Origin of the sequence: Photorhabdus kleinii (assembly GCF_025384885.1) — a bacterium.
In the GTDB taxonomy this organism is placed as follows: Bacteria; Pseudomonadota; Gammaproteobacteria; order Enterobacterales; family Enterobacteriaceae; genus Photorhabdus; species Photorhabdus kayaii.
Map to the genome: position 1 here is coordinate 1 of NZ_JAJAFY010000006.1, position 55,145 is coordinate 55,145.

Here is a 55,145-nt window from a genome sequence, read left to right on the forward strand (position 1 = left end):
TCTATCACAAAATGCTTTCTTAACATCAGTTTATCCCATAGTGATAAAGCGTTGGCTTTCATATTCTTGCGTACATTCGTCACCAATGTCATTCCTTCCGCTGTCAGCTCTTCACACAGTGCTTGTGAAAGATAATTTTTCTCCATATACATACCCACTCAACCCTTTCACTAACTGTTTGACCGGTTGGCAATTATCTGTATTAACCGGGGTCAACTTGATCGCTAAAAGCTCCCCACAATCATTGATAAGCAGGTGAAGTTTAAAGCCATAAAACCAGCCTGTACTGCTTTTTCCTCGACGTGAGAAATGCACACAGGGGGATGAGTGCTCTTTTTTTCAGTGTGAACATTCGGGTATAACTGACTAATTTGGGGAATTCTTTATAGAAATAAAGTGTCACATACTCAAAATAAAAGGATTTAAAATCACTAATGGCTCATGTGGAATAAAATGAGGATCGTCATCACATCACTGAGAGAAAGGGTAAGCGTCGCGGCGATGTTTGAGCAAGCCATTTTCAATTAACTGTTGATGCCAGAGAGGAATAAATTTTTGGCAAAAATCATCGACGCCGCAGTAAAGTTCTTCTAAATTAGACATGTTTGAGGATCTCCACGATTCTGTTTTATTTGACAAAAACTTTGATCGTGCCTCAGGCACTGAATTCCCTTCTTAAGCAAACCTCAGGTTATAATTATAAGGCAGTAGATAATCCGTTATTCCGACATACTTGCCGCTTCCCGTATCAGATGCCAAATCATTGTGCCTGTCTCCGCACCTCGAACATCAAAAACAATAGCGCCCTAAGCAAAGAAATATTGATTCTTAGGCTGTCTGTCTGTTCGCCAGAATCCACTGACCAAAGCCGGATGGTCTCCCCTCAAGGGGATGATATGCAAAAGATACCTCTTCCAACGCTAATAACTCTTCAATCGTTTGGCGACGACGAATTAATTGGGGGCTACCATTAACAAACAGCACCTCAGAGATCAGCGGACGGCTATTGTAATTAGAGGACATTGATGCCCCATAAGCACCAGTGTCATGAAAAACTAAATAGTCGCCAACTTGAACAGGCGGCAACGCTCTTGGCGCAATCCCCCCACCTTCAACCTGTGTAAAGATATCACCGGATTCACATAACGGCCCCGCAACTAATGTTTCCCGCAATGGCAATTGCTCAATCTTACGTCCATCAGCAGGCAAGACTGAGATATGGTGATAACTGCCATACATTACTGGACGCATTAAGTCATTAAACCCCGCATCCACCAGAACATAATTACGGCCCCCCATCTGCTTAACCGCCCTAACTTCCGTCATCAGAATGCCCGATTCCGCTACCAAAAAACGCCCCGGTTCGATTTCTAGCTCAACTTTATGACCTAAATGCTGTTCAATCCTTTTACGGGCATCATCCCACAACCCAAAATAATGAGCGACATTGATTTGCTCATCTCCCTGCCGATAAGGAGTCGATAAACCACCACCAGCTGAAATTGCCTGAATATCTTCACCGCAGAGAATAACCTGTTCAACCATTGCATCGCACACACTGGCAAGGTGTTGATAATCAACACCAGAGCCAATATGCATATGTAAACCAAGCAATTTCAATCCATAGTGACGTATTTTTTCAATTGCCTGTGGAAGATCCTGATACCAAATACCATGTTTACTGTTTTCCCCTCCCGTGTTCGTCTTCTGGCTATGACCATGACCAAACCCAGGATTAATCCGCAACCATACCGGATGCCCTTGTTTACATTGACCAATCTGTTCCAACATATCGATAGAACCCGCATTAACCGGAATATCCAATTCAGTTACTCTTTTCAACGTCGACACATCGATTAAATCAGCAGTGAAAACGATGTCTGCTATTTCTTGTCCTGGACAAAACCCTGCCCGTAAAGCACGCTCAATTTCTCCTAATGAAACGGCATCAACTTTCACACCATATTCACGCATCAGGCGCAAAATGTGAGTATTAGAACAAGCTTTCTGAGCAAACCTGACTACATCGAACTGACATAACAATTTGATTTTTTGAATAATTGCTTCACTATCGTAAACCCATAGTGGAGTACCATATGCTTCTGGCAGACGGCCCAAACTCTCCGGTATCAGATTAGGACAATTATTGCGGGTAAAAGTGCTCATCAGGGTTTCTCTCACAAAGTCGGCAGATAACCCATTATTGGCAGTAAAAAACAGGAATAAAAATATCCATTTCGTTATAGTCTATTCATCTGTGATATAGAATTATCATTTGAAGGAACAATTTATGTCTTCTTGTTCATGGCGCCATATTGAAATCTTCCATGCGGTAATGACGACAAAAAACCTGACAGAAGCGGCTATTTTATTACAAACATCACAACCAACCGTCAGTCGTGAATTAGCACGATTCGAGCACCTAATAAAATTCAAACTATTTGATCGAGTAAAAGGTCGCCTTCATCCAACAGCACAAGGATTGCGCCTTTTTGAAGAAGTTCAGCGCTCCTATTATGGACTCGAAAGAATAATGAATGCAGCTAACAATATACGTAAATTCCAACATGCTCAGCTTTCCATCGCCTGCCTGCCGGTATTTTCTCAATCACTGTTACCAAAAGTTTGCCACCACTTCACCCGTCAATACCCTGATACTAATTTAACCATCATTCCACAGGAATCACCGCTACTGGAAGAGTGGCTTTCAGCTCAACGCCATGATCTGGGTTTGACAGAACATTTGCAGACACCACCAGGTACACAGAGAGAAACACTGATCACACTGAATGAAATTTGCGTATTGCCCGCCGCTCATCCTCTCAGTCATAAGCCGTTATTAACTCCCGAAGATTTCAGCGAACAAAACTTTATCAGCCTTTCGATAACGGATAGCTACCGGCAGCTCATTGATGGAATATTCGCAGAACACCATATTCGCCGCCGCATGATTATGGAAACTCACAGTGCTGCATCGGTATGTGCAATGGTGCGCGAAGGCATTGGTGTTTCTATTGTCAACCCACTGACTGTACTCGATTATCTGGACAGCCACGGCAAATCTGAAATATGCGCTCGCCCATTCAGTATCAGCATTCCTTTTACTGTCAGCCTGATAAAGCCCATTCACCGCCCTTCTTCTGCCCCAGTCGATACTTTTATCGAACACCTAAAAACACAAATTGCCCTGTTTCCCCAAAAACTAAAATCAGCTTTCCAGCATTAGTGCTTGCCAGTACGGAGAAGAAGCAAACCATTGAACCAGAAAATCCAGTAATGCCCTCAGCGTTGCTGGCATATTTTGACGGCTGGCATAAATACCATAAATTCCCATAGCCTGAGGCCGATATTCTGGCAACAACTGAGTCAATTTTCCTGACGCCAAATGCGAAGCAACAGAATAATAGGGTTGCATGGCGATTCCCGCACCTTGCAATGTTGCTTCCATTAACACCATCGATTCATTAGCACTCAAAGTACCGCTAACAGGAACAGAATATTTTTCTCCTTGACGTTCAAATAACCAAAGACTTTTGCCAAAGAAATTATAAGTCATACAGTTATGCAAGGCTAAATCAGCAGGCTTTTGCGGGAGAATTTTCCCCATCAAATAGGAAGGAGCAGCACAAACCACAGAATGACATGTCGATAACGGTCTGGCGATCAAATTCGGTTCCAGATTATTCGTGATGCGTAACGCTAAATCTATCCGCTCCTCGACCAAATTTATTGCCTTATTGCTCATTTGCATATCAATAGCTATCTGAGGATAAATCCGCATAAACTCAGGAATCGCCACAGACAATGCGCTCACCGCCAGAGATTGAGAACTGCTTATCCGCAAAAGACCACTCAACTCCTGTGCTGCTACTGGGTGATCAACAGGTATCTCTTGCGCCAATTGCAATAATTTACGACTGCGCTGATAAGCGATCTCTCCTGCCGATGTCAGGCTGATCTTTCTCGTTGTACGATGTAACAGACGTACTCCCGCCCATTTTTCCATTTCAGCCAGATATCGGGATACCATTGCTCGCGACATATCTAACCGTTCTGATGCAGCAATCATGCTGCCTTGTTCTACAATTATAGTGAACACTTGCGCAGCAGTAACTCTATCCATCAATTAGCTCGATTTATGCAACAAATAATTGCCAATTATGCGGTTTTTTCATCGAAAAACGCAACTTATTATGAACCTCGTTACACACAACATCAGGAATTCAATTATGACTCGCAAAACAACACTAAATATTGCGCTGGCAGGTATCCTTTCCTTGGGTACCATTTCTCTGGCACAAGCCGTTAACCTAAAACTGGATGTTTTCAATCCAGGTGAAAGAAGCGTATTTCCCGTCTCTTCTGAACTCATCATCGGTGATAGAGAAGTTGTACTGATCGATGCTCAGTTCCAAAAAAATGACGCTGAAGCACTGGCCAGAAGAATTAAGTATACCGGCAAAAAACTGACAACCATCTATATCAGTCAGTCTGATCCTGATTTCTATTTTGGCCTTGATGTACTGACCAAAGCGTTCCCTAACGCAAAAGTCATTGCATCACCAGAAACCATTAAAGAAATCAAAAAGACCAAAGATGGCAAACTGGCCTATTGGGGAGGTGTTCTGAAAGAACAGGCACCCAAAAAAGTCATCGTGCCGCAACCGTTGGAAGGTAACACTTTTACAGTTGACGGTGAGAAGTTAATCGTCGAAGGTCTTGATGGCCCTGCGGCTGACCGTACTTTTGTTTGGATACCAAAGTTAAAAGCGGTAGTAGGCGGTGTCACTGTTTCAAGCAACATCCATGTCTGGATGGCAGATACACAGACTAAAGAGTCTCGTAAAAACTGGATGCAGACATTAGATCGCATAAAAGAGCTAAAACCGACAATTGTGGTTCCGGGACATTTCATTGGCAACACACCAATGACATTGGAATCAGTCAAGTTTACGCAAAGATATCTGACTACTTTTGAAAAAGAGCTAGCAAAAGCGAAAGACTCAAAAGCGCTAATCGCCGCAATGGAAAAGCATTATCCAAAACTTGGAGACAAATCCAGCCTCGAACTAAGCGCCAAGGTGCTGAAAGGCGAAATGAAGTGGCCCCAATAAGTGAATTAACCCTTTTGCAGGAATAAGTAATATGCCCAGAATGACTCTGCACTATATCTATGATCCACTATGTGGCTGGTGTTATGGCGTTTCTTCTCTAATACAAGCAGCAAAAGAGGTCGCAAATGTAAAAATTGAATTGCATGGCGGCGGAATGCTGACAGGAGATAACAGACGCCAAATAGACAGCACATGGCGTGATTATGTCCTTAGTCAGGATAAACGGATCGCAAGCCTTACTGGGCAAACTTTCAGTGAGCAATATGTCGCACTGTTAAACGATAAATCACTGATTATGGATTCATTACCACCAATATCAGCCATCCTTGCAGCAGAAAAGTTGGCTGATAAAGGTATCGAAATGTTACTGGCAGTACAAAAAGCGCATTATGTTCGTGGATTAAAAATCAGCGAAACTGAAACGTTATTGAATTTGGCAAATGAATTGCAACTTGATTCAGAGCTGTTCCAGCAACAGCTGACACTGAATAATGAATCAGAAAGTCTCCAACACATTAGGAAAAGCCGTGAACTATTGGCAATCGTTAGCGGCTCAGGCTTCCCTACGTTTATTTTAGAAAATAACAGAAATGAGCTATCTATTATTTCTCTTGATAAATACTTGGGACAACCTAAACGTTGGCAAGATGCGCTGATTCACCATCAGTTTTAATCCCACAGTTTTAACTACTGGCGCCCATACATTTTCAGCTATCGGGCGCCATTCACGATACCCCATTGATTCCCAATAAGTGCATATAGATCATTATGACCGCAGAAATGGCTATATATGGACCAAAAGCAACAGACTCTGGGTAATTTTCTCGTATTCTCCACATCCAAAAGTACCCAATAAGACCAAACAGTGAGGATAAGAGCATTAATAAAGGAATTGCACCAATCCCCAACCAGGCACTAACCGCTGCCATTAACTTAAAATCACCATATCCTAACCCTTCTTTATGACAAATTACTCTAAATAACCAATAGAGAGACCACAAAATCAAATAACCAGCAATCGCACCTGTTACAGCTTGTTCAATAGGCACAAAAGTTTGATTCAAATTCAATAATAACCCTAACCATAAAAGTGGATAATTTATTACGTCTGGCAATAACTTAATTTTTATATCAATAAAAGACAATATAATTAACACCCAAACAAATATCAAAACAACATACAAATGAAAATTCAATGGAAAATAAATCATAAAAAAAGCTGTTATAAACAGCGTCATTAATTCAACCTGAAAATAACCAAAATCTATTTTTTTACATCCATAAATAATTTTAATAAATACACATATCACTTTACTCAAGGTTATTCCGGACACTATTCCAACAAGAATAGCTAAAACAACAATTTTAATATTAAAATCCACTTAATAAAACACCTCCAACTTAATTATACAATGAATGTTTTCACCAAGCAGTAAAAAATAATCACTATATTTTGGCATAAAAATATAATAATAAACACCACTACTTTAAAACAACAAAATAAATATAAAACAGTCAAATAAGATATAAATATGCGAGCAGACTCGCAACATTTATTCAGAGATAACAATCTGCATCGAGATAGCTTGATAATTGGATTAAGCCTCCCTTATCATACCCTCCATTATTTATTGCTTTATGTATAGCTATACCCCGCAGGAAGGAAAGAAAAACATGCGTATACCCCGCGTATATCACCCGGAATTACTCTCATCGAATACTGAAATTTATCTGAGTGATGAGGCGGCTAACCATGTTGGGCGGGTACTCAGAATGAGTCATGGCCAACAGTTACAACTGTTTGATGGTAGCAATCAGATCTTCAACGCTCAGATTACCGAAGCTAGCAAAAAATCTGTCAAAGTACATATCAGCAATAGCGAACTCGCCGATAATGAATCACCACTTAATCTCCATCTGGGGCAAGTCATATCCCGCGGTGAGAAAATGGAATTCACCATTCAAAAATCTGTAGAATTAGGGGTAAATGTTATTACGCCTTTAATTTCTGAACGCTGTGGTGTAAAGCTGGATGGAGAACGGCTGGCTAAAAAACTTCAGCAGTGGCAGAAAATTGCTATTGCTGCCTGTGAGCAATGCTGTCGTAACCGTGTACCTGAAATTCGCCCAGTGATGCAACTTGAGCACTGGTGTGCAGAAAATGATGGCAGTTTAAAATTAAATCTACATCCACGAGCCAGCCAAAGCATCAATACCCTGCCTTTACCTGTAGAAAAAGTGCGTTTACTGATCGGCCCGGAAGGTGGATTATCGATAGATGAAATTGCTATGACAGCTAATTACCAATTTACTGATATCCTATTAGGACCACGGGTACTGAGAACAGAAACGACAGCGCTCACCGCAATTACTGCATTACAAGTGCGTTTCGGCGATTTGGGTTAAGGAGAAAGAATGATCAAACTCGGCATAGTGATGGACCCCATTTCATCCATCAACATCAAGAAAGACACCAGTTTTGCCATGCTATTAGAAGTACAACGTCGCGGCTGGGAACTCCATTATATGGAGATGAGTGATCTCTATCTGCACCAAGGGGAAGCCCGCGCACGTACCCGCTTATTGCAGGTAGAAAACCATCCACAACAATGGTATCAATTCGATAGAGAACAAGATCTGGCACTGGAAACATTGGATGTCATCCTGATGCGCAAAGATCCACCATTTGATACCGAATACATTTACGCCACTTATATTTTGGAACGCGCGGAAGAGAAAGGCACTCTCATTGTCAATAAACCACAAAGCCTACGCGATTGTAACGAAAAACTCTTCACAGCCTGGTTCCCTGATTTAACACCAGATACATTAGTGACTCGCAATGCCGCTCACTTACGTGAATTCCACCAGAAACATGGTGATGTCATCTTTAAACCACTAGATGGTATGGGCGGTGCATCGATATTCCGCCTGAAAAAAGATGACCCAAACGTTGGTGTTATTATTGAAACCCTAACGGAACATGGCAATCGCTTCTGCATGGCGCAGAATTTCTTACCGGCCATAAAAGAAGGTGATAAACGGGTATTAATTGTCAATGGCGAACCCGTTCCTTATTGCCTGGCTCGTATCCCTGCCCAAGGTGAAACCCGTGGTAATCTTGCTGCGGGTGGCCGTGGTGAAGCTCGCCCGCTTTCAGAAAGTGACTGGGCTATCGCCAGAGCTGTTGCTCCAACTTTGCAAGAAAAAGGGTTAATCTTTGTTGGTTTGGACATCATTGGTGACAAACTGACTGAAATTAATGTCACCAGTCCAACCTGTGCACGCGAGATAGAAGCCGCTTTCCCTGATATTTCAATCATTGGCATGTTAATGAATGCAATTGAAGAACGATTAGAGAAATAAAAAATTCTTTTTACGAATTTGCCTGTCAAGGTTTGTCATTTATACTTTTAGCCCACATACTGTTGGGCTAAATAATCCTTACATAGCCAGGTTAATTACTAGAAAAAAAATGAATCTACAGCACCATTTTCTTATCGCCATGCCTTCATTATCTGATCCCTATTTCAAACGCTCAGTTGTTTACATATGTGAACACAATGAAAATGGGGCAATGGGATTGGTGATAAATAAACCTATTGAGCAAATCTCCGTTCGGAAAGTTTTACAAAAGCTGAAAATATCACCAGAAGATCGGGATGAAAGTATCAATCTAAACAAGCCTGTTATGACTGGTGGCCCACTTGCTGAAGATCATGGTTTTATATTGCACACACCAAAACCAGGTTTCAATTCAAGTATCAAAATTTCCGATGACACAATGATCACCACCTCCAAAGATGTCCTTGAAACCTTGGGTACACCACGCCAACCAAAACAGATATTGGTCACGTTGGGGTATGCCAGTTGGGAAAAGGGTCAACTTGAAAAAGAGATAATGGAGAATAGCTGGTTAACAACAAACGCTGATCCACACATTATTTTCAACTCACCCATTGCGGACCGCTGGCGTGAAGCCGCATCTTTACTCGGAATCAATATCTATAATATTGCCCCACAGGCGGGACATGCATAGATGAATAACCGTACAATAATAGCCTTCGATTTTGGCACCCGCAGCATCGGCGCAGCCATTGGACAAGAAATCACGGGCACCGCCAGAGCATTAACCTCATTTAAAGCCACAGATGGTATCCCCAATTGGGGGCAAATCGAAAAATTACTTAAAGAGTGGCAACCAGATCTGGTTATCGTTGGTCTTCCCCTCAATATGGATGGCACTGAGCAATTAGTTACAATGCAAGCACGTAAATTTGCAAACCGGCTGCATGGCCGGTTTGGTGTACAAGTTCAACTCCAAGATGAACGCCTGACAACGGTTGAAGCCCGTGCTCATCTGTTCGACCAAGGTGGTTATAAAGCCTTAAATAAAAGCAAAGTAGATGCTACTTCCGCTGTTATTATTCTGGAAAGCTGGTTTGAACAGCGCTATTAATAGCAATTAACTAACAGTAACAGCGATCAATTAACAGCAACCGTATAACCGTCATTCGCGGTTAATTGATAGCGTTCTTTTTGATCTTCCTCTCCGTTTGCTCTGCCAGTAATCCCTGTAATTTACGCTGCTGCCAGCCTTGCTCATAGGTTTGCATCCCGCTGGCAGCGCCCGTCTGCATAAGCGTCGTTATTTGATGATTTTTTCCTTCTCGTATCAGATGGCTCACTGCCTGATTAACTGCCAATACTTCATATACAGCAACTCGTCCCCCACCTTGGGCAGAGACTAATTGTTGTGCTATCACAGCTTTCAGGCTGCCTGCTAGCTGGCTACGTACCCACCCTTTTTCTTCAGCGGAGAAAATATCCACCAGCCGGTCAATTGCCTGTACAGCACCTCTGGTATGTAAAGTCGACAATACCAAATGCCCAGTCTCTGCCGCAGTTAACGCCAAGCGTATTGTCTCCTTATCCCGCAACTCACCCAACAGCAATACATCAGGATCTTGCCGGAGAGCCCCTTTTAACGCTTCCTGATAACTGGGCGAATCCAATCCAATTTGCCGCTGTTGTATCAGACAATTGCAGCTATGGTGGATAAATTCCACGGGATCTTCCAATGTAATAATGTGCTGACAACTGTGGCTGTTCAGCATATCCACAATAGCAGTTAACGTTGTCGACTTCCCACTGCCTGTAGCACCGGTTACCAGGATCAATCCACTCTCTTCCCGCAAAACCATTTCACGGATAATTTCAGGCGCTTTTAGCTGTTCTAGAGTTGAACACTGAGAGTGAATTAAACGCAAAACGACTGACAACCCGGAGTGCTGACGAAAGATGTTGCCTCTCAATCGTTGGCCATTTTCTGTTTCCAACGCAAAATCCACATGTCCACCAGTTAATAGCTGTTGTCGCTGATTTTCTGATAAAAACTGCTCACTCCACTCTTCCAGCAATAGATTATTTACAGATGGCAGTTGAGTTTGCGGACAAAGCACTCCATTTATACGTAATACAGGAACTTGCCCAATACAAAGATGCAGATCTGAAGCATTATGCTTTACACTAAGGGCCACTAGCTTATCCATATTCATTTTTTAATCTCCTGAGTCACCATGAACAATATTGAACAAAATTTACAAGATGTCAGGACCCACATAGCCATTGCCGCACAGAAATGCGAACGCGTTCCAGAAGAAATTACCTTGCTTGCAGTCAGTAAAACCAAACCTGTGGAAGATATCGAAAAAGCAATCGCTGCCGGGCAACACCAGTTTGGTGAAAATTATGTGCAGGAAGGTGTAGAAAAAATTGCTTATTTTGCAAATTGTAATGATTTGATATGGCACTTTATCGGTCCGTTACAGGCTAATAAAAGCCGTTTGGTGGCAGAAAATTTTAACTGGTGCCATACCATTGACCGCTTAAAAATAGCACAACGCCTGAACAAACAACGTCCGGAGGGAATGGAACCGCTGAATATTCTTATTCAAATAAATATCAGTGATGAACGGAGCAAATCAGGTATTCAACTTGATGAACTATCAACGCTGGCAGCCGAAGTGAACAAACTGCCGAATGTGAGGCTCCGTGGTTTAATGGCAATCCCGGCACCAGAACCTGACTATGAACGTCAATTGGTGGTTTTCAGGAAAATGGAACAAGCCTTCCTTAACCTGAAAACGAAATATCCTCAAATAGATACTCTCTCAATGGGGATGACTGATGATATGGCTGCTGCCATTAATTGTGGTTCCACATTAGTACGAATTGGAACAGCCATTTTCGGTGCACGTCAATATCACAATTAACCATTTCAACGCTACGAGGTATTTAATGGAAAAACGTAAAATTACCTTTATTGGTGCAGGTAATATGGCTCACGCCATCATAGCCGGATTAGTAAAAGGAGGATATCCTGCTGAGTTGATTAATGTCTGCGCACCAAGTGATACTCACCGTGATGCACTAGCAAAAGAGTATGGTATTAACAGTGATAGTGACAATATTCGCTACACACAAGAAGCCGACGTTGTTGTTTTGGCAGTAAAACCGCAAGTGATGGCAGATGTTTGTCAGCCTCTGAAAGAAAACGTAGATTTCAGTAACAAACTGGTTCTGTCTATCGCCTCAGGTATTTCCGTTGCACGTTTTGGTGCTTTATTACAAGGCAAACTCAATATTGTTCGTATCATGCCAAACACGCCGGCATTAATTGGTCAAGGGGTGAGCGGATTATTCGCATCGGAGCAAGTCAGCCAGTCTGACCGTGATTTCACTCAAGCATTAATGAACAGTGTGGGTAAAACCTACTGGGTAAAAGATGAAAATGGCATCAATGACGTTATCGCCGTAGCAGGCAGTGCGCCCGCTTATTTCTTCCTATTTATGGAATCAATGCAACAGGAAGCAGAACGTTTAGGTTTTGATAGCCAAACAGCCCGTGAAATTGTTTTGCAAACGGCAATAGGTTCTGCGGCACTGGCCGCATCAAATGTAGATCTCCCTTTTGCAACCCTGCGTGAACAGGTAACATCTAAAGGCGGTACTACTGCGGAAGCATTACGTATTTTTTATGAAGGCAAATTGCCGGAAACCGTATCCAACGCTATGCAGGCGGCTATTCGCCGGGCACAGGAAATGGAAAAACAATTTTAATTTTATCAAGGCTGCTAAATGCAATTTTTAACCTTTATTCTGTTCACAGTTCTGGATTTATACATCGCTGTTTTATTACTTCGTGTATGGATGCAATGGGCTCGTTGTGATTTTTATAATCCATTTGCTCAATTTATTGTGAAAATGACCCAACCGATCGTTCGGCCATTACGCCGAGTTATACCGTCTATTGGTTCTCTCGATACTGCCTCCATTGTTGTCGCTTACGTTCTGGTATTGTTTAAATTGATCATGCAACTTTGGTTCAGTACCGGTGCGGTTGCTTTCCTCACACTTTTCATCCCTATCGGGTTAATTGAATTGCTGACAGCAGCAGGTAAACTGGTATTCTGGTTGGTACTGGCACGTGCTCTACTCAGCTGGATAAGCCAGGGACGCAATCCGATTGACTATGTTCTGATGCAACTAACAGAGCCATTGATGGCACCTATCCGCCGCATTATGCCAACAATGGGCGGCCTTGATTTTTCAGCAATGATCGTCATTTTGATCCTCTACGCACTGAATTATCTCCGTGCTGATGTTCTTTCATGGCTAATACAGTAAATAAGAATTAAATTGGATTCAAAATAATGCAAAAAGTTGTTCTGGCAACCGGTAACCCCGGAAAAGTTCGTGAACTGGCACAATTACTGGCTGATTTTGGTCTGGATATTGTTGCTCAAACTGAGTTAGGCGTAAATTCAACCGAAGAGACCGGGCTGACATTTATTGAAAATGCCATTCTTAAAGCCCGCCACGCCGCACAAGTTACCGGCCTGCCCGCAATTGCTGATGATTCTGGTCTATCCGTAGACATCCTTGGCGGCGCTCCGGGTATCTATTCAGCCCGCTATGCAGGTGAAAATGCCACTGACCAGCAAAATTTGGAAAAATTGCTGGATACGATGAAAGATATTCCTGACGATCAACGTCAAGCTCAGTTTAACTGTGTGCTGGTCTATATACTCCATGCAGAAGATCCAACGCCTCTGGTATTTCATGGTCGCTGGCTGGGAGTTATCGCACGTCAACCTGCCGGTAATGGTGGGTTTGGTTATGATCCCATCTTCTACATACCAAAATTAGGCTGTACTGCCGCTGAATTAACGGGTGAACAAAAAAATGCCGTTTCGCATCGTGGTCAGGCACTAAAGATGATGTTGGATACACTACGTAATGCTTAAACTTCCACCACTGAGTCTTTACATCCATATTCCATGGTGTGTACAAAAGTGTCCTTACTGTGATTTCAACTCTCATGCATTGAAAGGTGATGTTCCGCATCAGGAATATGTTGACCATTTATTAGCAGATCTGAAAACGGATCTGCCAATGGTCAACGGACGGGAAATTACCACTATCTTTATTGGTGGTGGAACCCCCAGCCTGCTTAGCTCACAGGCAATGCAACAATTGCTGGATGGCGTTCGTGCTCTCCTACCGGTATCGCCACAAGCTGAAATTACGATGGAAGCCAATCCGGGTACTGTGGAAGCCGACCGTTTCAGCGGTTACCAGCAAGCGGGTATTAACCGAATATCCATTGGCGTGCAGAGTTTCAGCCCGGATAAACTAGTACGTCTTGGCCGTATTCACGGGCCGGATGAAGCCAAACGGGCAGCACGTTTAGCCGCCAGTCTGGAGCTACGCAGTTTTAATCTAGATTTGATGCATGGTTTGCCGAACCAAAGTCTTGATGAAGCGCTGAATGATTTACGTCAGGCAATTGCATTATCACCACCGCATCTTTCATGGTATCAGTTGACTATTGAGCCTAATACCAGCTTTGGTTCTCGTCCTCCCGTTCTGCCCGACGATGACGCTTTATGGGATATCTTTTCACAAGGTCACCAATTGCTGACAGCGGCAGGTTATCAGCAATATGAAACTTCTGCTTATGCCAAGCCAGGCTATCAATGCCAGCACAATCTCAACTACTGGCGTTTTGGGGATTACCTTGGTATTGGCTGTGGCGCTCATGGAAAAATCACATTTGAAGATGGCCGTATTCTGCGCACAGTGAAAACCAAACATCCCCGTGGATATATGCAAGGACGCTATCTGGATAAACAGAATCAAGTAGAAAATGAAGATCGGCCATTTGAATTTTTTATGAACCGATTCCGTTTATTGGAAATGATGCCCAAACAAGATTTCAGTGATTTCACTGGGTTACCTGAGGCTTCAATCCGTTTTCAAATTGAGCAAGCCTTAGCAGCAGGTTATCTCTCTGAAACAGCAACACACTGGCAAATTACACAGAAAGGTAAACTATTCCTAAATTCATTATTGGAACTATTTCTTTAACACAAAAATCGCCTTCGAAAAATTCAACTCCACAAAGATTATCTTTGCATAAAATTGATACCTCCATTGGTTTCGTTTCTATTCATAATACATTTCCCCCGCTGAACTTCAGAGGGGGCTCCATTAGACGGTAGTGACTGATTGTCCAGTGTTGGGTTCCTTTCTGAGGAATGATTACACCCCCAAATTTAAATAATATCTAAGTTACAAATTATCCACAGCATTAATATTGAAATAATAATCCACAATTTAATTTTCAATGATAAAACTCAATATATAGAAAAATAAATCAACAAATATAATATAAAAACAATAATATAAAAATTTATTAATCCACCTACCCTAAAAATATATTTATCCATGTGGGTAATAGTTAATATCGACCATCAATAAGAATATTAATTAAAATCAAATAAAACCACTCTCTACACAAAATTAATTTTTAACATATGTGAATTACGACACAATAATATCATTTAAATTATCTCAAATACGACTATATTTAATTTGTGCTTGGTTGTATTTCTATTGATAGCACGAGCCATTAAAAAATCATTTTTAATTTCACTTTGATTGGGGTAAAAAATGAATATTGAAAATAAAGAAATGTTATATACCTTGTCCAAAGAAGACCTCGCCACAGAACTAACTCCGTATTATCAAGATTTTTATGATCAACTTTCCGATCATCAAAAAGAAAATATTAGCTTTGACATGGTTGTAAATGATGCTTACAAGAGATTGCATTTTAATAATTCAGCTCCAACTAACACTGATGGAAGATTAAAATTAATAGAGTACGCAGGTGTATCTCCATGCACTCTTGCAATTGGTTCAGTTGTCGCAGGTGCTTTTAAACTTGCATTTAAATTCATGGGCATACATGAATCCGAAAGAGAATCAGCCACACAGATATTATTGAAAAAATTAGGTCATGATGCTATACATGAGTTATTGACTATAGTTCATGACCTTAAGAATTCGGATTCTATTACTGATAAATCACAGAATACCTGGTCATTAATTTCTTCAGTTAAGGATGATATAGGCATTTCTGGAATAACTAATTGCTTAAAGGAGTCAATGCATTGGTACGACTGGGTTATTACCGGAATAACTGCAATAGCACAATTAACTATATGGTTTGCTACAGGTGGAGCTGCATTTATTGCAGAAATAGCACTGGCTGGTCCTGCTATAGCCAGATTGGTACTTGACTCTGTAGACGCAGTTAATACTTGTTCATAAAGCGTTTATCTGTAATCTCATTTAATTATCAAGGAACTTATTATTTATTATAAGTTCCTTTCAATATAAATATCATTCTCCATATTATAAACTCGAATAAATCAGACATTCAAATATAAAATAAATAATAATTTCACCTTGTAAATTCAATATGTAAATCACTATTAATATTTTAAAATAATTATTTTTTCACAGAAAGCAAATTATCATCTGGAAAAATATTTAGATCAATTTAGGTTATTTAAAAATGACCAATATAAATAATTTCTCAGCTTACTTACATATGATATAAATATATTTATTAATAACGAAATTAGTTTTCATACTTATATCATGACACATTAATATTATATTTTATGAATAAAAAAAGCATTATTCCGAATAGAAAACTTTTCTATATTTTTAGTTATTAACGCTGGAAATACGCATAATAAGCTAATTATTCATATACCCGTTATCTTTCAAGTTGCCTCTTTGTTGGCTGCACTCACTCACCCCGGTCACATAGTTATCTATGCTCCCAGGGATTCTCTCCCTTGCCGTCGCGATCCACCTTGAAATCCATAGGGTATAGCTCAGACCAAACCTGACAGTTACTAGCATAAAAAACCGATAACTGTCAGACCAAACCTAAAACAATCCATTGTGGAACTTCAATCACTGTTCAAATTCAAAATGGCGCATGACCTGATTAAAGGGCATCAGCCACCGCATTAACTTGTGCTGACAGACTCTCCAAACCACCGCCAGACAAATACCACAGATCAGACTTCAGATAAGTAATTTTGCCATTCTTGTACGCTGAAGTGGATTTCACTTTATCATCTTCAAACTTCGCTTTATCTAGCTTACCAGCACCAATTGCTTCACTGCGGTCAATAATTAAAATCACATCTGGATTGGCTTGAGCAATCATATCAGAAGTCACTACAACGAATTTGTTTTTATCTTCACCAGCAGGAATAGATAATTCTGCTTTCTGCGCCTTAACCACGTCATACACTACGCTCTGGCTGTTCAGCACTAATTTACCTGCGTTATGAAGTAATACTAAAACTTTTGCACCAGAAGATTTAGCTTTATCCTGAGCTTTAGCAATGGTTTTTTCCAGCTCAACAATCTGCTCTTTTACTTCACTCTGTTTACTAAACAACTCACCTAATAACGTTATGTTACTTTCAACTGAAACCAGATAATTTTTGCTATCAATTCCCAAATTAATTGTCGGTGCTATTTTTGACAGCTTTTCATAGAAAGGAGTTTGACGCCCGCTAATAACGATTAAATCAGGTTTAAGTTGCGCCAGTTTTTCCAGATTTGGCTCTTTCATACCCCCCGCATTTTCTACCCCTTTAGGTAAGCTATTACGGAGATATTCAGGCGTATTACCAGTAGGTAATGCAACAACCCTATCTGATAAACCTAATTTAACTAGTGAATCATAAATACCGAAATCAAATAAAACAACTTTCTGAGGATTCTTTTTGACCTCAGTTTCACCGGAAAGGTGCTTAACTATAACCTTATTATCAGCCTGAGCTGTAACAGCATTTGGTGTAACTACAGCAGATTTCTGACTAAATGCGGAATGGCTTGCAACAGCAAATAACGATACCAGAACGACAGGGATTATCTTTTTCATATATCGCACTCCAAGAAAGGATATTTAGTAAACATTTGCATTCTAGGTAGCGAAAAAAATATGTCAATCTAAATAAGAATCAATTTCAAATTGATTCTTATTTGTAATTATTAGCAATTATTTAATAGAATTCAGTAATTCAATTCTTTGTTGTTCAAGGCCACTGACCTTACCACAAACCTCTTTGCCAAAATGCTGGAAATCTTCTTCCTGAACTCGCCATTCAGCTTTCAAATTATTCTGCAATCCACCCAAGCTACCAAGCAGCGATTGTAATGCCTGATTATTATCACCATTCAGGCTAAATTGTTTATTGCCGATCTCATTTATACTGTCCTGTAACACCCCACCAAGACTTTGCTCGATTAAGCTACGGCTATCTTTTTCAACCTGCTTAATCGCTTGATGGTGGAATGCCATACCATCAGAGCGAGTTTCAATAATTCGATTTATTTGCTGATTAAGCCCTGACTCAAGATCAGACAACCGATTACGCACATTGCTATCCTTACCGATAGTCTCTACTACGACTTTATCTAAGGATTTACGGGCCGTTATCAGGTGTCTTCCGGTTTCTTGTTTAATCCAAGGCAAATCCTGCCGCAAAGCCTGCTGATAACGTTGCGCTTTCTGACGCTGTTCTGTATTTAAACTTAAGTTCTTACCATCACGAATTACTGAACCATCAGGTGAAATCTGGAGATTGCCACTTGCCCCCACAACTTGAACTGATTGAGAAGTAATAATAATGTCATTCTGTGGATTTACCTGGCATTCATAGCCTGCCTGAGTCTGAGCAACAAATAGCAAAGATGCAGCGATGATAATTTTGCGTAACATGTTTTCTCCTAAGAAAATCACCTGAGAGTTAAAAAACGGATCGCCCAACACGATCGGCTAACAATTCTAGAGCAGCACAACCGGCCAAAGAGTTCCCCGATCGATCCAATTCCGGTGACCAAACAGTAACTGTAAACTCTCCCGGCACGACACACACGATCCCACCACCAACACCCGATTTTCCTGGCATACCAATCCTAAATGCAAATTCACCAGAACCATCATACATACCACAGGTCATCATCAGTGCATTAATCTGCCGGGCCTGACGAGGACTAAGGATTTGCTGCTCAGAACCTATCGTACTCCCCTGATTCGCCAAATAAATGAAACATTTAGCAAGCTCAATACAGTTCATTTTCAAAGCGCAATAATGAAAATAAGTTTGCAGTACCGCGAGCACATCGTTATCGAAATTACCGAAGGATTTCATCAGATAGGCAATCGCTGCATTGCGGTAAGAATGTTCCATTTCAGAACGGGCAACTTTGCTGTCGTAACAAATATCAGGACAACCAGCAAGTTTGCGCACCACTTCCAGCATACGCTGTTTAGGTGCACTCAATCGCGACTGCAACATGTCACATACAATTAATGCACCCGCGTTAATAAAAGGGTTACGAGGTTTGCCTTTTTCCAGTTCCAACTGAACTAATGAGTTAAATGGCTGACCAGAAGGTTCCTGCCCGACTCGCTGCCAGATCTCTTGTTCCTGATAACGTGTCATAGCTAAAGTCAGACTTAATATTTTAGAAATAGATTGAATCGAAAAACGCTTCTCAGCATCTCCTGCATGAAATATCTGCCCATCGATGGTACAGATAGCTATTGCCAAGTTATCAGCAGGAACTTCCGCCAGTGCAGGAATATAATTTGCCACTTTCCCTTGACCAATCAGGGGACGAACTTGTCGCAAAATATCCGACAATAACGTATTAGAGAACGTTGTACTCACTGACTTTACTCCAGACAGGGGCGCTAATTAATCACCAGGGCCCCTGTTGTGATTCACGCAAGCTATTTTATAGCGATATACCCGTTATCTTTCAAGTTGCCTCTTTGTTGGCTGCGCTCGCTCACTCCGGTCACATAGTTCGCTATGTTCCCGGGGATTCGCTCCCTAGCCATCGTGATGCATCTTGAAATCCATAGGGTATAGATTAATCAATCCCACCAAACATCAAACAATTCAGAGGTCATAACATCTTCCATACCGCGATCTTTCAGCCATTTTTCAACCAATTGGCGGTGTTCTTCTGTACACATACCAATTTTTTGCAAACAGATTAAGCCTTCCCAATTCAGATAACCGCTGGCATCCAATGCTAAGCCATTGGATTCAATCAACTCATCAATAAATGCATCAACAGTGCTATCGATAACATCTACAGGTGTATTAGATGGGAAATTCCACTTAACAGAAAAACCCAACTCTTTAAATTCATCAATATGCATCTTTTTACGCAAACGACGACTGCGGTTTTTAGCCATTACTTAATCCTCTTAAACATTATGTCCCATACGCCATGCCCCAACCGCTGACCGCGCAATTCAAATTTCGTTATCGGGCGTGAAGATGGACGCGGCACATAATCACCATTTTCAGACAAATTAAGGTAATTATCTACGCCATTCATCACTTCCAACATATGTTCAGCATATGGCTGCCAGTCAGTCGCCATATGGAATACGCCCCCCGCTTTCAACTTGCTTTTTATCAGTTCCACAAATGGTGGCTGTACAATCCTGCGTTTATTATGACGTGCTTTATGCCACGGATCCGGAAAGAAAAGCTGTACCATTTCCAAACTATTATCCGGGATCATGTTTTCCAGCACCTCAATCGCATCATGGCACATCACCCGCAAGTTACCGATATTTTCATCTTCAGCGGAAGCCAGACAAGCACCGACTCCAGGTGCATGAACTTCAATTCCAAGAAAGTTTTTCTCGGGATTCTGGCTTGCCATAGTGACAAGTGATGCTCCCATGCCAAAGCCAATTTCCAGCACAATGGGGGCTTCACGCCCAAAAAGTGCCTTCATATCTAGCTTTTCCGCCTGATATTCAACACCCATTTTTGGCCAGAGATCATCAAGTGCTTGTTGCTGACGATTAGTTAACCGGCCTTGACGACGAACAAAACTCCTAACACGGCGCAACGCCCTGCCATTTTCATCAAATTCCGGCGAAATTACGTTATTTATCATGGTATTTCTGTCAGTTTTAAAGACATTTATTCAGGCACTTATGGCTGCTTTACCGGCAAACCACCTAAAGAGAGCGCATTATCCAAAGATGGGCGATTTTAGCAAGTCCAATAGTGACAAGTACAATTTTAATCCCAGATTGCGCAGTGCTGCAAAAACAAAGTTCCGGTTTACAGTGAAGTAACACTATGTTGCAATCCTGTTCACGAAACACTGATATTCCCTAAAGATAATTATCCCAATGATGGAAGCAAAGCAATTCTCCAAAGTGGTACTGGATTGGTACCATAGTTACGGTCGTAAAACCCTGCCCTGGCAACTGGAAAAGACCTCTTACCACGTCTGGCTTTCAGAAGTGATGTTGCAACAAACCCAGGTTACGACGGTCATTCCCTATTTTCAGCGCTTTATTTCACGTTTTCCCGATATGACTTTACTTGCCGCAGCCCCCCTTGATGAAGTCCTTCATTTATGGACCGGTCTTGGTTACTACGCCCGCGCTCGTAATTTACATAAAGCAGCACAACAGATTGTGGAGCGGCACCAAGGGAAATTCCCGACAACTTTTGAAGATGTAGTTGCCCTACCCGGTGTTGGTCGTTCAACAGCAGGCGCAATCCTTTCACTTTCTCAAGGTAAACATTTCCCAATTCTTGATGGCAACGTTAAACGGGTATTGGCCCGCTGTTATGCCGTGGAAGGTTGGCCAGGTAAAAAAGAGGTCGAAAGCAGCCTCTGGCAAATCAGCACCAATGTAACCCCGGTACAAGAGGTGGAATATTTTAATCAGGCTATGATGGACTTAGGCGCAATGGTTTGCACTCGCAGCAAACCGAAATGTGAAATCTGCCCATTAAATCAAGGATGTATCGCTTACGCTAACCATAGCTGGACAAAATATCCCGGTAAAAAACCTAAACAGAGCATTCCTGAGAAAACAGCTTATTTCTTGCTGATGCAGAATAATGATTCTGTCTGGCTAGAACAACGCCCACCAACAGGGATCTGGGGGGGCTTGTTTGCGTTTCCTCAGTTTGAGAGCATGGATTTGCTAAACGGCTGGCTAGAACAATCAGGTATTTCTCACGGTAAACATGAACAACTCACCGCATTCCGCCACACATTTAGCCATTTTCATCTAGATATTGTGCCGATAAAAATAAATATCTTATCCTTTACGACCTGCATGGATGAAAATACAGGACTTTGGTATAACTTACAGCAACCCGCAACTGTTGGGCTGGCAGCACCAGTTGAATATCTATTACAACAACTGAGCTGAATCCCATACCCACTATTTTGAGGATTTATTATGAGCAGAACTGTTTTTTGTACTTTCTTACAACGTGAAGCCGAAGGACTGGATTTTCAGCTTTATCCCGGCGAATTGGGCAAACGCATTTTCAATGAAATTTCCAAAGAAGCGTGGGGACAATGGATGAGCAAACAAACCATGTTGATCAATGAGAAAAAACTCAACACTATGAACCCGGAAGATCGCAAATTACTTGAACAGGAAATGACCAAATTCCTGTTCGAAGGTCATGATATTCAAATTGATGGATATACCCCACCAGAAAAATAATATTTAGCTTTCATCAGAGCCACTGGCTCTGATGTTGTATTCAACACCAGATGGCAATGTAAGATGAAAAAACTGTTAGCGTTGTTTGTTATTGCCCCAATTCTTATTTCCTGTACCAGCAACAAAAATAGTGAATACCGTGAAGAATATATAAAAGATACCAATGGTTTTGATATTTTGATGGGCCAGTTTGCTCATAACATTGAGAACATTTGGGGGTTGCATGAAGTATTAATTGCAGGCCCAAAAGATTACGTTAAATATACCGATCAATACCGGACCCGCAGCCATATCAATTTTGAAGCTGGAACGATCACGATTGAGACAATTTCTCCAATTGACCCTACAACCTATTTACGCAAGGCCATTATCACGACCTTATTAATGGGTGATGATCCAGGTTCCGTTGATCTTTATTCTGATACTAACGATATTCAGATCAGTAAAGAACCTTTCCTTTACGGACAAGTTATGGACAATAATGGCCAACCGATTCGTTGGGAATGGCGAGCAACACACTTTGCAGATTATCTGATTGCCAACAAATTACAAAAACGCCAATCCGGTTTACATGTCATTTGGTCTGTCACTATACAACTGGTACCAAACCATTTGGACAAACGTGCTCATAAATATCTGCCACTGATTCGTCAAGCTTCCATTAAATATGGCATAGATGAATCCCTAATTTTGGCAATTATGCAAATAGAATCCAGCTTCAACCCCTATGCAGTCAGCCGTTCTGATGCACTTGGATTGATGCAAGTTGTACAACATACTGCTGGCCGTGATGTCTTTAAAATGAAAGGTAAATCAGGGCAACCAAGCCGTAGTTATCTATTTGATCCAGGAAATAACATCGATGCCGGCACTGCATATTTATCGATATTACAAAACAGTTATCTGGTTGACATCACTAACGCGACATCTCGCCGCTACGCAGTAATAACGGCTTACAACGGTGGTGCCGGTAGTGTATTAAGAGTATTTTCTAGCGATAAGAAAAAAGCGGCTCAAATTATTAATAACATGGCACCGGGTGACGTTTATGAAACCCTGACAACCAAACATCCATCGGCAGAATCACGTCGCTACCTGATGAAAGTCAATACTGCCCAGAAAAACTACCATCATTAACACATTAAAATATTAAAAAAATAACGGAGAGCAAATTTTCTACTCTCCATTATTATTTTGCTTATATTTCTAGCCAATCGAATAATTTCAAAGCATAAGTCACTATTTTCAAAGAAATCTATTGACGGGTTCTACCGAATACGGTTTAATGCGCCCCGTTGCCCGGATAGCTCAGTCGGTAGAGCAGAGGATTGAAAATCCTCGTGTCGGTGGTTCGATTCCGCCTCCGGGCACCAATTCAAAACGCGTTGGTTGAGAGATAAGAAGACTCAACGAGCGTTCGATATCGGAACCTAAAAGTGCATCGCGTAGTATTATTCAATCATGCAATATTTCGATGTTAATTAAAGGGGTTCTAGATTCAGGATATCTGAGAAATCAGATGTTCTATTTTCGTTCGAGCGCAATATTTACAAGTTCCATTGTAACTGTCAAGCCATCCAAACCAAAATCAACGAATTAATTAACACGATGTTGTATATCGGTTGTTAAGATTTCCCAATTGATCAGAAGAAGGTGAGTTATGGAAGATTGTATCGGTTCAAAAAAATTCCCCATCTTGCAACAGGGAATTATTTATGTAGAAAAAGGCAAATTCAGACAACAGCGAGAATATTCTGTTTTATCCGATTAGCATTTCGCCTCTTTCTGGCTCAACATCAATATACAGCATCAACTCACGCTCCAGCGCACACCCGGCAATATCCAGATTGATATCAATATATTCCATCGTAGTCGTAATACTGCGATGGCCCAGTAATCCGCGTACCATTTGCAAATTACGATCAGGCGCTTTCATCAGTTCAGTTGCCAAAGTATGCCGGAAACGGTGGGGGCCTACATCAAATCCACACTCTTTTGACAAACGACGAAAGAATGACTTTATCGTCTGTAATTGATCAGTTTCATTTCCTCTGTCTGTTTTGGCAGTAAAATAGTTCACACAGAACAGGGGATCACTGGGTTTTGCCCCAGCGGCTTGCGCACGTTCCAGCAAAATCTCCAGCTGAGGATACAACCATTTCACCACCGGCACCTGGTGTTCATAATGGTTCTTACTCCCCTCAGAGCAAAGAATAATCCGGCGCTCATCCAGGTCAATATCTCCAAGCCGGATATGTAATAACTGATTTTGCCGCATCCCGGTATAACGCAACGTATCCAGTACCGTCAGCCAATACCAAGTCGGATATAATGCACAGCAGGCACGATGGTTATCCCCCATCTGTCGCTCCCGCTCTTCGAATTGCCCCATCGTGAGATACAAGGCTGTCAGTTGTTTTTTGGTCAATGTTTTCTTTTTATTCTTGTTCGCATTAACCACCACACCATTAAATGGGTTTTCCGTTTGGGGCAGTATTTTTTCTTCTATCGCAAAATTGAACACCGCCCGCATATGCGCAATCTTACTGTTCCAAGTCACACCTTTCAGTCCGCGCTGATGCAACACATATCTGCGCCACGCCAGGACCTGCTGTCGGGTTACCTGAGCAGGCCGATTGTCGGCACCTGCAAACACCTGGAATGTATTCACCACCTTGCGATAACTCGACTCAGTAGCCGGTCGCAAGATTTTGGCAAAAAAATATTCATCCAGCAGGTTATCCCAAGTCATACTGTCCATCTCTACTTCATCAATTCATCAATTTAGAAACCCATTGCGGGGCGCAGAAAATAACATATTGTTATTAAAGATGCTTTCTCATGAAATCATGAGAAAAGGGCTATCTTCTGGTACAGAACGGTCACGATAAAGCAAAGTGTTTTTGATTAAGTAGCCATGAACACGTTGATAGGAGCCTGTCCGATCAGCCGAATCATAAAGATGACAACAACAAAAACACTTTCCACGACTTACTCGATGTCGTTCCAACCGCTCGAATGCAGTTTGTACCCGTTTCCATTTTTGGCTAACCTCTTTGCCATCCGCCTGCTTCTTTTCACCGAGAAACAGGAAGAAAATGGCAGGCGCACTCACAAACACAAAACCACTGACCAGATGTATCCGGGCTTTTTGCGTATTAATGGTCATCACATTCTGCATTAAGCCAGCGGACAACCAGTCCCAGAATTGCTCTCCAATACAAGATGTCTCAATAGCATTTTCGTTCTGCAATGTTGTCTGAACCGCGTGTTGTGAAGGCCCCGGCGTGTATGGAGGTACGATTTCCGCTTCACTGGTCATAACCTGTTCTGTCACTGTGCCCGCGACATTCATCCCCATTAGTGACAATAACTGTTGCGTGCTCCCATCCGGCGGCATCCCCTTCTCCGGCGTGACGGTCATGACGGTAGAAGAGATCTCATCAACTGGCCTCACGGCTGATGAAACAATTTCAGTCATCGTGTTATCTTCCTGCCGTCTCTGAGAGGGCAGAACACTTTCCATTGCGGTTAATAAAAGCGTAGCAGAAACATCAGGACTTTTTGAGGCAATAATTTGCGGTGATGCAACCGAGACAGAGAATATTGCCGGCGAACCGGCTTGACTCAGGGCTTCTGTGATTATCTGACCTATCGCGTCATCTTCCTTCATCTCACCGGAGAGAATACAAAACAGCGAAGAGAAGGCATCAGGTATAGACGCCAGCCAGGTCAACGCCTTAGCCGGCAACAACCGCCCGGCGAGTACCCCCCGAAATGACAGGCAACCATCGTCTCCACTGGAGTAGTTTTGAACCGGAAACGATACGGCACCTGCGGCACAGCCAACCCAGGATACCAAGGTTGCCCGTCGTCCAGTTCACCGTCAAACTGGGCTAAAACAGGTAAAAAATGAAATAACGCAGCGTAAAACACCACCGTGTTCCATATCACACTTTGTTCTGCCTGCGTCTCAGGGGCCACACCCGGCGGTAACATCTGTCCTTTTGCAGACGTACCGCAAACGCAGTACATTGCAGAGTCACATCAATCAAGCCGCCCTGATGGGCATAAGGTCCCTGTGGTGGTGCCGGAAGTTGTTGCATCAATGCAACACACTCATGTAACGGGGCCAGCCACAGCGCCTGATAATGTGTTTTGGGTAATGTGCTATTGTCCCACAGAGACTGTAAACACTGTCGCCGCCGGGCAGTATCTAACAGCAGCCTGGACTCAGACGGCAAAAAGTAGCCTGCTTTGACCGTTTCTGGGATGGCGGTGAGTTGTGGAAGTGACTTTTTTCCTGTGGATATTCCCGCCAGCAGGATGTTAATTTTTTTCAACACGATTAATCTCCCCTTTTTTCCCGAAACCCTAGTACATCCTCTGACAGGAACAAGGCAAAACTCTTTTCCCGGGAATAAAAATTAATCGATGAAAACCGCACGCAATAATTCAAACGTTTCCAATTCAACCACGGGTAAACGAAGCGTGTCTCCGGTTCTTCTGTTGAAGTTGAATCAGTCATGATAAGTACAAAAGGCAAGAATTTTATTCAATGATGGCTCATGCAAGAAAGGATTAAGGAAATGAGAAGAACGGGCAATTTCTTTGCGCACAAGCTGAATAATCGGTTCGTTAAGCTGGCTAAAGGCGATGCGGTCGTTATTGAGAAAACGCCAGATAGCTTGGGTCGTCGCGAACGTGGTTTTCTGGGCACTGGCGACATCTTTAATTGCGCAGGCGAGCGGGTCTGAAGGAGTCATAGGTTGTTTAACCAACATCTGGTATCGGCGGTTAAGCCGGGCATCAAGCCCGGCGCGAGTAAAACCCGTGCATGTCAGTGCATAGGTATCTCAGTCAGAACGCTTCAGCGCTGGATGGAATCGCCAGACGGGCAGATACTTGCCGATAGCCGTCCCGAAGCCATTCACCGGCTCCCCGCAAATAAATTATCGGAGACTGAGCGTCAGCAGATTATGGATATTTGCAACTCGCCTGAGTTTGCTGGATTGTCACCAAATGTCATTGTTCCCACACTTGCTGATAAAGGAATTTACATCGCTTCAGAAGCAACCTTTTACAGGATACTTAAAGTGAATAAACGACTGACCAGAAGACGTCGGGAAAACCAGTATAAGCGTCCTGACGCATTAAAAGCCGTATCACCCAATCAGGTCTGGAGCTGGGATATCAGTTATTTGCCTTCATGGATCAAAGGTCAACATTTTTATCTTTACATGATTCTGGACATATTTAGCCGGAAAATTGTTGCTGCTGAAGTCTTCCTCAACGAATCAGGAGAACATGCAGCAAATCTACTCCAACGGGCCGTGTGGAGCGAAAAATGCTCAATCCAGAATATCATATTGCATTCAGATAATGGTGGCCCGATGCGCAGCTACACCATGCTGGCTAAGATGTACAGTCTCGGTATCCTCAGTTCCTATTCTCGCCCTAGGGTCAGTAACGATAACCCGTATTCAGAGTCGCTGTTCCGTACGCTGAAATATTGTCCCTGGTGGCCCGAAAATGGATTCAGTAACATTGATGAAGCAAGGAACTGGGTGACTCGTTTCGTCAGCTGGTGCAATTTTGAGCATAAACATAGCGGGATCAAGTATGTCACCCCGGATGAACGTCACCGGGGCATAGATACCCAAATATTATTGAACAGAAAAGCAGTATACCTAGCCGCACATCAACATCATCCGGAGCGCTGGAGTAAAGAGATCCGTAACTGGGAGCCCATACAGGAAGTTTATCTAAATCCGGAAAAAGAAGGGGCATAAACGTAATTTTACTGCATCAGGCGACAACTGCCTTGAAAAACGCCGCAGTTATTTTCAACGAGGCTTGTCTGCGGTCTGAAATCCCAGCCACTGGGCTGGGATTTTCTTCTCTGTTAACTTGTAACTGATAATAATTTCCTTTGTAAACTAATAACAGAAGGTTGTGCAATAGCTGCTCCGTGCCGAGCTAAAGTGGCAGAGAAAGTCCTAGAGATAGGCGTTAAGGCGGGTATAACCGGAGTGGTAGCGAAGGAAATCGCTGATAAGATTTCTTCAGAAGACTTAGATCATTTGATTATGCTTCAAATGATGGGAAATGATGCAATTACAGAGAGTTACCTAAATACACTTCAGGATAAATACACTCAAGTTGCTAATCCAACTGACCTACCAACACATACCGGTAGTGATCAATCCGGTGATATAAGGAAATACCCTAATCATACAGGAGGAAACCAGCAATTAGAGCCGGGCAGTATACCGAACCATACAGGCAATGAGGAAAATCGGTCTGGTGTTGCGCCAAATCATACCGGCAACACAGAAAGTAAGTCGGATACTAGCGGAAATACCACAATTACTCCGATTCCGGAAGAGCCGAATAAAGACGGCTTAGCTTATCTGGCTCTGAAAGGAAAAGAAACCCAAGAAGCAGCAGGAAAATTAGGCTTTGATCGGAGAATAGCTCCTCCTAAAGCACCATTTAACTCACATGGGCAACCTGTATTTTTTGATGGAAAAACCTATATTACTCCCGATGTTGATAGCCATAATGTTACTAATGGCTGGAAAATATTTGACCGTAGAGGTAAGCGAATGGGGACTTACGATAATGATCTGAACAGAGTTAAGGACTAATTGATGTTTGGTATATTTCCCAGTGATGCACCCATCAGAGAAAACAATGAGCTAATTCTGCCTGCAACAATTATTATTGATACATTTACAGAAGCAGTTCACATACCTTTATCTTATTGGAGCTTTGAGGATTACAAACGAAGTTGGCGAGCTTCTCTTGAGGAGGGTATACACAGTAAAAAACCTGTGGCGCTAGCTGTATCAATGTATGAACCTGATTATACAAATTTTATATTTGTTTGGGTCATATATTCCGCAGGTGAGGAAGTTTTCTTGCAAAATAGCATCCTCTTTTTAGATGAGTGTCCAGTTTTTACTCCAGAGAAGATAAATAACTTCATAGAATCGCGTACTACGCACAATGAAGACGGAATAAAAATATCTGAATGGAATACTGATCTAAATAGCATTATAGATTTTTATAACAGTCTTAAAATTAATACAGAATCCCAGTCTTGAGTTAGAGTTTTTACTTTATTCTCCACTAAATTATAGTAGAGAATAACTTTTTGAGCGCAGATCAGATAGAGGATTTTGCGGCGAAAGCCAAAGGCTGTGAAGCGCGTGGCGATTGCAAACAAATCGTGAAAGAAATGGAAGATCTGAGTCTCATAAAGCTCTGGAAGCCTAGGTCAGACGTCTGGAGATGGAGAAAGCCATTTTAAAGCAGACTACCGTGTTGATGAGCAAGATACCCGGCAAGTTTACGCTTTAATCACACGGCTAAGTCGGCGCTGGCCGGTCACTGACCTTTGTCGTCTCTTGAACGTTTCCCGTAGTGCTTATTATGCCGTGAGCCGGAAAGTGATTGATGATAGCCGGCTGAAAATTAAGATGCGGCTCAGGGAACTACACTCGGCCAGCCGTGGGGCGGCGGGGAGTCGCACGTTAATGCACCCACTAAGGAAAGCCGGTATTCCGGTAGGTCGCTGGAAGGTGTGTCATTTGATGAAAAAGTGCGCGACAACCGGGGGGTATCGTTATCGGATTTGCCCTGAGGAGTCGGTGGATTCGTCGAACCGGGTAAGACGTGAATTTCCCCCCCGGGAAACGAATACCCTTTGGTGTGGGATATCAGCTATATCCGCACAGGGAAAGGCTGGAGCTACCTGGCGGTGGTCATGGATTTGTATTCACGTCGTGTTGTCGGTTGGGCGATGTCATCAACGGCAGACGCAGAGCGGGTTTGTCGGGCATTGCGCCATGCACTGAAGATACGCAGGCCATTTGTTTTCCAGCCGCTTGTACCATAAGGCAAACCCGGTTTTATCCCAGTACAGGATTTTGAGCTTATCTCGCTTTTTGTTGCAAAAGAGAAATAACGCTGCCTGAGTCGGAGACAATTGTATTTCAAACTCAACCCAGACCGCCAGTCTGTCGATAGATTTTCTGAAATCGATAAACTAATACAGACGTACCAGATAATCATGCTGACTAATACCCACTCACAAAATGCACAGGCCTATACACCAAAAGAAACTTCTACCGGGCCTCATGCCTAATGCCGATCAGTTAAGAAAATAAATGATCGGTTGACAGATCCTTAAAAGGTTTCACAATCCGGTGTCAAACTTTGATACCAGATTTTTTATGTCACTTCAATTGTTGCTAGATTCAACCATGTCGTTCAGTGAAGAACTTTCTTCTCTTAATAAACTTAGCCATTTTTTAGATAGCGACCTTCTCAAGCAAGCCTTTGAAAAATCTGGTGGAGCAACTGTGCGTAAGCGACGTTTGCCATTAGATTCAGTCATCTGGTCTGTCATTGGAATGGCTTTTTTTCGTCATGAGTCGGTGTGGGATATCGCCAGTAAACTTGATATTTCATTACCGGGTAAAAAGACGTTGGTCGCACCGAGCGCTATTGTACAAGCCCGTCAACGCCTTGGTGTTGATGCAGTAAAAGAAGTATTTTAATTAATTGCAGTGCGTCATTTTAATACACAGCAATTTGAATCCCAGTGTGGTTTAAACCTTCTTGCTGTTGATGGTGCTGTTTTCAGAACACAGGATAACCCTGAGAATAGAAGCGAGTTCGGTTGTGAAAAAAACAAATATGGAGAAAACGATTATCCCTCGGTAAGAATGTGCTGTTTGATAGAGCTTTCAAGTCATCTATTACTTGAGAGTGCCTTTGATTCACGACATGTGGGTGAAATGACTTTAGCCAGTCGCCTTATTGAACGAACCCCTGATTATTCCTTAACCTTATTTGACAGAGGTTACTATTCCTTAGGCCTGTTAAATCAATGGGCGACAACAGGAATAGAGAGGCTCTGGATGATACCGGCAAAGAAGGATTTAAACTATGAAGAGGTCAGAAAGCTGGGCGATAAGGATTGGCTTGTTACCTTACAAACATCCCCACAATCAAGAAAAAAGTTCACTGATTTACCGGATAAAATAACAGCAAGATTAACAAGTTATACGATAGATAAAAAAGAATATCGTGTATTAAGCTCTTTAGTTTCTCAGCAAAAATATTCTTATGATGAACTAGGGGCTGTTGACGTTTTGAGAGGAATTATTGAACAGCATGATGATTGGGTATAATTGCTTTCGCCAAAAACCAACCATGCCTTACCATCATGCCGAGAACCATGTTATCAAAACCCCTATGGAATACGCTAGCTGTATTCATGCAACAAAGTGGACTTATTTATCACAAAGAAGAACATTGCCTGACCTTTGAAGGTATCCTTTACCGTATGAGAACCGGTTGTCCCTGGCGTGATTTACCGCCTGAATTTGGGAAATGGAATACCGTCTTTCGACGTTTTAATGAATGGGCAAAGAAAGACATTTTTAATTTAATCTTCAAATTGTTATCTGAATATTCTGATACAGAGTGGCTGTTCATTGATGGCAGTATTGTGCGGGCTCATCAACACAGTGCAGGTGCGGCTTCTAAAGAAAATGAATCAATAGGAAAAAGTCGGGGGGGACGGTCAACCAAGATCCATTTGGCCGTGGACAGTGACGGTTTACCTGTGCATTTTGAGCTTTCCGGTGGTCAAACACATGACATCGTTCATGCTGAAAGTCTTGTGTCGCAGTCACCGCCATCGGATTTTGTGATTGCGGATAAGGGTTACGATAGCGAAGCCTTCAGGCTTACCGTGAAACAACAAGGCGCAACGCCGGTCATTCCCTACAAGAAAAACCGTCGAAAAGCCGATAAGCGTGTTGATAAATGTTTATATCGTTACCGCCACTTGGTGGAAAATGCGTTTGCCAGAATTAAACATTTCCGTGCAATAGCAACAAGATACGATAAGTTGGAACGTAATTACGCCAGTATGCTAGCTCTGGGTTTTATCATCATCTGGCTGCCTATGTGGACTGAATAAATTATGTACCCGAAAGGTAAACAGCCCCTATTCGAAGTCTATCAGCAGCGTTGGGAAATAGAATTGAGTTATAGGGAAATCAAGCGGACACTTCTTCAGTCAAATCATCTACTAAGAAGTAAAAAACCTGAGATGGTGAAACAGGAACTTTGGGGCGTATTACTCGCCTATAACCTTGTCCGTATTGCAATGATTAAAGCGGTGAAGAAAACTGAAATCTTGCCAAATAGACTCAGCTTCTCCATTGCACACGGCATGTGATGAGCTACCTGCTCACAACACCACTGACTAGTGCAGGTAATTTACCTAAGCGCTATGCTTACTTATTGGAAACATTAAGCATGTTTGAATTACCAGCAAAGCTTCCTGACAGAAAATATCCGAGAGTAGTGAGGCGTAAACCGCAAAAATACCCGGTAAAAAGAGAGGCCAGTCGGCTTAACTGACTGGCATTAGGGCCTCATGCCCGGTTTTTTTACCCTTATGTTAAAAAACGGTCTTCTGATTATTTTAACTCCTCATTAATGGCCTGCCGAACAATCAACTTTGCGGCCCAACTCGTTAAGTTGATGATTTCATCATTTTCTAAGCCAAAAGTATCTTTCAGAATAGTCATAGCCTCTGTACCATATAAAACTGAAATCAACATAACAATCTTATGTATTGTGTCATCTTTGAGCTGACCTTTTAGCGGCGCTAACGCCGTAGAAAGTGTCTCTTTACGGTTACTTTTTTTCTTCAAAACAGGTCGTTTGTGGTTATCTTCACCGGATAAAGATTCCTGCCAGCGTAACTGAGAAATGCGTAAAGCATCCCTCATCAGTGCCTCATTGGCTTCTATTTCTTCATAACCCCATCTTAATAATTTCTCAATATTTTCCTCTGCATCATTGCCCATAGGGGGGATAACGAATGATCCAATGACTTGTTTTACAACATACTCTACAAAATCACTGTGGGTTGAAAAGTAGCTGCGCAACGTGACCTTCGCATATTCAGCTTCATTAGCAATCTCTTCAGGAGACGGAAATTTTTTTTCACGATATAACTTCAAAGCTGAATGAGTGATACGTTCCAGGGTACGACGCCGGACTGGTGACAGATTTTTTTCATCAAACAGAATCATTTAAACCCCTTAAAATTTTAACCGTATAGCATTAATAATAAAAAATATCACTAATGATAAAAAGTAACTTGCATGTTGTAAAATATTACAATAGGTTTACATTTGTCTTTGAACTAGGTATGCCACATGGGGTGAACACTATGACGCGATTTGTGGTTGTCGTTGGCACAGCAGACACAAAACTGGGCGAGCTGGTCTGGCTGAAATGTTGTTTACACCTCGCAGGAGTGGATTCAATCATCATTGATGTGTCTACATCAATTCCTGGGAAAAATCATCAGAATAAAAAGGTCGATACTCATTCACTTCAGGTAGCTGAGTATCATCCCGCTGGCGCTGATCCCGTTTTTTGTGGCGTGCGGAATAACGCGATAACAGCGATGTCTGTCGCCCTCACGAATTTCCTGAACAGTTCAATCGACGATATCGCAGGGGTGATTGGTATCGGTGGCTCAGGCGGAACGGCGCTGATTACTCCGGCTATGCAAAGCCTGCCGATCGGTTTGCCTAAAATCATGATATCCACTATGGCGTCAGGGAATGTCTCCCCCTACGTTAGGGACAGCAATATTGCCATGCTTTATACGGTAACCTATCTCAACGGACTAAACCGTATTTCTCATTCAGTATTGTCTAATGCTGCAAATATGATGGCGGGCTCTGTCAATTATTTTACGCCATTGGCTAATATTCATAAACCCGCTTTAGAGTTGACGATGTTTGGTATGACGACTCCGTGCATTGATCAGACTAACATTAAAGATTATTTGGCTGTTGTTCAGATTATTGCCCGCGAATTAAGTTTGATCTTTGAACCTAAATTAATAAGAAATAAAGCGTGGAAACAAGCTGAACGCATTTTTAATATGAAATTCCTTTAGTGAAATTTACGATTCTTGATTCTAATTAAAATAGAAATAAAAAATCATCTTTACTGTTGATCATCAATGAAATAAAAACATCCATATGAGATAAGGGTTTTAATGATTTGATATGTCAGATAATCAGAAAGAAATTTTAAAACAGCTCAGGCGAGATCCATTGATGAAACCATCGGAATTAGCCGATATTTTTGGGATTGGACGTTCATGTACTTCAGGGCATAAAGACATTGTTCACTTTGAACAAAAATGCTCAGCTTTAGTCTTGTCCTTAAAGTTTACCAGTAATCCCAGCTTATCTCATAATAAAGTGAAAAACTTTTTGGGATCAAAATGAAAATTATTTTGGCAGGGTAATAACGCAAAACATTACTTGCAACAGTAATGGGCATGAATGACAAGGACGTTTTTTAGTAATAGTAATCTGATAAATAACCAGGAATCATGGTCCTGTGTTCATGGACATTGGTAAGAAATTTTTTGCCGATATGTCTGTTATTAGCCTTTTCATGGCGGCTCTGGCGGGAGAGGTTTTGGTTTTGCTTGCCGGAAATGAACACTGATTCATGTATCCTATTTGAATAGCCACCATAAATCAATTAGGGGAAGTAAACAGAGATGATAACGACTCAAAATGACTGGCATCCGGCAGATATTATTGCTGCATTGCGTAAACGCGGCACAACACTTGCCGCATTATCAAGGGAATCGGGACTGAGCCCATCGACACTATCTAATGCATTAATACGCCGGTGGCCTAAAGGGGAGAGGATTATTGCGGACAGACTAGGAGTGCATCCTTCAGAAATTTGGCCCAGTCGATATTTTGACAAGAATGGGGATCCCATTAAGTAAAATTTTCGAAATTATTTGAATAACAGAACTAATGATAATAGTCTATATGCTATCCAGTCCTAATTTAAATCCACTATTATTTTTGTGTATTCAGAGGGGATACTATAAAAAACAGGTTTCATTAGATCAATGATATGCATATATACCCTATGGATTTCAAGATGCATCGCGACGGCAAGGGAGTGAATCCCCGGGAGCATAGCAAACTATGTGACCGGGGTGAGCGAGTACAGCCAACAAAGAGGCAACTTGAAAGATGACAGGTATATCAGTTCTGGCAACTTCTTTATATGAGGTGTTCCTTGAAAAAGTAGCTAAAGAATTTTTATAACCCTTATCGGGTCTTATTACATTGGAGTGTGATATAAATCAAGAAATTTATCGTACTCTTGTCGCGTATAATGAGGAAAAAGATGTTTATGTTATTAATAATCCAGGGCTGGTTAAAACTCTTTTAAAAATTCCTGATTATCACTTAAATTCAGCTCCCATAGGCGTATACTTAAAATAAGTCTGTGTGGAGGTAAATGAAAATGGCTAAAAATCAGATTCAATTCCAAAAAGGCATTTCTATTCATGAGTTTATTTCATTATAGGGTCATGAAGAGCAATGCCAGAAACAGGTGTTCGATATGCGCTGGCCTACGGGGTATCACTGCCCTCATTGTGGGCATGATAAGTATTGCCAGTTAAAATCTCGTCTCCTTTATCAGTGCAATCAATGCCATCATCAGACATCTTTGACGGCCGGCACAGTGTTTTCTGCGTCAAAATTACCTTTAACTGTGTGGTTTTTGGCGATTTATCTCATGACTCAGGAGAAAAATGGGATTTCTGCACTTGAATTGTCACGTCAACTGGGCATTTCCTACAACGCTGCATGGCGTATGAAACACAAGCTAATGAAAGCGATGAAAGAACGGGATGACGAAAAGCCTCTCGGCGGGTTTATTCAGCTTGACGACGCATACTGGGGCGGGGCTCAGCATGACCCCCGAGGGCGAGGGGTAAAAGGGAAATGCCCTTTCGTTGCGGCGGTTTCAATGAATGAAAAGGGCCACCCTATGTTCATGCGTTTCAGCGTTGTGAAAGGGTTTAAGACCGGGGAACTTACCCGTTGGGCTAAAGCGCATCTTAAACCAAAATCCCTTGTCATTTCAGATGGATTAGCTTGCTTTCGGGGGATTGAGCAAGCCGGGACTTTCCATTTGCCCCTCGTCACCGGCGGTGGAGCGTAGAGTGTTAAGCTTCCTTATTTTCAGTGGGTTAACACAATGATGAGTAATGTAAAAAATTCGATACGCGGAACATATCATTCGATTAGCAAAAAGTATTTACCTCGTTATCTTGCCGAATTCTGTTTCAGGTTCAATTGGCGCTTTAACCTTAAAAAAGCATTCGAACAGCTTATTTATTCATGTATCCGGGCAGCACCTATACCTGAGTATTTACTCAAGCTAGCTGAGATTCGATGGTAATCAGGTAAAAATTTACATGAGAAAATTATAAATATAATTTAAGCGCTACCTTTGAACCTTTATTTATATCTCTTAATCAAGGTCGGTAGCGCTTTCTTTGGTAATGACTCTGATTTATTGATAGTGATGAATATTCAAACACTCCCTCTCCCCCTATGTAAGCGGTGCATTCAAGCCGTATTGACGGTGGCTAAGAAGTGAAATCGACCAGCTCATGCACCCGGTTTGCAGGCCAGCCCGCGATATGACTGATGACATGGCGTAGCCAGACCTCGGGATCCACTTTATTTAGCCGACAGGTACCAATAAGACTGTACAGAAGGGCCACTCGTTCACCACCTTTATCAGCGTCTGCGAAGAGCCAGATGGTATGACCCTTATATCATCACTTTAATTTTTTTGGTCGAAAACTCTGTTTTTCGAACAAGCATTTAGTTCAATTTTTTTATCCAGAACTCAGATTATATCTAATCTAATCAGAAGATTGGTGAACAGAAGTTATCGGCACCAAAAGAAACTTTTACCGGGCCTCGTGCCCGGTTTACCCTTTATGTTAAAAAATGGTCTTCTGAATTATTTTAGCTCCTCATTAATGGCCTGCCGAACAATCAACTTTGCGGCCCAACTCGTTAAGTTGATGATTTCATCATTTTCTAAACCAAAAGTATCTTTCAGAATAGTCATAGCCTCTGTACCATATAAAACTGAAATCAACATAATAATCTTATGTATTGTGTCATCTTTAAGCTGACCTTTTAGAGGCGCTAACGCCGTAGAAAGTGTCTCTTTACGGTTACTTTTTTTCTTCAAAACAGGTCGTTTGTCGTTATCTTCACCTGATAAAGATTCCTGCCAGCGTAACTGAGAAATGCGTAAGGCATCCCTCATCAGCGCCTCATTGGCTTCTATTTCTTCATAACCCCATCTTAATAATTTCTCAATATTTTCCTCTGCATTATTGCCCATAGGGGGGACAACGAATGACCCAATAACTTGTTTTACAACATACTCTACAAAATCACTATGGGTTGAAAAGTAGCTGCGCAACGTGACCTTCGCATATTCAGCTTCACTGGCAATCTCTTCAGGAGACGGAAATTTTTTTTCACGATATAACTTCAGCGCTGAATGAGTGATACGTTCCAGGGTACGACGCCGGACTGGCGACAGCTTTTCTTCATCAAACAGAATCATTTAAACCCCTTAAAATTTTAACCGTATAGCATTAATAATAAAAAATATCACTAATGATAAAAAGTAACTTGCATGTTGTAAAATATTACAATAGGTTTACATTCGTCTTTGAATAGGTCTACCACATGGGGTGAACACTATGACGCGATTTGTGGTTGTCGTTGGCACAGCAGACACAAAACTGGACGAGCTGGTCTGGTTGAAATATTGTTTACGCCTCGCAAGAGTGGATTCAATTATCATTGATGTGTCTACATCAACTCCCGGGGAAAATCATCAGAATAATCAGCATAAAAAGATAGATATTCATTCACTTCAGGTCGCTGAGTATCATCCCGCTGGCGCTGATCCTGTTTTTTGTGGCGTACGGAATAAAGCGATAACCGCGATGTCTGTCGCCCTCACAAATTTCCTGAACAGTTCAATCGACGATATCGCGGGGGTGATTGGTATCGGAGGCTCAGGCGGAACAGCGCTGATTACTCCGGCAATGCAAAGCCTACCGATCGGTTTGCCTAAAATCATGGTATCAACGATGGCGTCAGGGAATGTCTCGGCCTACGTTAGGGACAGCGATATTGCTATGCTGTATACGGTAACCGATCTCAACGGACTCAACCGTATTTCTCGTGCAGTATTGTCTAATGCTGCAAATATGATGGCGGGCTCTGTCAATTATTTTACGCCATTGGCTGATATTCATAAACCCGTTTTAGGGTTGACGATGTTTGGTATGACGACTCCGTGCATTAATCAGCTCACTACCGCGTTAAATACTCAATACGATTGCCTCGCTTTTCATGCTACCGGCAATGGTGGAACAAGCATGGAGAAATTGGCTAAAGACGGAGAATTGGTTTGCGTTTTGGATATTACATTAACAGAAATTGCCGATCTGTTATTTGGGGGTGTCTTGGGTTGTCCTGACACACGTTTAGACGTCATGGCAAAAAAAAGCATTCCGTGGATTGGCAGTGCTGGTGCTTTGGACATGGTTAACTTTGGTGCAAAGGACACGGTTCCAGAACGCTACAGCAATAGGCTATTTGTCGAGCATAATTCTCAGGTGACATTGATGCGAACCACACCCGAAGAAAACTATCAACTTGGTATCTGGATAGGGAACAAACTTAATAAGTGTAATGGACCTATTCGATTCATTATTCCGGAAGGCGGATTCTCTGCGCTAGATTGCCCTGAACAACCTTTTTATTTACCTGCATCAACACAGGCTTTCTGTCATGGACTAAAAAAAACAATAAAGCAAACAGAATTGCGAAAAGTTATAAAAACACCTTTTCACATCAACTCACCACAATTTTGTGCTCTGGTAATACAACAATTCAAGGAAATTATAGAACACCAGGGAATTTCTCATGAAGAAAAAATATAATCAAATTATTGAAGCTATAAAACAAAAAGTCGAACGTAACGAAACTATTATTGGAGCAGGCGCAGGCACGGGTCTTTCGGCGCGTTGCGAGGAAGCAGGAGGGGCAGACCTCATTATCGTATATAATTCTGGACGCTTCAGAATGGCTGGCAGAGGATCATTGGCCGGATTAATGCCATACGGTAATGCAAATGAAATTGTCAGAGAAATGGGTAATGAAATATTGCCGATAGTTAAGGAAACACCTGTATTAGCGGGTGTCTGTGGTACTGATCCATTCTGTAATTTATCTCTTTTCCTGGATGAACTGAAGGCACAAGGTTTTACTGGTATTCAAAACTTCCCAACTGTAGGGCTTATTGATGGGAAGTTCAGAAAAAATCTGGAAGAAACAGGCATGGGTTATGCATTGGAGGTGGAGCTAATCCGCCTGGCACATGAAAAGGGAATGATTACCACTCCTTATGTTTTCAATGTAAAAGAGGCTGAAGCTATGGCACAAGCAGGTGCTGATATCATCGTCGTACATCTGGGGCTAACCACTGGCGGTGATATTAGTGCAAATACATCATATGATCTGGAATCTTGTATACCAATCATTAATGCTTGTGCTTCGGCAGCTAAAACTATTCGAAATGACATTATTACTTTGTGTCACGGTGGCCCAATTTCGGAACCGGAAGATGTCGCCTATATTTTGGCTCATTGCCCCAATTGTCATGGGTTCTATGGTGCTAGTTCAATGGAACGCTTGCCAACAGAACAAGCCATCAAACACACGATCCAGAAATTTAAAGAAACTAATCGGGGTTAGTGGGAATTATACTTAAGCTATGTGGAAACTGAGTACTACAACCGTAATATTGGTTACGTTATGATGACGCATTATTTTCTTTTCCTCAAAATACGGAAAGGTGCCCAATATGCCATGCCCAGCCAACATATGCCTGTCTGGCTCCCTTATTTCATCCTACCGGGCCGCAACAACTCAGCCTCACTTGTCTCCGGGGCTTACTCAGCGATGTTAACGAAAAAATGGCTGGCAACTGGCTGGACAGAAGCCCCCACCCCAGATGGTATTCAATACTTTCTTGAGCGTGCTGATCGAGGCAAAAGCAGCCCTCAATATTCTGCGTGACTGGGTAACTAGATGACTGAACAATCAGCCTTTTATATTGGCAATCCCCGGACACTCCGTTATGGTGGCATCTACAGCTTCTTTGTAGTAAACAGTATATTTGGCTGTTATAGGCGATATTGTGTTCAACGCCAAAATATAAGTCCCGCCTGCACCATCGTCCTGACTGGCCGCATTAGTTCGCGGAGCATACGCCGTTGTACCATCAGTCTGAAATATACAGCCACGCCACGCTGGGTCGCTGCTCAGGGTCAGCGAACTCGTCAGTACGTGTGATGCCGGGCAAAGTGCACGGTGACGACATCCCGGTACCGGTTCAGGCCCTAGGAAGGGGGAAAATCGGCCCTGATGAGTACCGACAGTATCGAACATCCTGTCGGCGTATAGTTTATGCCTGTAAACCGGAAAACCATCCAAAAATTTTCCGGTTTCATTTGACAAGGCTATCTTATTTCGTTTTTCAAAGCCCTACGATAATATTCACCACTCGCTTTTTCATGCATAGTAAACAACATCGGTAATAGAGAACTCAGAGCCGATAGGCTATGCCCGAGCTGACACAAACTCTCTGGAGTAAATTCATGAATATTATTGCTGGCAAACGATAACATTGAGTCACCAAGAAAAGTTACATCATGACAAATGCCCATAGTATTTTCTTTGGATGATTCAATTAGCTGACACAGCACAGTATCGCTAACACATGAGAAATCCAGCGATGCAATCGCATCCGACATGCCAGACCATATGATATTCACATCAGATATATCACTATCGTCGGAAGTATCTGGAATGCTACTGCGCATAATATTGCTTCTCAATTGGTTTACAAGAAGTTAAAACCAAAGAAAAGTCTGTGAGCAAGGTGTGTGCTTCGGTTTCTACATTAGATTGCGCGTTAAATGTATAACGCTTTGAGTATGAAGATGTGTTACTATTCATATCAGCCATACATTAGTTCCTGTAATGTTGTGGTTAGACGCTCTGGTTGTGTTGCAGCACTTTCAGAGCGTTGCTTTTATGGTTCCTATAACTGTCACCATATTTTTTCTCTTGGAGATCAATATCTCTTCCTTCTTTTCTGGTAACGGGAAGGCCAGATTTCATCAGGCTTCTGTCCTAATGCATTTGCAATAATTGTTTCACCTTTACACCAAGGTCTTTGCAAGGCATTAGATAACGTTGACGATGCCAGCCCTGCTTCTCTAGAAACAGCTGCCAATGATGTTCCCTTTTTTCTTAAAGCAGCGATAATATCTGCTGGGTGCCAATCTTTTTTCTCCACAATAATTCTCCAATAAGATATATTTCGGGCTATATACGATTTTGATGGCACGTTTTACTTCAATTTGTATTTCAATTACCCTAAAAGGTTGCCAGTGCAAGCTATCCCTACTTTATAGGATTACTTATACTAGAGTATAGTATAGATCCAAATTGAGACCTTAAAAAGAAAATACCAACTCAATTGAGATAATTTCACTTATTAATTTCAGGAAATCTGTTTTTTCAGGTGGTTATATGGTTAAAAAGAGAAAGGAAGCACAGCATAATATGGATTCTTTTGAACAAGACCGAAAAGAAACCTTTAAGGAGAGACTTCTTTATCTTATCGGCAGCCGTAGTGTAAGAACTGCAGCTAAAGAATGGGGATTATCGTATTCAACACTGAATAACTACATCATAAGGGACTCAATCCCTGCTCTCAATGTAGCTCAATCAATCTGCGATATTGAAGGTGTCACCCTAGATTGGCTTGCAACTGGTGATCACCAGTTACAACCTCACAATCAAACCACAACCATTCATGAACAACTAAAAAGCTCAACGGAAAGAAGCACAGCATGGCAATCTATTTTAGATTCATTGGAAGATAGGGATGTGGATGCATTAATAAAACTAATTCATCGCAAAGGTATAGAAGGGATACTTGCTGAACCTCCTAAAACCAAGACATCTACAATTGAAGATACCATCAATGAATTGCCTATTAGAGAAACTCTTAAACAAACAATAAAGATAGCTTTAGCTGGGAATGAATCAACAGATAAAGAAATTTTACGCTGTATCACTACACTTGTAAGTAAAGAAACAAACAAAAATTAAACACAATCTAAAAACGAGGCATATTGAAACAGAGAGAAGAGCTAGAGTGGATGTGGATACTGAAACAACTGAACAGATTAAATTACTTGGCCCCAAAACCTATCACTACTCAATAAAGGGAGTGATTGGATGGAGCACTATCGATATAACAGAGAAATCAGCACTCAATGACAACAGGGCGCTTTGTTAACGTACCAGAACGTTCAGCCAGCTCGAAAGCAGCTTTGGCACGGCGCATGCCCTCGATTTTGCGCTCTCTTATGGACATTTGCTTAAGTTCAGAATTTCCGCCATAGCAAAATATGCCTTAGCATCATAAAATTGATAGTGTAGACCGATAATCTCGCTAAATGCTTTACCCAACCTCATCAAGCCCTGATACCCAAGCTTACTGAAAATAGCATCTGGTGGCGGTGGTGCGTAGAAATCACCACTGTCAAAATTCTCCGACGGTCAAACTTAACATCATAGCAACGCTCAGGGATGGAAAAACCGACCTCTTCCGAGCGCATCTGGAGGTATTCAACATCAGATATTTCAACAGCGGAAAAAATCATCACAAAATTACGATCTTCTACAGAAAAATCAAACCGGTGATACTGGATTTCTCCAACAGTAGCCTCAATAAATCCTGTCTGATGAAAAGTTGGCATTAGCTTATTATAGGTAGACGAAGAAATGAATATTGTTATCTTACAGCAATCTATACGTATTGACAAAAGCTCATAATAAACATGAAGCTGAATAGCAAACTAAAAATATCGACAGGTTAAAAATACAACTACTAACTTTTCGTTTAATAAGCGTTATACACAGTTACACCATAGACGCAGCTCAAACTTTTAGCTAACCTAACCAGAAAATAATCATATTATTTATCTGAACATTGTTTCAACAAGAGACTACCCAATGACTAACCATCATGACATACAACGTACAATGCGCACTCAGATTCGGGGGAGCAAAAGCTGCCAGGATTTATCGTAATTTACGCCAGCGTTTACATATTTGGAATGCACATTGTGTTGCCAAAGCCCACAAATACAATCTCCCCAGTTGGATAGGACATTTACCAATTTATCTATTTGTTGGCAGCTCAGTTATTGCATTACTGCTTGGGTCATTGGCTATAGCTATAATGGTTATACTGGCCTTTGTATTATTACTAGGAATTTCTCAAAACATGTGGAATAAAAAAAATTCAAATATAAATGAGCAAAAAGCTGCTTATGAACATTTTTCATGGGAACAAGATTGGGATAAAGACACTTATAAAAGACATTCATGGGAATCAGATGACTGTTGAGATCAAGAGTAACCCTATCCAGTCATCCATATCAGGCTATACTAAGTAACAATTAAAGCTTTCCAGATATCTTAGAACCTAATTGACTGCCAGCCGCCTTGCTATCCTTAGTTGCTGTGCTGCCTGCATTTTCTATTACTCCACCAACTTTAACTCCAGCCCAAGACAAAGCACTCATCCACAATGCCGGCAACACAATAAACATCGTCCCCATCACAAAACTCATAATGATATCGTCTGTGCTATTCTGAAAACCGGCCATATTCCAGCGGCTGTGCGTATCTGAACCATACAATGCCTCCAGAAGCCAACTGTCTAGCCAGCGTGCCAACTCCCACCAGAATGTCAAAAAGTTCAGCGCAAACATGACAAAGGTCAGCGTAATAACCGTCTTATATTCGTAGACAGCAAATACTATAATCAGCGGTAATATGATAGTCACCGCCATCAATATAACAGCCTGCACCATCGGTAATGCCTGGCGCATTGCATCAAACGCCGGAAATGCCGCCAGACTCCCCGCCCAATGAGGCTATCCGGCCCACCGAATTCATCAGAGTAAAATCCACATTACCCCCGTAACCTGCATAGACATGTCCCCCTTGAGATGCGGCGGCGTTTTTCAAGGTGGTTTTCAGCCTGCGTGACCTGTTGCTGAGTCGCTTTCATTCCCGTCACTGTCTGTTCAGAGATAGCAACCTGTGCCGCCGAAGCTGACAGAGACATAACAACGCCAATCAGCACCACTCCCTTCCTCTGGCTGAAAAAATCTTTTCTCATCATTACCCTCCATTGACTGACAGGGTTTGACGATGCCCCTGTACCTGGCACAAAGCCTGATGATCAGAGATATTGACCAACGTCCACTCAAATGCACTTTCACCCGGAGTCAGTAAACGCATTTGAGATATTTGGGAATGAGGATCTGTGTCTCGTGGAATAATAACGGCATAAACTTGTTCTCCCCGACGTTCAATACCAGAAAGTATGAAAGGGGCCACTATCCGTTTCTTCGTTCGAAGAACCTCCCGGTCAGGTGTGCCAGCTTTTCTACCAGATGCTTTTCCTGCTGAGATTTCCACGTGATTATTGCGTCAACGCGCATTTCCTGCTGTTTCACGGTATTTTTCAATACACTCACTACTTCGGTAAGGTCCTGATGAGCACGGCTTAAATCAGTCACTGACTGTGCGAGCTGTTTCTGTTGGTCGTTGACAGCTCCCTGTTGCGCTATCAATGCCTGATGAAACCGGTTATTTTGCATTTGCCAGTCCTGACGGGAGACAAAGCCGATATCTGCTTTATCAAGCCGTTCGTGCAGCTTTTGCACCTCATCAGACAAATGCTGGAATGATCCATTTCGCATCAATGACTGAAATTCCACTAACTGATGTTGCTGCTGCCGTACCACGAATGCCAGCAACACTATGCTGACAATAACAAGCAATATTGACAGATACCTCAGACATTTTTTTAACAACAACCTGGGTTGGGTCTTTTGAGAAACCACCTGCCGCAAGCTGTCAATTTCAGCTTCAGACGTCGGCGACGGCGACAGAGGAGGTATTTCAGTTGTCATACCACAACATCCTTGTTTGTTTTATTTAGCACTGTGCCTGGCGTACTTTTAGTATTATCGGGTTGCTTGACAAAACAACGGACACAGAAATGCGACTTATTCAGTAGTGATTAGAGTCTAATCATATGATTACCCGATACAGGGAAGAATACTGTGCAAAACCAGAGAGGATGACGATAAAAAATTCAACATGAAAAAATGAAAATTACACTCCAATATAGAGAGCATAAAATCTGTGGGGCACTACATTGGCGTTTATGCCGCTATAGCTAATGTAAAACCATCAACCATATTCCGACTAGCTCATTAATTTTGATGCCGGGATACCAACGTTCAAATTGTGCCTTTTAGCTCGCCATTCAGAACTGCCGTCCGAGGGGAGCATTTAAATGATTGCCCCACGGTTTTTTACGCTCTCGTCTGTGCGAGAGTCTGTTCATCGGTAAAGAGTGCGACGAGATCTCTAACGAGAATTGAAACTGACCATCCATCGGCAATAATATGGTGAAAGCACACCAGCAGTAGATGTTCAGTGTTGGATAGATTCATCAATTCCACCCTAAACAAGGCGCCGTTTTCCAAATCAAATGGTATCTTTACCCGCTTGTGTATGTAGTCAGTCACCTCTTCATGTGTTCTTACACTTTGTATAAAAACAGGTTGTAATTGCTCCAGGACACATTGAGAAGGAATGCCGTCGAACACCGGAAAGCACATTCTCAGGCATGCATGGCGTTCAACCAGTTTTACAAAACTTTGCTTTAACTTGGCAACATCAAGACTGCCTGTTATCTGCAGTGCAACAGGAATATTGTAGGCAATAAAATGGGTGTCGCTGATCTGACTCAGATACCACAGCCTTAACTGAGAACTTGTAACAGGGGACAGAGCTTCTTCTTTTTGATTTCCATTGTTATTTTCCTGATGAAGTTTCAACCACTCTATGAATGATTCTCCGCCCTCCTTTTCATCAGCATGCCTTTCTTTTTTACTCTGCTCAGTGTTGCTTGACCTTTCTGGCAATTTCTATCTTCTTTTCAGCGGAAAAAGAAGCCATACGTTTGAATGGATTTTTCAAGTTCGATGTCCATATACTTTGAATAAACAGGAGTTGGGGAGAACGTTAAACAGCTAAACTGGCTGCCCAAACTTAAGTAAATTTCCACTTGGATCAATTAGGTGGAACTCCAACATGCCCCATGGAGTTTCCGCAAGCGGAGAGACTTCAATCTGCGCTTGTAGTTCTTGAAACACACTTTGGATATCTTTCACGAAAATATAGCAAGAAGTGTTCTCTGCAATGTACTTATCGTTACATGCCCAAAAATGGATTTCAGCTTCCCCTCTGCTAATTATCGCATATTCATTAGGAACAAAATTGTCGCAATGGAACCCAAGTTTACTTGTGTAAAAGTCAACCAATTCATCTAGATCCAATGCAGCCAATACAGGGACAGCCTCCCAATCGCTCATACATTTTCCCTTTTATTTATATATATACCCGTCATCTTTCAAGTTGCCTCTTTGTTGGCTGCACTCGCTCACCCCGGTCACATAGTTTGCTATGCTCCCGGGGATTCACTCCCTTGCCGTCGCGATGCATCTTGAAATCCATTGGGTATAATTTTTAAACGCTCATACAGGATTGTCTGACAAATCACTGTACGTTACTCTCATTAAATAAGTAATATGACTATAAAAATAGATTCAACAATACCTCCTAAAATCATGAGGAATTAACAATAAATTATTAAATATGATTTACTATGAATATAGCATTTTTACCTAGCATGGATTGCCTATCATGTCATCAACATTTAATCAGGGCAAGAGCGTGAAGGCTCATTTTTCATTCACATTTAAACCGGCCAGTAAAACCTGCACAAGATAGCCTTCATTTATATTGGCTCTGCGCCTGAGGGATCCCCTGCGTATTTCGGTTTGTCCGGCCAGCTGTTTCGGTATCGTCCGGCCATCTGATCTTTTCTTCGTAACCACTCACTTTTTAACTTACTTCCGCAGCTTCAGCCAGACTTTTTTTCCGTTGCGATTCTCCTGTTAATTCCAGCCGATGTGCGTTGTGGATCAATCGGCCTAACAGCGCATCTGCAACTGTCGAATTTTCCATCAACCCATACCATTCACTGACCGGTAATTGGCTCACAATCACCGTGCTGCGTTGTTCGTATCTGTCCTCAATCACATCCAGCAGATCGCTGATTTGTTTCCCCTTAAATCCCCCTAATACTACAGCCGTAACTACTCTGAAATCATAAGGTTATCCCAGCGACGATAATGACATTGTTGTGCGTAGTATTGGTGTCGTCGTCAATATGACCAATGTAAAATCTGCTCGACGGTGTCTCCCGTTTTTTCCATTAATTTGGACAGCAGTTTACGCAGTTCCGCCACGCTGAGGGCTACCAGCCCCGCCGGCGTTTTTTTCTCCCCTATCCGCAAAACTGCCAGCGCCGCATGAGCCAGTAGCGATAAGGTAATGTGCCGATACCAGCTATGCCATTGCCCCACACAATTTCATGCTCCCCAATATAAGATGTTATTTTTCCTGCTTCACCACCACCATAACACCATAGGCAGCCGTCGGAACATAACGCCATTCATACAGTAAGTTTTGTAATGTAATCCCTGTTCGTTCCCAGCGAGTGATAACCACTTTAACCATCCGATAACGCCTTGTTGGGTAATGCGCCAAAACCGAACAAGCCAGTTGTATCTGAGCTAGTCGCATCAAATGAGAACGAAACAGAATATCCCTGTCTGCCCGCAAAAGTGCCCCTTCAAGTTCGCGAACAAATGCCGCATGCAAGCACCGGGTTCGACTTCGCGTCAGACGCCCTATCCTGTCAGTCGGGGAAAGATGAATGACGTAATACCGTTTTTTCCTGTGCAGGAAACCCGAACAGATAAATCCCCGCCAAGGCATTACTCTGCTCACCAGTGCAAAGCAAGGACAACACAAAATGATGCCGCGCGCGATAAATTTCGCCTATCCGCTCGATAAATGAAGCGACAATTGTGTTTCATCTATTGAAAAATTTTTACACAACTAACGTCATAAATATGACTGTAATTTATTCAATTTACCCATTTTTCCTTTAAATCTGTAGCAAGGTAACCAATTCCACACAGCTAGGCGGTATATTCTGCACTCATTAAAATGGGGTTAACACCTCTATCATAATGCACAGTACAGAATGAAATGCCTAACCAAATGAAAATGATTGGAATGCATTTAGCTATGATTTTAGCTGAACTTGAACCTACCTCTGATGTAAAGCTATTTTAGCCTTATAAACCTCTATCTTGAGACTAAGAAGTTATTAAAAAGCGCTCGGCAAATTCACCTAACTGAACGAGAAGCATGAGCGTATAGATAGGAAAAACGTGAAGTCATTTTCGGAATTCAGCATTAAAGTTAGCAATACGCAACGCGTAAAAATCGTTGGTCAAACTAAGGGAGCCGAAGCTCCGAAAATTGGGGAAATCGCTATAGCTGAAAAGGCCGACCTCATGACCTCATAAGCCAGCCCCCTCTCCAACCTGGAGCGAAACCGGTTTAGTTACATCTATCTGCGCAAAAGGAGCGCAGATAGCTCCAATTATAGTGTTAGCCAAGTAAAACGTGTATAGACATTACATAACACGGAGTACAAAAAACAACTTTAGGGATATTAAACCCTAATTGTTCTACCACATAGTTAACTATGTGAATCCCTCTTTAGCTACGCTATCTGATGAAACTAGCATAGATAGAAAGTTATCAGCATATCGAGGAATATTTTCTTGGGATTCTTTTTATGAGAACACTTGGCTCTAATGATAACAAATGTGCTATATGAACAAATTCCACAACATCCAATCTTCTTTCACCATTCTCAACTTTTGCAATAAACGATTGAGGGCGATCTAGCGCTTGAGCTAAATTCTCTTGCGTGACCCCCTTTGCTATACGAGCCTCACGGAGTGCTTTGATAACTATTTGATATTCATCAGAGTAAATTGAAACCATATATTCAATCCTACTAAACATTTAGGATTAAATATCAATCGATTGTTGATTTATACCAAAATGGGATTTTTTATTTTATAAGCTCTGCTCGTTTTGGCTTTTTAGGTGGTTTTTTGAACAGTATTTTTTCTAAAATTAGCCCATGATCGACAGATAGCAAGTGTGCTATATGCACAAATTCAACTACATCCAACCTTCTTTCACCATTTTCAATTTTAGCAATAAATGATTGAGGTCGATCTAAGGCTTGAGCCAATCTTTTTTGAGTAATACCTTTTTCTATCCTAGCCTTACGAAGAGCGTTTATAACCATTTGATATTCATATGAATAAATCGATGCCATTTCTTTAACCTTGATTAATATCCCAAAATCGAATATCAACCATTTACTTAAATATCCCAAAATAGGATAATTCATGCGTTTGTTATATGGAGATATAAAGGAAATGAATAAAAAAGATTGGCATACTGCCGACATTATCGCTGCCTTACGTAAGCTCGGCACTACCTTAGCAGCGGTATCACGTAAGGAGGGACTTAGCTCATCTACATTAGCTAATGCTCTATCACGACCTTGGCCTAAAGGAGAGTGGATTATTGCGAACAATCTCGGAGTACATCCCTCAGAAATTTGGCCAAGCCGATATTTTGACGAGAATGGACAACCTATTGAACGAGTTATCCGAAATAATTCTTCCAGGTGACTAATTCTCAACTAAATGGTCTAAGTTCGGTATAATATCGAACCTAGGCCATGTTGGCTGCTTAGACTGTCTGACTATTGGGGCCAGTTTATTGCAGCCCTTATTCTATTACTCTGGGTTTTTCGGGCCAATAAATATCTGGCGCTAAGCTAGCATCAACACGGTTTAGTAATACCCTATATTTTTTCAAAGCGGTCAACCGAGAGTTTTCCTCATCACTCGCCATCCCCAACTCTACAGCATCTTGTAACGGAGCTATCTGTTTACTTACAGTGAACATAAGTTGCTGTTTTTTATGTTCTGCTTGTTGCTGTTGTTCCTGCCTGAGTTTTATCACACTGCTTTCTGATATTATCCACTTTTCACCATCGTATTTATGATAAACGGACGGAGCGCGTTCAGTAAGCACTGGATAACCCTCTTTATTACTAACAATTGACAAACCGTGTGACTGCCCTGTAAGTAATTCATTGTGTTTCTCTGCTGTTATTTCAATGCATTCTTCATGAGCTTCACTATAAAAAGCGCCTTCTTTTCTGGAGAAATAAACCATTTATACCCCCCAAAATAATATATGAACAACTTTGCTTGGATTCTCATTGTTGTTGGGAGTGCCAGCCTGATATTCAAACGTCGATAATGTTGCATTACGTACTAATGTGTGACCTGTTGATGTATTTATACTCGACATGCTTGCGACATAGCCAATAAACTGATTTTTAAAAGAAATTGGATAATTGATTTTTACCCATGACTGTTGGTTTGATGCCACTTTAACCCATTGAATAATGATTCCCGTATCCCCACATTGCCACCAGCCATTTTCAGATTTTATAGCTGCATTTTGTAATGCGAGTGTACCGCTTCGCTCAGGTATTAATATATTATAACGTCGCTGATTGCTCGGATCGTTAGAATAAACATGTAACAATTTTCCTTCCGAACCATTAATTCCTACCACATACCCATCTTTCGATTTGAAACGCAGCTCAGGAAAAGGCGTTTTACTATCAATCAATAAACTACCAACGGTTGCAGTTTTATCGCTAGAAATGCACAAGAAAGTATTATCGCTCTCAGATTTAGTATAACTTCCCACATCCCCGGCATTTAATGAAATATCAGATGACAACGCTTTTCCATTCACTTTACGAATAGATGGTACTCGGCTATTAGCGTTGTTATTTGCAGCTACAGCACTTTGATTCGCCGTATTCGTCAGTGATTGCACAAATGCTGTTGTTGCAATCTGAGTATTATTAGCGTTTTTAGCAGGTGTGGGGGCAATTGGCGTTCCTGTGAAAATGGGACTGGCTTTCGGTGCATATTGAGTATGTGGGTCTTGCACCTCAGAATGTTCCCTCAACTCATTCCCATTTTGTTCTAGTTTCTGTTTAAGATAGCTTGTGCGGTTGACCAACTGTTTAGCCTGCCGATTGGAAATACCATCAGGCCCGCCTAACACGGGGTCTGAGGTTTCTATCTGATACACTCCCTCTGACCACTGTGGGGTTTCCGGTAAATTAGCCATTTTAACTGCTCCCATAATTGTAACTACCGTCATAATTGACAGTATTGTTGTAACGAATTGATACAGACTGATATTCCAAGCTGGCAAGGTGGCAGCGTGCAGGCGCAAACGCGGCCAGTGTGGTACGCAGTAGCGAGGCTTGATCATTGGTAATAGGTTGTTGAAGTATGACGCGATAATCTGCCCAGGATGTTGAATCTCCATGTACATAATTATCGTTATGGCTGGCATGACCGTCATAATTAATTTGACCAGTGCCTTCAATTAAATCAATTTCACCAAACCCAAAACGACGGATAATTTCACGAATTGACCACGGTGTACCTTTATACCGATGCAATTCTATAGCTGACTTGAGTAACGTGCGGCGAGCCTTGTCTGATTCGACAAGCTCCCAGCCATCGCCAAATAGGGAGAATTGATTTACAAGCCAATGCAACGCGCTGCTATCAACAGTATCAATGAGATAAACCATTAATTGGGTTAAATCGATATCATCAAAACGGGAGGCCAACTGACCTAATACACGCATACTGATATCAGCTTCCAGTGGAGGTGGTAGATGTAACTTAACCATCAGCGAATCCAGTGACCACAACAGTGATACCGATACAGTTCGCCCATTCATTTTCACCTACAATCTGAAACGTAGGAGACTCCAGTACGACTTGATAGACGCCAGAAACAGACAATGTTGAGATGATTTGGCTGGGAACAATATCTTTCCCTAACGTTGTTGCTCGTTCAGCTACCCATGTTTGTATGGCCTGTTCTGCTGCTGATTGAATACCGGGTGCATTAACGCCACTGTACAAGGTCAGTTTAGCCTTGATGGTATAATCAATCTTCACGGGAGGTTTTGCATGTACAGTGTCAGTCAACGGGCGGATTTTTTCGTCAGAACAAAAACTTTTCACCAGCGTTAAAATGCTTTCATCTGGCAACCCCGTCGCCAATAGTGGAAACAGTTCAACAACACCCGGAATGGGAGACCTGACTGCGACATCAACAATATTAGGGTGAGCACGCATGGCATGAAAGCGATAAGCCTGACGACTGCCCGCATTAGTAAACGATTCAGGGGCCATCTTGATTCGTACACGTAGCCTCTCGTCACTTTCCTCTGCCGAACCACCACTACTCACTATTGTGTTGGTCACTTGCAGGTCAATGTCGTCGATTTCATCCAACAATGTACTGACTTGTGCTGGTTGCCAGCTATTCCCTGATAATCCAGCATCTGTACAAGTAGCTGTGACATTAACGAAACGTGTACCTGCATTCAGAACAGCATCTGTATTAGTAGCAAAAGTAATACTGTCCGATGCATTAACACGCGTCCCCACAGGAATGAGCACATCTCGCTCTAACGCATCACCAATACTAAATTGCAGTGTTGTATGCGCCGGTTGGGCGGGTAGCCGATATACTCCGACCAATTCCCCTAAGTAGTCCAAAATGGGCGCATGGGCAAACTCGACCAGATTCTGCTTGGCGGCTTCCTGAACTTGCATTCTGGTTAGTGCTTCACGATATGCAAATAAATTGATCAGCAGGCGCTCTGCCTGTGCTGGGTACAAAGTCTTACCTACATCAGCCTCATACTTTGCAATCATTTCGGTTGTGATTTTCTCTACATCACGCTCGATAAAATCAGGTTCTGTCAGCGCCATAGCAACTCCGTAGATTGTGTAATGCCATCAACTGCTGTCCAATTCACACGCAGAGTTAGGTGTTCTCCATTGACAGTTGGTTTCACGGAGAGCAACTGGCAACGAGGTTCCCAACGTGTAATAGCATCAACAGATTCCCTGACAACGTGGGGAATCGCGCGGTCTATTGGGTAATCAATATAAAGGTGCAAGTGACTGCCGAATTCTGGTCGATGTGGATCACTACCACGTGGTGTACGTAGAATAATGAGTATTGCTTGGGCGATGTCATCCAGCCCACAGGCAATTTTGCCTGAGTTCTGGAGAGCGGGTTGCCAAAAAACAGAGTGTGAGTTCGTATTCATGGGGAACAGTATCATCCCCTGTAGGCATATCTGATATTAAAGGTGTTTAAAGAAACTAATGAGGATAATGATTTGAGTTACCACCTTCATCCATGATGCTGCCCGTTGCATGGATGTTGCCATTAACGCTGACATTGCCCTGAATGGTCGCAGCAGCTCCATTACCACCAGAGCCCGACAGTCCATTTTGGTAAGTTAATTGGCCTTTCACTAACATATTTCCGGTTACGATTGTTTCCGGTGAATCAATAGTTGCCTGCTGTGTCTGAATAACAACATTGGCTCCCACCACAATTTTAATGTGCTGAATGCCGCCATTAATAGTCAGGGTGTGTGAGGTACGATCATAGTAAAAAGCTGCATCATCTGCATAAGTTACACCACGGATATTTTTATTGTTAGCAGGCGGTTTATCAACACTGGAATAGATAGCACCTAAAATAACACCATCTTCACCATTGGCATCCAATAGTACTTCAACTTGTTCCCCAACATCGGGCAACCAATAGTCTTTGTTATTCTGGGTATTGCGCTGCAACACATTCAGCCAGTTAGTACGCATATTATCGCATTCAGGCAATCGCACGCGGGCACGAACAGTAGCAGGATCTACGGCGCTAATCGTACCAACTTGACGAGTTACACTGCTCATTTGGATTCCTCCTTGATGATTGTGTCCGAAGAACCATCAGGCTTATATACAACCCATTTATGAGTCTTACCTTTTTTATCTTTCTTGGATTTGCTTGATGTAACAGGGCCACGAGCAACTTCAAGTTCGGTTATATATCCGCTGTCGCGATCAAAAGAGTGGTGAGCTGAAGTAATTAACCATTGCCCAGATAACTTGCCAAATTCAATCAACTCAATTTTATTTCCGGCGGTTAACTGAGGGGCTCCCATCAATGAAAGTGAGCCGTTCTGCTGGTACTCATTATGTGAATCCAGTGCTGATTTGGCCTTTATTTCAGCGCTATCCTTGTTAGCAGCTCGGCTGTTCACTTTTAAGGTATCTGCGCTGGTTTCTTGACCGCTACTCTTGCCTTTTGAATTGGACTGATTACTTGCACTGGTCGTGCCATCAGCTTCATAGACAATCAATTTTTTATCATCAGCCTTTTGATGTTTCACTTTAGCTTTTTTATAGACTTTATTAATTGTGTCCCGCAGTGAAAATTGGGCAACATCGCGAGGGTGTAATTTTTTTATCGGTTCTTGGCTGCGCAAAGTGGCTAAGTGGGAGAAAATTAGCTGTTCACTGACAACCTTAACGGCATAACCATATTCACTGGCCAGTCGTTTCAGGAACGCCACATCGGTTTCCGAATATTGCGTCACCCTGTCAATCTTGATGATTTCGATACTGCCGATCAGCTTTAACTGATGTTTCTTGGCGATGCGATTAGCAATAGCTGCTAGAGTTGTATTCTCAAATCCACGGTTAGATTTGGTACGCAATGCTGTATTGATAGACGTTGCTACACCTCGAACAGATACAATAGAAGGAGGGATGCTGACTTCAATTTCATCAATATAGAATGAGCCACAATTCAGTAACCGTTCGCCGAAATAGCCCAACTTCAATGTCAACGTATCACCTTTGCCCGGATACCATTTATCCAGCCAGCGACCATCAGTATCATCCAACTCTACCTCTATTTCATCGGATTCGCTTTTGATGTTGTCGGTATAGCTGACACGAGTGACATAAGGAGTGATGTCATTTGTGATATCTT

The 55,145-nt window shown here is 42.0% G+C and carries 69 protein-coding genes, 1 tRNA gene and 7 pseudogenes (1 of these 77 running past the window's edge); 37 read left to right on the forward strand and 40 right to left on the reverse strand.

The window, feature by feature from the left end; genetic code table 11:
• From LG003_RS23610 to lysA, 3 genes and pseudogenes are all read right to left on the reverse strand, one after another.
• Positions 1-603 (reverse strand): annotated as a pseudogene (locus tag LG003_RS23610) (transposase); the annotation flags it as partial.
• Between the two features lie 116 nt (positions 604-719).
• Positions 720-920 (reverse strand): annotated as a pseudogene (locus LG003_RS23365) (hypothetical protein); the annotation flags it as partial.
• On the reverse strand, positions 829-2,166 hold the full coding sequence (lysA, locus tag LG003_RS05265) for a diaminopimelate decarboxylase (RefSeq protein ID WP_262980330.1): 1,338 nt from the start codon (positions 2,164-2,166) through the stop codon (positions 829-831). The gene lysA and the pseudogene LG003_RS23365, both read right to left, overlap by 92 nt.
• 124 nt (positions 2,167-2,290) lie before the next feature.
• Here lysA and LG003_RS05270 point away from each other — a divergent pair, with 124 nt between their 5' ends.
• Positions 2,291-3,226 carry a LysR family transcriptional regulator gene (locus tag LG003_RS05270; protein WP_262980331.1) on the forward strand — a complete coding sequence of 312 codons (936 nt, stop codon included), beginning with the start codon at positions 2,291-2,293 and terminating at the stop codon, positions 3,224-3,226.
• Here LG003_RS05270 and LG003_RS05275 read toward each other — a convergent pair.
• The gene (locus LG003_RS05275; protein ID WP_262980332.1) at positions 3,209-4,123 is read right to left on the reverse strand and encodes a LysR family transcriptional regulator; all 915 of its coding nucleotides are present in this window, start codon (positions 4,121-4,123) and stop codon (positions 3,209-3,211) included. The genes LG003_RS05270 and LG003_RS05275 overlap by 18 nt on opposite strands.
• A 106-nt stretch (positions 4,124-4,229) precedes the next feature.
• Between LG003_RS05275 and LG003_RS05280 the strand changes: the two genes are divergently transcribed.
• Positions 4,230-5,114, forward strand: coding sequence for an MBL fold metallo-hydrolase (locus LG003_RS05280; protein ID WP_262980333.1), 885 nt, complete (start codon positions 4,230-4,232; stop codon positions 5,112-5,114).
• A gap of 31 nt (positions 5,115-5,145) precedes the next feature.
• On the forward strand, positions 5,146-5,787 hold the full coding sequence (locus tag LG003_RS05285) for a DsbA family protein (protein ID WP_262980334.1): 642 nt from the start codon (positions 5,146-5,148) through the stop codon (positions 5,785-5,787).
• A gap of 52 nt (positions 5,788-5,839) precedes the next feature.
• On the opposite strand, the gene LG003_RS05290 is transcribed toward LG003_RS05285, so the two are convergent.
• Positions 5,840-6,496 carry a prepilin peptidase gene (locus LG003_RS05290; protein WP_112878742.1) on the reverse strand — a complete coding sequence of 219 codons (657 nt, stop codon included), beginning with the start codon at positions 6,494-6,496 and terminating at the stop codon, positions 5,840-5,842.
• Positions 6,497-6,788: 292 nt separating this feature from the next.
• Here LG003_RS05290 and rsmE point away from each other — a divergent pair, with 292 nt between their 5' ends.
• The 4 genes from rsmE to ruvX all read left to right on the forward strand — a co-directional run bounded on the left by rsmE (position 6,789) and on the right by ruvX (position 9,573).
• The gene (gene rsmE, locus LG003_RS05295; protein WP_011145512.1) at positions 6,789-7,520 is read left to right on the forward strand and encodes a 16S rRNA (uracil(1498)-N(3))-methyltransferase; all 732 of its coding nucleotides are present in this window, start codon (positions 6,789-6,791) and stop codon (positions 7,518-7,520) included.
• Positions 7,521-7,529: 9 nt separating this feature from the next.
• Complete coding sequence (gene gshB / locus LG003_RS05300) at positions 7,530-8,480, forward strand: glutathione synthase (RefSeq protein ID WP_262980335.1); 951 nt, start codon at positions 7,530-7,532, stop codon at positions 8,478-8,480.
• A 109-nt stretch (positions 8,481-8,589) separates the two neighbouring features.
• Positions 8,590-9,153, forward strand: a complete 564-nt coding sequence (locus LG003_RS05305) for a YqgE/AlgH family protein (protein ID WP_112878744.1) — start codon at positions 8,590-8,592, stop codon at positions 9,151-9,153.
• Complete coding sequence (gene ruvX, locus LG003_RS05310; protein ID WP_262980336.1) at positions 9,154-9,573, forward strand: Holliday junction resolvase RuvX; 420 nt, start codon at positions 9,154-9,156, stop codon at positions 9,571-9,573. It begins immediately after the preceding gene.
• Positions 9,574-9,634: 61 nt separating this feature from the next.
• On the opposite strand, the gene LG003_RS05315 is transcribed toward ruvX, so the two are convergent.
• The gene (locus LG003_RS05315; RefSeq protein ID WP_262980337.1) at positions 9,635-10,672 is read right to left on the reverse strand and encodes a type IV pilus twitching motility protein PilT; all 1,038 of its coding nucleotides are present in this window, start codon (positions 10,670-10,672) and stop codon (positions 9,635-9,637) included.
• Positions 10,673-10,693: 21 nt separating this feature from the next.
• Here LG003_RS05315 and LG003_RS05320 point away from each other — a divergent pair, with 21 nt between their 5' ends.
• The 6 genes from LG003_RS05320 to LG003_RS05345 all read left to right on the forward strand — a co-directional run bounded on the left by LG003_RS05320 (position 10,694) and on the right by LG003_RS05345 (position 15,794).
• Entirely contained in the window at positions 10,694-11,389 is a 696-nt protein-coding gene (locus tag LG003_RS05320; protein WP_262980338.1) for a YggS family pyridoxal phosphate-dependent enzyme, read from the forward strand.
• Between the two features lie 25 nt (positions 11,390-11,414).
• Positions 11,415-12,236 (forward strand): pyrroline-5-carboxylate reductase, encoded by an 822-nt coding sequence (proC, locus tag LG003_RS05325; RefSeq protein WP_262980339.1) that lies wholly within the window; start codon positions 11,415-11,417, stop codon positions 12,234-12,236.
• A gap of 18 nt (positions 12,237-12,254) precedes the next feature.
• Positions 12,255-12,803 (forward strand): YggT family protein, encoded by a 549-nt coding sequence (locus LG003_RS05330; protein ID WP_112878749.1) that lies wholly within the window; start codon positions 12,255-12,257, stop codon positions 12,801-12,803.
• Between the two features lie 26 nt (positions 12,804-12,829).
• Positions 12,830-13,423, forward strand: coding sequence for an XTP/dITP diphosphatase (locus tag LG003_RS05335; protein ID WP_262980340.1), 594 nt, complete (start codon positions 12,830-12,832; stop codon positions 13,421-13,423).
• Positions 13,416-14,546: a radical SAM family heme chaperone HemW gene (gene hemW, locus LG003_RS05340; RefSeq protein ID WP_112878751.1), complete on the forward strand. Its 1,131-nt coding sequence runs from the start codon at positions 13,416-13,418 to the stop codon at positions 14,544-14,546. The genes LG003_RS05335 and hemW overlap by 8 nt, the downstream gene beginning before the upstream one ends.
• A gap of 585 nt (positions 14,547-15,131) precedes the next feature.
• Positions 15,132-15,794, forward strand: a complete 663-nt coding sequence (locus LG003_RS05345; protein ID WP_112878752.1) for a hypothetical protein — start codon at positions 15,132-15,134, stop codon at positions 15,792-15,794.
• Positions 15,795-16,485: 691 nt separating this feature from the next.
• Here the strand turns inward: LG003_RS05345 and LG003_RS05350 are convergent.
• The 5 genes from LG003_RS05350 to trmB form a co-directional block, all read right to left on the reverse strand.
• Complete coding sequence (locus LG003_RS05350; RefSeq protein WP_262980341.1) at positions 16,486-17,436, reverse strand: siderophore ABC transporter substrate-binding protein; 951 nt, start codon at positions 17,434-17,436, stop codon at positions 16,486-16,488.
• A 117-nt stretch (positions 17,437-17,553) separates the two neighbouring features.
• The gene (locus tag LG003_RS05355; protein WP_112878754.1) at positions 17,554-18,276 is read right to left on the reverse strand and encodes a YggN family protein; all 723 of its coding nucleotides are present in this window, start codon (positions 18,274-18,276) and stop codon (positions 17,554-17,556) included.
• Positions 18,277-18,304: 28 nt separating this feature from the next.
• Positions 18,305-19,231, reverse strand: a complete 927-nt coding sequence (glsB, locus tag LG003_RS05360; RefSeq protein WP_112878755.1) for a glutaminase B — start codon at positions 19,229-19,231, stop codon at positions 18,305-18,307.
• Between the two features lie 209 nt (positions 19,232-19,440).
• Positions 19,441-19,767 (reverse strand): YggL family protein, encoded by a 327-nt coding sequence (locus tag LG003_RS05365; protein WP_112878757.1) that lies wholly within the window; start codon positions 19,765-19,767, stop codon positions 19,441-19,443.
• Positions 19,767-20,486 carry a tRNA (guanosine(46)-N7)-methyltransferase TrmB gene (gene trmB, locus LG003_RS05370; RefSeq protein ID WP_112878758.1) on the reverse strand — a complete coding sequence of 240 codons (720 nt, stop codon included), beginning with the start codon at positions 20,484-20,486 and terminating at the stop codon, positions 19,767-19,769. Before trmB ends, LG003_RS05365 begins: the two co-directional genes overlap by 1 nt.
• Before the next feature lie 241 nt (positions 20,487-20,727).
• Between trmB and mutY the strand changes: the two genes are divergently transcribed.
• From mutY to LG003_RS05390, 4 genes are all read left to right on the forward strand, one after another.
• Entirely contained in the window at positions 20,728-21,768 is a 1,041-nt protein-coding gene (gene mutY / locus LG003_RS05375; RefSeq protein WP_262980342.1) for an A/G-specific adenine glycosylase, read from the forward strand.
• Between the two features lie 30 nt (positions 21,769-21,798).
• The gene (locus tag LG003_RS05380) at positions 21,799-22,071 is read left to right on the forward strand and encodes an oxidative damage protection protein (protein ID WP_112896809.1); all 273 of its coding nucleotides are present in this window, start codon (positions 21,799-21,801) and stop codon (positions 22,069-22,071) included.
• 63 nt (positions 22,072-22,134) lie between these two features.
• Positions 22,135-23,208: a membrane-bound lytic murein transglycosylase MltC gene (gene mltC, locus LG003_RS05385; protein WP_112878762.1), complete on the forward strand. Its 1,074-nt coding sequence runs from the start codon at positions 22,135-22,137 to the stop codon at positions 23,206-23,208.
• A gap of 160 nt (positions 23,209-23,368) precedes the next feature.
• Positions 23,369-23,444, forward strand: a tRNA-Phe gene (locus LG003_RS05390).
• A gap of 386 nt (positions 23,445-23,830) precedes the next feature.
• Here LG003_RS05390 and LG003_RS05395 read toward each other — a convergent pair.
• From LG003_RS05395 to LG003_RS05415, 4 genes are all read right to left on the reverse strand, one after another.
• Positions 23,831-24,832, reverse strand: coding sequence for a tyrosine-type recombinase/integrase (locus LG003_RS05395; protein WP_262980343.1), 1,002 nt, complete (start codon positions 24,830-24,832; stop codon positions 23,831-23,833).
• 78 nt (positions 24,833-24,910) lie between these two features.
• Positions 24,911-25,933, reverse strand: a complete 1,023-nt coding sequence (locus tag LG003_RS05400) for a helicase/relaxase domain-containing protein (RefSeq protein ID WP_240000839.1) — start codon at positions 25,931-25,933, stop codon at positions 24,911-24,913.
• A gap of 88 nt (positions 25,934-26,021) precedes the next feature.
• On the reverse strand, positions 26,022-26,417 hold the full coding sequence (locus LG003_RS05410; RefSeq protein WP_262980344.1) for a TraI domain-containing protein: 396 nt from the start codon (positions 26,415-26,417) through the stop codon (positions 26,022-26,024).
• A gap of 174 nt (positions 26,418-26,591) precedes the next feature.
• On the reverse strand, positions 26,592-26,837 hold the full coding sequence (locus LG003_RS05415) for a hypothetical protein (protein ID WP_113048458.1): 246 nt from the start codon (positions 26,835-26,837) through the stop codon (positions 26,592-26,594).
• Positions 26,838-26,840: 3 nt separating this feature from the next.
• Between LG003_RS05415 and LG003_RS05420 the strand changes: the two genes are divergently transcribed.
• The 9 genes from LG003_RS05420 (at position 26,841) to LG003_RS05460 (ending at position 32,517) form a co-directional block, all read left to right on the forward strand.
• Positions 26,841-27,863 (forward strand): IS3 family transposase, encoded by a 1,023-nt coding sequence (locus LG003_RS05420; RefSeq protein WP_262980345.1) that lies wholly within the window; start codon positions 26,841-26,843, stop codon positions 27,861-27,863.
• A 192-nt stretch (positions 27,864-28,055) separates the two neighbouring features.
• Positions 28,056-28,721 (forward strand): toxin C-terminal domain-containing protein, encoded by a 666-nt coding sequence (locus LG003_RS05425; RefSeq protein WP_275658145.1) that lies wholly within the window; start codon positions 28,056-28,058, stop codon positions 28,719-28,721.
• 3 nt (positions 28,722-28,724) lie between these two features.
• A complete protein-coding gene (locus LG003_RS05430; RefSeq protein WP_112878766.1) occupies positions 28,725-29,180 on the forward strand; it encodes a hypothetical protein in 456 nt (151 codons plus the stop codon).
• A gap of 662 nt (positions 29,181-29,842) precedes the next feature.
• A complete protein-coding gene (locus tag LG003_RS23370; RefSeq protein ID WP_370446069.1) occupies positions 29,843-29,974 on the forward strand; it encodes a hypothetical protein in 132 nt (43 codons plus the stop codon).
• A 337-nt stretch (positions 29,975-30,311) separates the two neighbouring features.
• Positions 30,312-30,638, forward strand: a complete 327-nt coding sequence (locus LG003_RS05440) for a transposase domain-containing protein (RefSeq protein ID WP_112878768.1) — start codon at positions 30,312-30,314, stop codon at positions 30,636-30,638.
• 9 nt (positions 30,639-30,647) lie between these two features.
• A complete protein-coding gene (locus LG003_RS05445) occupies positions 30,648-31,274 on the forward strand; it encodes an IS4 family transposase (RefSeq protein WP_158537790.1) in 627 nt (208 codons plus the stop codon).
• 35 nt (positions 31,275-31,309) lie between these two features.
• Positions 31,310-32,071, forward strand: coding sequence for an IS5 family transposase (locus tag LG003_RS05450; RefSeq protein ID WP_113048459.1), 762 nt, complete (start codon positions 31,310-31,312; stop codon positions 32,069-32,071).
• Between the two features lie 3 nt (positions 32,072-32,074).
• On the forward strand, positions 32,075-32,332 hold the full coding sequence (locus tag LG003_RS05455) for a transposase (protein WP_112879843.1): 258 nt from the start codon (positions 32,075-32,077) through the stop codon (positions 32,330-32,332).
• A complete protein-coding gene (locus LG003_RS05460) occupies positions 32,332-32,517 on the forward strand; it encodes a hypothetical protein (protein ID WP_146747946.1) in 186 nt (61 codons plus the stop codon). The genes LG003_RS05455 and LG003_RS05460 overlap by 1 nt, the downstream gene beginning before the upstream one ends.
• 59 nt (positions 32,518-32,576) lie before the next feature.
• On the opposite strand, the gene LG003_RS05465 is transcribed toward LG003_RS05460, so the two are convergent.
• Positions 32,577-33,197, reverse strand: coding sequence for a TetR/AcrR family transcriptional regulator (locus LG003_RS05465; protein ID WP_112879842.1), 621 nt, complete (start codon positions 33,195-33,197; stop codon positions 32,577-32,579).
• A gap of 140 nt (positions 33,198-33,337) precedes the next feature.
• Here LG003_RS05465 and LG003_RS05470 point away from each other — a divergent pair, with 140 nt between their 5' ends.
• The 4 genes and pseudogenes from LG003_RS05470 (at position 33,338) to LG003_RS05485 (ending at position 36,411) form a co-directional block, all read left to right on the forward strand.
• Positions 33,338-34,078, forward strand: a complete 741-nt coding sequence (locus LG003_RS05470; RefSeq protein ID WP_240000888.1) for a Tm-1-like ATP-binding domain-containing protein — start codon at positions 33,338-33,340, stop codon at positions 34,076-34,078.
• 112 nt (positions 34,079-34,190) lie between these two features.
• Positions 34,191-34,415: a hypothetical protein gene (locus LG003_RS05475; RefSeq protein ID WP_112879841.1), complete on the forward strand. Its 225-nt coding sequence runs from the start codon at positions 34,191-34,193 to the stop codon at positions 34,413-34,415.
• A 281-nt stretch (positions 34,416-34,696) separates the two neighbouring features.
• A complete protein-coding gene (locus LG003_RS05480; protein ID WP_112879840.1) occupies positions 34,697-34,933 on the forward strand; it encodes a helix-turn-helix domain-containing protein in 237 nt (78 codons plus the stop codon).
• Positions 34,934-35,466: 533 nt separating this feature from the next.
• Positions 35,467-36,411 (forward strand): annotated as a pseudogene (locus LG003_RS05485) (IS1595 family transposase).
• 190 nt (positions 36,412-36,601) lie between these two features.
• On the opposite strand, the pseudogene LG003_RS05490 reads toward LG003_RS05485, so the two are convergent.
• Together LG003_RS05490 and LG003_RS05495 are read right to left on the reverse strand one after the other, a co-directional pair.
• Positions 36,602-36,787, reverse strand: a pseudogene (locus LG003_RS05490) (transposase domain-containing protein); the annotation flags it as partial.
• A gap of 197 nt (positions 36,788-36,984) precedes the next feature.
• Complete coding sequence (locus LG003_RS05495; RefSeq protein WP_112879675.1) at positions 36,985-37,605, reverse strand: TetR/AcrR family transcriptional regulator; 621 nt, start codon at positions 37,603-37,605, stop codon at positions 36,985-36,987.
• Positions 37,606-37,744: 139 nt separating this feature from the next.
• Here LG003_RS05495 and LG003_RS05500 point away from each other — a divergent pair, with 139 nt between their 5' ends.
• The 4 genes and pseudogenes from LG003_RS05500 to LG003_RS05515 form a co-directional block, all read left to right on the forward strand.
• Positions 37,745-38,998 (forward strand): Tm-1-like ATP-binding domain-containing protein, encoded by a 1,254-nt coding sequence (locus LG003_RS05500; protein ID WP_112879674.1) that lies wholly within the window; start codon positions 37,745-37,747, stop codon positions 38,996-38,998.
• On the forward strand, positions 38,982-39,812 hold the full coding sequence (locus LG003_RS05505) for a phosphoenolpyruvate hydrolase family protein (RefSeq protein ID WP_112879673.1): 831 nt from the start codon (positions 38,982-38,984) through the stop codon (positions 39,810-39,812). The genes LG003_RS05500 and LG003_RS05505 overlap by 17 nt, the downstream gene beginning before the upstream one ends.
• Positions 39,813-39,926: 114 nt before the next feature.
• A complete protein-coding gene (locus tag LG003_RS05510) occupies positions 39,927-40,136 on the forward strand; it encodes a hypothetical protein (protein ID WP_112879672.1) in 210 nt (69 codons plus the stop codon).
• Positions 40,137-40,315: 179 nt separating this feature from the next.
• Positions 40,316-40,474, forward strand: a pseudogene (locus tag LG003_RS05515) (IS66 family transposase); the annotation flags it as partial.
• Between the two features lie 105 nt (positions 40,475-40,579).
• Here LG003_RS05515 and LG003_RS05520 read toward each other — a convergent pair.
• The 3 genes from LG003_RS05520 to LG003_RS05530 all read right to left on the reverse strand — a co-directional run bounded on the left by LG003_RS05520 (position 40,580) and on the right by LG003_RS05530 (position 41,427).
• Positions 40,580-40,942: a hypothetical protein gene (locus LG003_RS05520; protein ID WP_146747934.1), complete on the reverse strand. Its 363-nt coding sequence runs from the start codon at positions 40,940-40,942 to the stop codon at positions 40,580-40,582.
• Positions 40,932-41,087 carry a hypothetical protein gene (locus tag LG003_RS05525; protein ID WP_205072968.1) on the reverse strand — a complete coding sequence of 52 codons (156 nt, stop codon included), beginning with the start codon at positions 41,085-41,087 and terminating at the stop codon, positions 40,932-40,934. The genes LG003_RS05520 and LG003_RS05525 overlap by 11 nt, the downstream gene beginning before the upstream one ends.
• A gap of 109 nt (positions 41,088-41,196) precedes the next feature.
• The gene (locus tag LG003_RS05530) at positions 41,197-41,427 is read right to left on the reverse strand and encodes a helix-turn-helix domain-containing protein (protein WP_112879676.1); all 231 of its coding nucleotides are present in this window, start codon (positions 41,425-41,427) and stop codon (positions 41,197-41,199) included.
• Between the two features lie 230 nt (positions 41,428-41,657).
• Here LG003_RS05530 and LG003_RS05535 point away from each other — a divergent pair, with 230 nt between their 5' ends.
• Positions 41,658-42,242, forward strand: coding sequence for a helix-turn-helix domain-containing protein (locus LG003_RS05535; RefSeq protein WP_112879671.1), 585 nt, complete (start codon positions 41,658-41,660; stop codon positions 42,240-42,242).
• A 368-nt stretch (positions 42,243-42,610) separates the two neighbouring features.
• On the opposite strand, the gene LG003_RS05540 is transcribed toward LG003_RS05535, so the two are convergent.
• Positions 42,611-42,895 (reverse strand): hypothetical protein, encoded by a 285-nt coding sequence (locus LG003_RS05540; protein ID WP_112879670.1) that lies wholly within the window; start codon positions 42,893-42,895, stop codon positions 42,611-42,613.
• Between the two features lie 269 nt (positions 42,896-43,164).
• On the opposite strand from LG003_RS05540, the gene LG003_RS05545 reads away from it, so the two are divergent.
• Positions 43,165-43,548 (forward strand): hypothetical protein, encoded by a 384-nt coding sequence (locus tag LG003_RS05545; protein ID WP_262980346.1) that lies wholly within the window; start codon positions 43,165-43,167, stop codon positions 43,546-43,548.
• Between the two features lie 52 nt (positions 43,549-43,600).
• On the opposite strand, the pseudogene LG003_RS05550 reads toward LG003_RS05545, so the two are convergent.
• From LG003_RS05550 to LG003_RS05600, 11 genes and pseudogenes are all read right to left on the reverse strand, one after another.
• Positions 43,601-44,168 (reverse strand): annotated as a pseudogene (locus LG003_RS05550) (conjugal transfer protein TraG N-terminal domain-containing protein); the annotation flags it as partial.
• Positions 44,119-44,331: a hypothetical protein gene (locus tag LG003_RS05555; RefSeq protein WP_192881074.1), complete on the reverse strand. Its 213-nt coding sequence runs from the start codon at positions 44,329-44,331 to the stop codon at positions 44,119-44,121. The gene LG003_RS05555 and the pseudogene LG003_RS05550, both read right to left, overlap by 50 nt.
• Entirely contained in the window at positions 44,331-44,549 is a 219-nt protein-coding gene (locus LG003_RS05560) for a hypothetical protein (RefSeq protein WP_112879668.1), read from the reverse strand. The genes LG003_RS05555 and LG003_RS05560 overlap by 1 nt, the downstream gene beginning before the upstream one ends.
• Positions 44,549-45,127, reverse strand: coding sequence for a hypothetical protein (locus tag LG003_RS05565; RefSeq protein ID WP_262980347.1), 579 nt, complete (start codon positions 45,125-45,127; stop codon positions 44,549-44,551). The genes LG003_RS05560 and LG003_RS05565 overlap by 1 nt, the downstream gene beginning before the upstream one ends.
• Before the next feature lie 408 nt (positions 45,128-45,535).
• A complete protein-coding gene (locus LG003_RS05570) occupies positions 45,536-46,150 on the reverse strand; it encodes a condensation domain-containing protein (RefSeq protein WP_112879666.1) in 615 nt (204 codons plus the stop codon).
• Between the two features lie 108 nt (positions 46,151-46,258).
• Positions 46,259-46,600, reverse strand: coding sequence for a bleomycin resistance protein (locus LG003_RS05575; RefSeq protein ID WP_112879665.1), 342 nt, complete (start codon positions 46,598-46,600; stop codon positions 46,259-46,261).
• A gap of 532 nt (positions 46,601-47,132) precedes the next feature.
• Positions 47,133-47,348, reverse strand: a complete 216-nt coding sequence (locus LG003_RS05580; protein WP_315903376.1) for an ATP-binding protein — start codon at positions 47,346-47,348, stop codon at positions 47,133-47,135.
• A gap of 107 nt (positions 47,349-47,455) precedes the next feature.
• Positions 47,456-47,656, reverse strand: a pseudogene (locus tag LG003_RS05585) (hypothetical protein); the annotation flags it as partial.
• A 28-nt stretch (positions 47,657-47,684) separates the two neighbouring features.
• The gene (locus LG003_RS05590; protein WP_262980348.1) at positions 47,685-48,071 is read right to left on the reverse strand and encodes a hypothetical protein; all 387 of its coding nucleotides are present in this window, start codon (positions 48,069-48,071) and stop codon (positions 47,685-47,687) included.
• An 837-nt stretch (positions 48,072-48,908) separates the two neighbouring features.
• Positions 48,909-49,157 carry a helix-turn-helix domain-containing protein gene (locus LG003_RS05595; RefSeq protein ID WP_011147600.1) on the reverse strand — a complete coding sequence of 83 codons (249 nt, stop codon included), beginning with the start codon at positions 49,155-49,157 and terminating at the stop codon, positions 48,909-48,911.
• Between the two features lie 70 nt (positions 49,158-49,227).
• The gene (locus LG003_RS05600; RefSeq protein WP_051240231.1) at positions 49,228-49,500 is read right to left on the reverse strand and encodes a helix-turn-helix domain-containing protein; all 273 of its coding nucleotides are present in this window, start codon (positions 49,498-49,500) and stop codon (positions 49,228-49,230) included.
• A gap of 103 nt (positions 49,501-49,603) precedes the next feature.
• On the opposite strand from LG003_RS05600, the gene LG003_RS05605 reads away from it, so the two are divergent.
• The gene (locus tag LG003_RS05605; RefSeq protein WP_065389358.1) at positions 49,604-49,861 is read left to right on the forward strand and encodes a helix-turn-helix domain-containing protein; all 258 of its coding nucleotides are present in this window, start codon (positions 49,604-49,606) and stop codon (positions 49,859-49,861) included.
• Positions 49,862-49,961: 100 nt separating this feature from the next.
• Here the strand turns inward: LG003_RS05605 and LG003_RS05610 are convergent, their stop codons facing one another.
• The 7 genes in view from LG003_RS05610 to LG003_RS05640 are tightly spaced (at most 55 nt apart) and all read right to left on the reverse strand, a layout consistent with a single transcriptional unit that may run on beyond the window.
• Positions 49,962-50,414 (reverse strand): tail fiber assembly protein, encoded by a 453-nt coding sequence (locus tag LG003_RS05610; protein ID WP_262980349.1) that lies wholly within the window; start codon positions 50,412-50,414, stop codon positions 49,962-49,964.
• Positions 50,415-51,392, reverse strand: a complete 978-nt coding sequence (locus LG003_RS05615) for a gp53-like domain-containing protein (protein WP_240000835.1) — start codon at positions 51,390-51,392, stop codon at positions 50,415-50,417.
• Between the two features lies 1 nt (position 51,393).
• Complete coding sequence (locus LG003_RS05620; protein ID WP_390894101.1) at positions 51,394-51,969, reverse strand: phage tail protein I; 576 nt, start codon at positions 51,967-51,969, stop codon at positions 51,394-51,396.
• Positions 51,962-53,065, reverse strand: a complete 1,104-nt coding sequence (locus LG003_RS05625) for a baseplate assembly protein (protein ID WP_262980350.1) — start codon at positions 53,063-53,065, stop codon at positions 51,962-51,964. The genes LG003_RS05620 and LG003_RS05625 overlap by 8 nt, the downstream gene beginning before the upstream one ends.
• On the reverse strand, positions 53,056-53,409 hold the full coding sequence (locus tag LG003_RS05630; protein WP_088371096.1) for a GPW/gp25 family protein: 354 nt from the start codon (positions 53,407-53,409) through the stop codon (positions 53,056-53,058). The genes LG003_RS05625 and LG003_RS05630 overlap by 10 nt, the downstream gene beginning before the upstream one ends.
• Before the next feature lie 55 nt (positions 53,410-53,464).
• A complete protein-coding gene (locus LG003_RS05635) occupies positions 53,465-54,061 on the reverse strand; it encodes a phage baseplate assembly protein V (protein WP_262980351.1) in 597 nt (198 codons plus the stop codon).
• Positions 54,058-55,145 carry the 3' portion of a phage late control D family protein gene (locus LG003_RS05640; protein ID WP_262980352.1) on the reverse strand. Its footprint extends 91 nt past the window's final position, so 1,088 of the gene's 1,179 nt are visible here — the last part of the coding sequence; its start codon lies beyond the right edge, outside the window — the gene reads right to left on this strand; it ends in the stop codon at positions 54,058-54,060. The genes LG003_RS05635 and LG003_RS05640 overlap by 4 nt, the downstream gene beginning before the upstream one ends.

What these genes read in the sequence shown, in the direction of transcription:
- lysA (WP_262980330.1), bottom strand. Translation starts at nt 2,166, where the DNA reads ATGAGCACTTTTACCCGCAATAATTGTCCTAATCTGATACCGGAGAGT.
- LG003_RS05270 (WP_262980331.1), top strand. Translation starts at nt 2,291, where the DNA reads ATGTCTTCTTGTTCATGGCGCCATATTGAAATCTTCCATGCGGTAATG.
- LG003_RS05275 (WP_262980332.1), bottom strand. Translation starts at nt 4,123, where the DNA reads ATGGATAGAGTTACTGCTGCGCAAGTGTTCACTATAATTGTAGAACAA.
- LG003_RS05280 (WP_262980333.1), top strand. Translation starts at nt 4,230, where the DNA reads ATGACTCGCAAAACAACACTAAATATTGCGCTGGCAGGTATCCTTTCC.
- LG003_RS05285 (WP_262980334.1), top strand. Translation starts at nt 5,146, where the DNA reads ATGCCCAGAATGACTCTGCACTATATCTATGATCCACTATGTGGCTGG.
- rsmE (WP_011145512.1), top strand. Translation starts at nt 6,789, where the DNA reads ATGCGTATACCCCGCGTATATCACCCGGAATTACTCTCATCGAATACT.
- gshB (WP_262980335.1), top strand. Translation starts at nt 7,530, where the DNA reads ATGATCAAACTCGGCATAGTGATGGACCCCATTTCATCCATCAACATC.
- LG003_RS05305 (WP_112878744.1), top strand. Translation starts at nt 8,590, where the DNA reads ATGAATCTACAGCACCATTTTCTTATCGCCATGCCTTCATTATCTGAT.
- ruvX (WP_262980336.1), top strand. Translation starts at nt 9,154, where the DNA reads ATGAATAACCGTACAATAATAGCCTTCGATTTTGGCACCCGCAGCATC.
- LG003_RS05315 (WP_262980337.1), bottom strand. Translation starts at nt 10,672, where the DNA reads ATGAATATGGATAAGCTAGTGGCCCTTAGTGTAAAGCATAATGCTTCA.
- LG003_RS05320 (WP_262980338.1), top strand. Translation starts at nt 10,694, where the DNA reads ATGAACAATATTGAACAAAATTTACAAGATGTCAGGACCCACATAGCC.
- proC (WP_262980339.1), top strand. Translation starts at nt 11,415, where the DNA reads ATGGAAAAACGTAAAATTACCTTTATTGGTGCAGGTAATATGGCTCAC.
- LG003_RS05330 (WP_112878749.1), top strand. Translation starts at nt 12,255, where the DNA reads ATGCAATTTTTAACCTTTATTCTGTTCACAGTTCTGGATTTATACATC.
- LG003_RS05335 (WP_262980340.1), top strand. Translation starts at nt 12,830, where the DNA reads ATGCAAAAAGTTGTTCTGGCAACCGGTAACCCCGGAAAAGTTCGTGAA.
- hemW (WP_112878751.1), top strand. Translation starts at nt 13,416, where the DNA reads ATGCTTAAACTTCCACCACTGAGTCTTTACATCCATATTCCATGGTGT.
- LG003_RS05345 (WP_112878752.1), top strand. Translation starts at nt 15,132, where the DNA reads ATGAATATTGAAAATAAAGAAATGTTATATACCTTGTCCAAAGAAGAC.
- LG003_RS05350 (WP_262980341.1), bottom strand. Translation starts at nt 17,436, where the DNA reads ATGAAAAAGATAATCCCTGTCGTTCTGGTATCGTTATTTGCTGTTGCA.
- LG003_RS05355 (WP_112878754.1), bottom strand. Translation starts at nt 18,276, where the DNA reads ATGTTACGCAAAATTATCATCGCTGCATCTTTGCTATTTGTTGCTCAG.
- LG003_RS05365 (WP_112878757.1), bottom strand. Translation starts at nt 19,767, where the DNA reads ATGGCTAAAAACCGCAGTCGTCGTTTGCGTAAAAAGATGCATATTGAT.
- trmB (WP_112878758.1), bottom strand. Translation starts at nt 20,486, where the DNA reads ATGATAAATAACGTAATTTCGCCGGAATTTGATGAAAATGGCAGGGCG.
- mutY (WP_262980342.1), top strand. Translation starts at nt 20,728, where the DNA reads ATGATGGAAGCAAAGCAATTCTCCAAAGTGGTACTGGATTGGTACCAT.
- LG003_RS05380 (WP_112896809.1), top strand. Translation starts at nt 21,799, where the DNA reads ATGAGCAGAACTGTTTTTTGTACTTTCTTACAACGTGAAGCCGAAGGA.
- mltC (WP_112878762.1), top strand. Translation starts at nt 22,135, where the DNA reads ATGAAAAAACTGTTAGCGTTGTTTGTTATTGCCCCAATTCTTATTTCC.
- LG003_RS05395 (WP_262980343.1), bottom strand. Translation starts at nt 24,832, where the DNA reads ATGGACAGTATGACTTGGGATAACCTGCTGGATGAATATTTTTTTGCC.
- LG003_RS05415 (WP_113048458.1), bottom strand. Translation starts at nt 26,837, where the DNA reads ATGACTCCTTCAGACCCGCTCGCCTGCGCAATTAAAGATGTCGCCAGT.
- LG003_RS05430 (WP_112878766.1), top strand. Translation starts at nt 28,725, where the DNA reads ATGTTTGGTATATTTCCCAGTGATGCACCCATCAGAGAAAACAATGAG.
- LG003_RS23370 (WP_370446069.1), top strand. Translation starts at nt 29,843, where the DNA reads ATGGATTTGTATTCACGTCGTGTTGTCGGTTGGGCGATGTCATCAACG.
- LG003_RS05440 (WP_112878768.1), top strand. Translation starts at nt 30,312, where the DNA reads ATGTCACTTCAATTGTTGCTAGATTCAACCATGTCGTTCAGTGAAGAA.
- LG003_RS05450 (WP_113048459.1), top strand. Translation starts at nt 31,310, where the DNA reads ATGCCGAGAACCATGTTATCAAAACCCCTATGGAATACGCTAGCTGTA.
- LG003_RS05455 (WP_112879843.1), top strand. Translation starts at nt 32,075, where the DNA reads ATGTACCCGAAAGGTAAACAGCCCCTATTCGAAGTCTATCAGCAGCGT.
- LG003_RS05460 (WP_146747946.1), top strand. Translation starts at nt 32,332, where the DNA reads ATGAGCTACCTGCTCACAACACCACTGACTAGTGCAGGTAATTTACCT.
- LG003_RS05465 (WP_112879842.1), bottom strand. Translation starts at nt 33,197, where the DNA reads ATGATTCTGTTTGATGAAAAAAATCTGTCACCAGTCCGGCGTCGTACC.
- LG003_RS05470 (WP_240000888.1), top strand. Translation starts at nt 33,338, where the DNA reads ATGACGCGATTTGTGGTTGTCGTTGGCACAGCAGACACAAAACTGGGC.
- LG003_RS05475 (WP_112879841.1), top strand. Translation starts at nt 34,191, where the DNA reads ATGTCAGATAATCAGAAAGAAATTTTAAAACAGCTCAGGCGAGATCCA.
- LG003_RS05480 (WP_112879840.1), top strand. Translation starts at nt 34,697, where the DNA reads ATGATAACGACTCAAAATGACTGGCATCCGGCAGATATTATTGCTGCA.
- LG003_RS05495 (WP_112879675.1), bottom strand. Translation starts at nt 37,605, where the DNA reads ATGATTCTGTTTGATGAAGAAAAGCTGTCGCCAGTCCGGCGTCGTACC.
- LG003_RS05500 (WP_112879674.1), top strand. Translation starts at nt 37,745, where the DNA reads ATGACGCGATTTGTGGTTGTCGTTGGCACAGCAGACACAAAACTGGAC.
- LG003_RS05505 (WP_112879673.1), top strand. Translation starts at nt 38,982, where the DNA reads ATGAAGAAAAAATATAATCAAATTATTGAAGCTATAAAACAAAAAGTC.
- LG003_RS05510 (WP_112879672.1), top strand. Translation starts at nt 39,927, where the DNA reads ATGCCCAGCCAACATATGCCTGTCTGGCTCCCTTATTTCATCCTACCG.
- LG003_RS05520 (WP_146747934.1), bottom strand. Translation starts at nt 40,942, where the DNA reads ATGCGCAGTAGCATTCCAGATACTTCCGACGATAGTGATATATCTGAT.
- LG003_RS05525 (WP_205072968.1), bottom strand. Translation starts at nt 41,087, where the DNA reads ATGGCTGATATGAATAGTAACACATCTTCATACTCAAAGCGTTATACA.
- LG003_RS05535 (WP_112879671.1), top strand. Translation starts at nt 41,658, where the DNA reads ATGGTTAAAAAGAGAAAGGAAGCACAGCATAATATGGATTCTTTTGAA.
- LG003_RS05540 (WP_112879670.1), bottom strand. Translation starts at nt 42,895, where the DNA reads ATGCCAACTTTTCATCAGACAGGATTTATTGAGGCTACTGTTGGAGAA.
- LG003_RS05545 (WP_262980346.1), top strand. Translation starts at nt 43,165, where the DNA reads ATGACATACAACGTACAATGCGCACTCAGATTCGGGGGAGCAAAAGCT.
- LG003_RS05555 (WP_192881074.1), bottom strand. Translation starts at nt 44,331, where the DNA reads ATGATGAGAAAAGATTTTTTCAGCCAGAGGAAGGGAGTGGTGCTGATT.
- LG003_RS05565 (WP_262980347.1), bottom strand. Translation starts at nt 45,127, where the DNA reads ATGACAACTGAAATACCTCCTCTGTCGCCGTCGCCGACGTCTGAAGCT.
- LG003_RS05575 (WP_112879665.1), bottom strand. Translation starts at nt 46,600, where the DNA reads ATGAGCGATTGGGAGGCTGTCCCTGTATTGGCTGCATTGGATCTAGAT.
- LG003_RS05590 (WP_262980348.1), bottom strand. Translation starts at nt 48,071, where the DNA reads ATGCCTTGGCGGGGATTTATCTGTTCGGGTTTCCTGCACAGGAAAAAA.
- LG003_RS05595 (WP_011147600.1), bottom strand. Translation starts at nt 49,157, where the DNA reads ATGGTTTCAATTTACTCTGATGAATATCAAATAGTTATCAAAGCACTC.
- LG003_RS05600 (WP_051240231.1), bottom strand. Translation starts at nt 49,500, where the DNA reads ATGGCATCGATTTATTCATATGAATATCAAATGGTTATAAACGCTCTT.
- LG003_RS05605 (WP_065389358.1), top strand. Translation starts at nt 49,604, where the DNA reads ATGAATAAAAAAGATTGGCATACTGCCGACATTATCGCTGCCTTACGT.
- LG003_RS05610 (WP_262980349.1), bottom strand. Translation starts at nt 50,414, where the DNA reads ATGGTTTATTTCTCCAGAAAAGAAGGCGCTTTTTATAGTGAAGCTCAT.
- LG003_RS05615 (WP_240000835.1), bottom strand. Translation starts at nt 51,392, where the DNA reads ATGGCTAATTTACCGGAAACCCCACAGTGGTCAGAGGGAGTGTATCAG.
- LG003_RS05620 (WP_390894101.1), bottom strand. Translation starts at nt 51,969, where the DNA reads ATGGTTAAGTTACATCTACCACCTCCACTGGAAGCTGATATCAGTATG.
- LG003_RS05625 (WP_262980350.1), bottom strand. Translation starts at nt 53,065, where the DNA reads ATGGCGCTGACAGAACCTGATTTTATCGAGCGTGATGTAGAGAAAATC.
- LG003_RS05630 (WP_088371096.1), bottom strand. Translation starts at nt 53,409, where the DNA reads ATGAATACGAACTCACACTCTGTTTTTTGGCAACCCGCTCTCCAGAAC.
- LG003_RS05635 (WP_262980351.1), bottom strand. Translation starts at nt 54,061, where the DNA reads ATGAGCAGTGTAACTCGTCAAGTTGGTACGATTAGCGCCGTAGATCCT.